This is a genomic window from Mesorhizobium sp. WSM4809 (genome assembly GCF_055811655.1).
In genome coordinates this window covers 368,035-425,151 of sequence record NZ_JBVVQW010000006.1, presented here as the reverse complement: position 1 = coordinate 425,151, position 57,117 = coordinate 368,035, and the positions used below count along the sequence as shown (strand labels likewise).

Here is a 57,117-nt window from a genome sequence, read left to right as displayed (position 1 = left end):
GCGGCGATGTCGAGCAATTGTTCGACGCGGCCATCGGCGCGCACGCGCTCGTTGATTTCGATGACGCGCTCGTAGAGCTGTTCGGGAAGGATGATCTCCTTGGCGAAGATGTCCGGACGCGCCTGGTAGGCGATCTTCAGCGCGTCGCGAAAGCCCTTGGTGATGAGCAAAAGCACGCGGTCACCCTTGCGCTCCAGCAGCGCATTGGTGGCGACTGTGGTGCCCATCTTGATGTCGCCGATCAGGCCGCTTGGGATCGTGTCGCCGGCCGACAAGCCAAGAAGGTCGCGAATGCCCTGGATGGCAGCATCGTTATAGGCTTCGGGGTTTTCGGAGAGAAGCTTGCGCGGGTGCAGCCCGCCTTCCGGATCTCGGCCGATGACATCGGTGAATGTGCCGCCGCGGTCGATCCAGAAATCCCATTTTTCGGTCATGACAGCCCCTGGCGCTTTTCCGTTCGATCGGTGATTCGGCACATTCTGTTAGTTCGCCACGAGCTGAGCGGCAATCGCAAATGGACCAGACGATGTTACATGCGGAAACGCAACGTTACGAAACTCATGGTCGTCTGACGCATTTGTCCTTCGACCGCTCACGGCAACGTGAGCGTGTGTTGAAGGAGAGACAAATGAAAAAGCTCATTCTCGCGTCCGTTTCCGCTCTGGCCTTGCTTGGCGTCGCCGCCTGCAGTGACAGCGGTACGGACAATACCACCACCCAGAGCACCAATCCGCCGGCCGCCGAGGAACCGATGAAGCCGGCTACCCCGGAAGCCACGCCGCCGGCCGCGACGCCTCCGGCAACGGATAATTCGACCACGAAGAGCATCACACCCGAGAAGCCTGCCGAGCCGGCTCCGGCAACACCAGCTCCTGCGCCCGCGCAGTAGTGAGCAAGCAGTACTTCGTGTGATGAATGAGAAAGGCCGGCTCGCGCTGGCCTTTTTCATATTGTCCGAGCGCCGTGGCGTTCGAGTCCGATCGATTTGTCGCGCAAAGCCTGCGGCACTGTCCCGGCTTGATAGGAGCGGGCGGTGGCTCTAAGAAGCAGGCCATGTCCATTTGGGATCGCCTCGGCGAATTCATCACCCGCGTTTCATCCTCAGCCTCGTCGGGTGTCGCCGACGTGGTCGAGGCCGTGCGCACGGTTTTCGCCGGCGATGCGGATTTGCGCCGGCGTGTCGCCTTTTCGGTGGCGATGATCGCGCTGTCGGCCAAGATGGCCAAGGCCGATGGTATCGTCACCCAGGACGAGGTGCGCGCCTTCCAGGAAATATTCGAAGTGCCGCCGAAGGAGACGCGCAATGTGGCGCGTCTGTTCGATCTCGCCCAGCGCGACGTGGCCGGTTTCGAGACCTATGCCGAGCGGATGGCGCAGATGTGCGGTTCCGGGCATTCCAATTGTGTGATGCTGGAAGACATACTCGACGGTCTGTTCCACATCGCCAAGGCCGACGGGCTGGTGCACGAGCGCGAAGGCCATTTCCTGCACCGCATTGCCGAGATTTTCCGCATCGACGAAGCGCATTACGAGACCATCATGGCGCGACATGTCAACCTGGGCGCCGGGGATCCCTATGTCGTGCTTGGCATCGAGCGCGGCAAGCCGTTCGAAGAGGTCAGGAAGCGCTATCGCAAGCTGGTTTCCGACAATCATCCGGACCGGCTGATTGCGCGCGGCCTGCCTCAGGAATTCATCAAGATCGCGACCACCAGGGTGGCGGCGATCAACGTTGCCTACGAGATGATCGAGCGGGGCCTGCGCCACGCATGAGCGGCTTTCTGCCCGACGAGCCACGTGCCGAAGTCAGGGTATCGCCGAATTTCGGCCCGCGGCGCGAGACGCCCCGGCCTGACATGATCGTGCTGCACTACACCGGTATGGCGACCGGCGCCGGGGCCGAGGCCTGGCTTTGCGACCCGGCCAGCGAGGTCTCGTCGCATTATCTCGTCCACGAGAATGGCCATATCGTGCAGATGGTCAGGGAAAGCGACCGCGCCTGGCATGCCGGCAAGAGTTCGTGGTTCGGACGGGCCGACATCAATTCCTGTTCGGTCGGCATCGAGATCGTCAATCCGGGGCATTCGCTGGGCTATCCCGGTTTTCCCCGGCGGCAGATCGATGCGGTGATCGGGCTGTGCCGCGGGATCGCCGGTCGGCATTCGATCGCCGCCGAGCGGGTACTCGCGCATTCCGATGTTGCGCCGGGGCGCAAGATCGATCCCGGCGAGAAGTTTCCGTGGCGGACGCTGTTCGAGGCCGGTGTTGGCCATCTCGTGGCGGCCGCGCCCGTCAGGCGAGGCGCAACTCTGACAACCGGCGATACCGGCGGCGATGTCGAAGCGCTGCAGTCGATGCTGGCCCTCTACGGCTATGGCGTTGAAATATCCGGCATTTTCGACCGGCAGACGGAGGCGGTGGTCGAGGCCTTCCAGCGTCATTTCCGGCCGCGCAAGGTGGACGGCGTTGCCGACGGCTCGACGCTGCGGACGCTGCAAAGGCTGCTTGCTTCCGTGAGGCGCTGACCCCCGGGAGAGCCTCTCTCAAGCAATTCTTTCCCATCCTTAAGTTACAAGCTGTCACTCAAAGTGACTTGCCTGGCCTTGTTTGACACCAATTCGGGCGTCAAACGGCTGACGTGTAGATGTCGGACCCCAAGCCCCCCGGGTTGTTCCGACGTTGGTTAGGCGTTGCTGCGCGAACATCTTCGCGCGGTTCAGACAGAACAGGATCACATGCAGAAATTTACCGTTTTAACGGCAGCTCTTGCTGCCGGTGTAATGACTTTTGCCTTCAGTGCGGCGCATGCAGCATCATTCAGCCCGCGGGCCGATCAAGGGTTTCCCGTGGTATCCGCGAAAAGCGGCAAGGCAGGCCACGACGCCAAGGCAACAAAGCGGGCTTCCGCCAAAGCGGAGACGAAGCGGGCTTCCGCGAAAATGGAAAAAGCAAGCTGGTCCAAGCCGAAGAAGTCCGCCAGAAAGCAGACGAAGCGTGGCCGAAAGACCATCGACATGACGAGAACAGCGTCGATCGGTGTCCAGAACGCGGCGGCATCGACGGCGGCGGTGGCCAGCAGTGGGCAGTATTCCGCTATCGTTGCCCGCTATGCGGCGATCGAAGGCGTGCCGGTGTCGCTCGCCACGGCGGTCATCCAGATCGAAAGCAACTACCGGCCCAACATCGTCGGCGGCGCAGGCGAGATCGGCCTGATGCAGATCAAGCCGGCCACGGCTCGGATGATGGGCTATAGCGGCTCCGCAAAGGGCCTGTTCGATCCCGACACCAACATCAAATACGGCATGAAATACCTTGCCATGGCGCGGAGCCTCGGCGGCGGCACGACCTGCGGCACGATTCTGAAATACAATGCCGGACACGCCGCAACGCGGATGAACCCGGTGTCGGCCGCCTATTGCGGCAAGGTCAAGGTGCAGATGGCTGCGCTTGGATCGCCCGCATAAGTCTGCTTTTTCGTTTGCGTTTTCGGGCGTGAACCCCTTTATACGCTCTGCCAGCTGGCTGGGCGGCCGCACCCGCAAACGCCGAAAGGCCGCGGGTGAGGAAAGTCCGGGCTCCATGGAAACACGGTGCCGGTTAATGGCCGGCGGGGGCGACCCCAGGGAAAGTGCCACAGAAAGCAAACCGCCACGATCCGGCTTGCCGGATTCGGGGCAAGGGTGAAAGGGTGGGGTAAGAGCCCACCGCGCGACTGGCAACAGGAGCGGCACGGCAAACCCCACCGGGAGCAAGACCGAATAGGGGCGGTGCGAGGGGAAACCCTCGAGGGCTGTTTCCGGCTCACCGTCCGGGTAGGTTGCGTGAGGCGCATGGCAACATGCGCCCAAGATGAATGGCCGCCACGTTCTCGCCCCGCAAGGGGCGGGGGCCATACAGAACCCGGCTTACAGGCCAGCTGGCAACTCTCTCCCCCGATATCAAGAGAAGTCTCTTGAATTCAGCAGGTTGCGCCCTCGGGCGCGCCTGTTGATTCAAGCCTGCCCGGCCGTTCATCCGTGCGAGCGAGAGTCGGCCATTGCTTGAAACCGGTGCGATTAAATCGTACCGTGATCGGGAAATGGTATCGGGAGCCTCTCATGGGACAGGTCGACAAACGCAGCATCACGCTGTCGCCGGAACTGGCGCAGGCGGTGGATGATGTCGTCGCCGCCGGCGAATATGCCTCCGCCAGCGAAGTGATCCGCGATGCGCTGCGGCAATGGAAGGATCGGCGCGATCTCTTCGGCTATACGCTCGATGAGTTGCGCAAGCTGGTGCAGGAAGGGATAGACAGCGGGCCGGGACGATTTGCGTCGATGGATGAAATCAAGGCCGAGGCGCGGAGGCGCTTGCGATCTGACGACGCAGCATGAATTCGCTATTCATCGTCCGGAACGCGCGCGCAGAAGACGATTTGATCGCGATCTGGCTTCATGTTGCACGCGATAGCGAGGTCGCAGCGGATAGGTTGCTCGATCGCATCGAGGCACGGTGGCAGCAACTGGAGACCTATCCCTTCTCCGGCGCGCCGCGCGATGACATCGCGCCCGAGATCATTCGTGTACTGCACGGCCATCGCAACATAGAAGCCGACGATCTCGGCCCGTGATCGGTCCGGTCAGCCGCCGATCTTGTCCAGCGACGTCTCGATTGCCTTCCAGAGCTCTTCCACCGGCTCGCAGCCGACCGAGAGGCGAACGAAGCCGGCGGCAACGGCATCGCCTCGCTTCAAGCGCCGCTCGGCGGAAGTGTGGACGCCGCCGAAGGATGTCGCGGCCTGCATCAAGGCGCAATTGTTAATGAAATCCTCGGCCTTGTCCTCCGAGGCGAGTTCGAAAGAGATCAGAAAACCGAAGCGCTCCATCTGGGCACGGGCAAGGTTGTGCGACGGATCGCCTTCCAGTCCGGGATAACGCAGGTCGCTGATTGCCCGGTGGCCCTGCAGCCGCCGCGCGATGACTTCCGCCGAGGAACACATGCGATCGAAGCGCACATCCAGTGTCTCCAGGCCGCGATGCACCAGCCAGGCTTCGAATGGTCCGGGAATGCTGCCGGAAACTTCGCGCCAGCCGGTCACGGCGGCGATGATCTCGGCATTGCGGCTGGCGACATGGCCGAACAGCACATCTGAATGGCCGTTGGGTGCCTTGGTGTCGGCGGCAACGACGATATCGGCGCCATGGTCGAGCGGCCGTTGGCCGAAGGGTGTCATGGTCGTGTTGTCGACGACAAGGATCGCGCCGGCTTTGTGAACAGCATCGGCAACGGCGGCGATATCGCAGATATCCAGCCCCGGATTGGCAGGGGTTTCGACAAAGGCGAGGCGATAGCCATCGAAGCCGCCGTCGAGGAAGGTCGAGGTAGGCCTGACATCGTAGACGATGCCGAGCGGCTTGAGGAAGCGATCGGCCAGCGCTCTTGTCGTGTGGTAGCCGTCCGATGGCAGCAGGATACGGTCGCCAGTCTTGAGCACGGCAAAAAACGCCGCCGAGATTGCCGCCATTCCTGAAGGGAAGGCGACGCAAGGCGCGTCCTCCAGATGGGCCAGCATATGTTCGACCGCGTCCCAGGTCGGGTTGCTGAATCGCCCGTACTGGTTGAAACCGGTGGCGTCGCCGGGCGCATGAAAGATGGCGGCCATGGTCAGTGGCAGGGGAATGGAATCGCCCATGGCAAGCCCGCTGCGACGCAGGTGAGGAAGCGCTGCAGCGCGTGACTTTGCAGTTTCGGACATCGAATTTCCAACCCTGTTTGCGACCGGCGATATGTGGCGAGACGCTATTCCCGGCAGCGGCGCGCGGCAAGGCGCGTCCGGTTGGGCCAGGCGGCTCTAAACGGTTCGTTAGGCTTAATAGACCATAAAGACGAGACGTGTCGGCGAGGCTGCTCTCATTGGTCGCGGCGCGCGTGTTTGTGAAGCCTAATCCCGTTGACGCCCATAGTGCCCCATGATATCCCATCTAGACATCAAAGCCTTCGTTCCGTGTCAGGGTAAAGCGTACGCCAATCGGGCAGCCGCGGCGGCTGCGCGTTTGCCGGTTTTTGCCCGTGCGGATGAGGCTGATGCGGGGCAGGGAGCGCGCTGCGGCGGCGCGTGCGACAAGATGGAGAGGGGTGCGGCGGCGCAAGCGGCTGTAGCGTTTAATGGACCGGTTTCTGTCAAACACGGTGAGCAGGATCGATGCGAAGGGACGGGTGTCCGTTCCCGCGCATTTCCGTGCGGTCGTGCAGAAGCGCGGCTATTCGGAACTCTATGCGCTGCGCTGCCTGGATCTGCCGGCGATGGATGTCGGCGGGCTCGATCTGCTCGACCGCTACGAGGAGCGCATCGCGCTCGAGGATCCTTTCCTGCAGACGGCGGACGATATGTCGTTCTTCTGCCATGGCGACGGAACCTTCTTGAAACTCGACCAGGACGGCCGCATCACGATGAGCGATTTTCTTCGCGAACACACCGGCATTTCGGCGGAAGTGGCCTTTGTCGGGCGCGGCAATTTCTTTCAGATCTGGGAGCCGGGACGGCTTGCCGCCTATGGGGCGCAGGCGCGGGCACGGCTTTTGCAGCTTCGGCAGGGGACGAAGCCTGGGGAGCGACCGGAATGACGGCAGGCCACGGCGATGACCTTCCTCACGCCGTCGATGGGCACGCCGTTGGCGGATCGGCCCGCCACATTCCGGTCCTCCTTGCCGAAGTGCTTGAAGCACTGGCGCCGGCGCAGGGCGACCTCATCATCGACGGCACGTTCGGCGCCGGCGGCTACACCAGGGCCATTCTGGCGACGGGCGCTTCCGTGGTGGCGATCGACCGCGATCCGGATGCCATTGCGGCCGGGCGCGATCTGGAAGTGCAGTCGGGCGGCCGGCTGCGGCTGGTGCAGGCGCCGTTCTCGACGCTGGACGAACATGTCGAGAGCGCCGACGGCGTCGTGCTCGACATTGGCGTGTCCTCGATGCAGCTCGACCAGGCGGAGCGCGGGTTTTCGTTCCGCGCCGACGGGCCGCTCGACATGCGCATGGCGCAGGCTGGTTTGAGTGCCGCCGACGTGGTCAATTCCTTCAAGCCAGGCGACCTTGCCCGTATCTTCGGCTTCCTCGGCGAGGAGCGCCACGCCGGACGCATTGCCCGCATGATCGAGGCTCGCCGCGAAAAGCGCCCGTTCGAGCGCACGCTGGAGCTGGCCGACGCCATCGAGACGCATATCGGCCGGGCGCCGAAGGACAAGATCCATCCGGCGACGCGCGTCTTCCAGGCGCTGCGCATCTTCGTCAATGACGAGCTTGGCGAACTGGCCAAGGCCCTGTTCGCGGCCGAACGCGCGCTGAAGCCGGGCGGACGGCTCGCCGTGGTCACCTTCCATTCGCTGGAAGACCGCATCGTCAAGCGTTTCATCGCCGACCGGGCCGATGTTGCGACCGGCTCGCGGCATTTGCCCGAGGCGCATGCCCGCACCGCGACGTTTCGCAAGGCGGGCGGCGGAGTGACTGCCGGCGACGCCGAGGTGGCGGCCAATCCGCGCGCCCGTTCGGCCAGGCTGCGCGCGGCAATCCGCACGGATGCGTCGGCGCGCAGCAGCGATTTTTCGATTTTCGGCCTTCCAAAGCTTCCCGGCCCAACACTTCCCGGCACAGGCCGGCCGGGGGAGAGGTAGCTAAGTGTTTCGTACCAGCGACATTGTCCTGATCGCCGTCATGGTTGCGGTCGCGGCCCTTACCTACAAGGCCAAGCGCGAGGCCGAGGAACAATTGGCCGCGGTGCAGAAGATCCATGCGCAGATACGCTATGAGGAGGATACGATCGACCTGCTCAAAGCCGACTGGAGCCTGCTTACCCAGCCGTCGCGGCTGCAGAAGCTGGCTGAACTCTACAAGTCGCAGCTCGAACTCGAGCCGGTCAGCGCCCGCCAGATAGGCGGCATCGGCGACCTGCCGGCCAAATCCCTGGACATCCAGGACATCCTGAACGGACGCCAGGGTGGTATGGCCGACAATTCCGACCAAGCGCCTTCGGACAGTAAGGATCCCGTCGTGACCGGAGGCATCGCCCAATGATCGGCAAACTGCTGAAGCGTCGCGCCAGGACGAGTGAAGATGGATCGATCGTCGTCGAGGGCGCCCGCAAGGCGACCGGCGGCAAGGGCAGGACGCGCATCGTCATGACGATGGCGGTGTTCTTCGGTATCTTCTCGACCATATCAGGGCGGCTGGTCTATCTCGGCTTCCAGACCCCCGACATGTCGGGCGGTCCGCAGAGCCGGGTGACGGCATCGCGGCCCGACATCGTCGACCGCAACGGCGAAGTGCTGGCCACGGATATCAAGACGGCGTCGCTGTTTGCAGAACCGCGCCGCATTGTCGACGCCGACGAGGCGATCGAGAAGCTGTCGACGGTGCTTCCGGACATCGACTATGAGCAGACCTACCATAAGCTGAAGAGCGGCGCCGGTTTCGTCTGGCTGCAGCGGCAGCTGACGCCCAAGCAACAGTCCGACATCATGCAGCTCGGCATTCCCGGTTTCGGCTTCCGTACCGAAAAGCGCCGCTTCTATCCGAGCGGCGAGACCTCGTCCTACATTGTCGGCCTCACCAACATCGACAACCAGGGCATCTCCGGAATGGAGAAATATGTCGACGAGCAAGGCTTGAGCGACCTGCAGGCATCGGGCCTTGCCATTGCCAAGGATCTCAAGCCGGTAAAGCTTTCGATCGATCTGCGCGTGCAGCATGTGGTGCGCGACGAGATCGCCGCCGGCCTGGAGCGCTATCGTGCCATGGGCGCCGGCGCCGTCGTGCTCAACGTCAAGACCGGCGAAGTGGTGGCCATGGCCTCGGTGCCGGATTTCGATCCGAACAATCCCTACAATGCACAGGACAAGGACCGGCTGAATCGCATGTCGGCGGGCCTCTACGAGATGGGCTCGACCTTCAAGAGCTTCACCTCAGCCATGGCGCTCGATTCCGGCAAGGCGACGATGGCGAGCCGCTTCGATGCTTCGCATCCAATCCGGGTCGGCCATCAGGCCATTCACGATTTCCACGGCAAGAACCGTGTGCTGTCGTTGCCGGAGGTGTTCCTCTATTCGTCCAACATCGGATCGGCCAGGGAAGCCGAGATGGTCGGCATCGAGGGCCATCGCGAATTCCTGCATCGCCTTGGCCTTCTGGACAGGATGCAGACCGAATTGCCGGAGACTGCCCGTCCGACTGAACCGAAGGTCTGGAAACAGGTGAATTCATTCACCATCGCCTTCGGCCATGGCGTGTCGACGACGCCGCTGCAAGCGGCTGTGGGCTGCGCGGCGTTGATGAATGGCGGCTTCCTGATGAACCCTACCTTTTTGGTGCGTACGCAGGCGGAAGCGATGGCCACCGCCAAGAAAGTGGTGAGCGAAAAGACCGTCGAAGGCATGCGCTACCTCTATTCGCTCAATGCCGAGAAGGGCTCTGCCCGAAACGCCAGAGTCCCCGGCTACCGCGTTGGTGGCAAGACCGGAACGGCCGAGAAGGTCGTCAATGGCCGCTACTCCAAGGACTTGAATTTCAACACTTTCGTCGCCGCCTTCCCGATGGACGATCCGCAGTATCTGGTGTTTACCATTGCCGATGCCCCGCACCCTGAAAAGCCGGGCATGACGGATGTCGCGGCCGCAAATGCGGGGGTTATGGCCGGCAATATCATCAGGCGTTCAGCTGCCATGCTTGGCGTGAAGCCAGATTTCAGCCATGAAAATGGTGCAACGCTGGTTTCCTATCAGTGATTCTTAGGGCGCGCCGGCAACAGCGCGCTATTTTGTTGCGGTGAACGGGACTCGATGAAGCTCAGAGATCTAGCCGGTATCCTGCCCGTCGAGGGAATAGCTTCCGTCGATCTGGAGGTTACAGGGATTTCTTCGGATTCCCGCCAGGTAAAAGCGGGTGTTGTCTTCTTTGCGCTCGCGGGAACCAAGGCCGACGGTGCCGTTTATGCCGCCGACGCCGCCGCGCGCGGTGCGGCCGCGATCGTAGCGGGCAAGGGCAGCACCGTTGCCGGGCTGTCGGTCCCGGTATTGGCAGTCGACGATCCGCGCCTGGCGTTGGCGCTGAGTGCGGCCCGCTATTTCGGCAAGCAGCCTGAGATAATGGTCGCGGTGACCGGCACCAGCGGCAAGACTTCGGTCGCGGCTTTCACCAGGCAGATCTGGGAGCAGTCCGGTTATGCCGCCGCTTCGATCGGCACCACTGGCGTAGTGGCGCCTGGGCGCAACGACTATGGCTCGCTGACGACGCCCGATCCAGTCGCCCTGCATCAATTGCTGCGGGAATTGGCGGATGCCGGCGTCACCCACGCCTCGATGGAAGCCTCCAGCCATGGGCTCGACCAGCGCCGTCTCGACGGCGTGAGGCTGGCGGCCGGCGGCTTCACCAATCTCGGCCGCGACCATATGGACTATCATCCGACCATCGAGGACTATCACCGCGCCAAACTGCGTCTGTTCGACGCGCTGCTGCCGAAAGGCGCACCGGCCGTCATCTTCGCCGACGATCCATGGTCGGCACCGACTTTTCAGGCGGCGCGGGCCGCCGGGCTCGAAGTGCTGACGGTTGGCCGCCATGGCGATTTCCTCAGGCTGAAGCGGGTCGAGCACGAGCGCCACCGCCAGCGGGCCGAGGTCGAGGCCGATGGCGTGCTCTACGAGATCGACCTGCCGCTGGCCGGTGATTTCCAGATTTCGAACGCACTGGTTTCGGCGGGTCTTGCCATTTCCACGGGAACACCTGTCGCCAAGGCCTTGCTAGCGTTGGAGAAATTGAAGGGCGCGCCGGGCCGGCTCGACCTCGTCGGCACCACCGGCAATGGCGCTCCGGTCTATGTCGATTACGCCCACAAGCCCGACGCGCTCGAAAACGTGCTGTCCTCGGTGCGCCCATTCACCACCGGCCGCGTTATCGTGGTGTTCGGCTGCGGCGGCGACCGCGACCGCGGCAAGCGACCGATCATGGGCGAGATTGCGACGCGACTTGCAGATGTCGTCATCGTCACCGACGATAATCCGCGCTCCGAAGTGCCGGAAACGATCCGCGCCGCTATTTTGGCCGCCGCCCCCGGCGCCATCGAGATCGGCGACCGGCGCATGGCGATCCACGAGGCGGTCGCCATGCTGCATGCCGGCGACACGCTGATCGTGGCCGGCAAGGGCCACGAGGAAGGCCAGACGATCGGCTCCGAAACCTTGCATTTCTCCGATCACGAGGAAGTTCGCGCGGCACTTACGGAGCGTGCCGCATGAGCTTGCTGTGGTCCTGCGAGGCGCTGGTTGCCGCCATGGACGGGCGGCCGTTGGGGCCGATGCCGGAAGGCATTTCCGGCATTTCGATCGACAGCCGCAGCCTGCAGCCGGGCGACGCCTTCTTCGCCATCAAGGGCGAGGCGATGGACGGCCATGATTTCGCCACCGCGGCCATCAAGGCCGGCGCCGGCGTGCTGGTGGTGGCCGAAGGCAAGCTGCCGTCGCTCGGGCGGCTGACAGCGCCGATCATCGTCGTCGAGGACGTGCTGGTCGCACTGGAAAAGCTTGGAGTTGCGTCGCGCGCCCGCTCGAGCGCGAAAATCATCGCTGTGACCGGTTCGGCCGGCAAGACCACGACCAAGGAAGCGCTGCGCCATGTGCTGCAAGCCGTCGGCAAGGTGCACGCCTCGGCGCAGTCCTTCAACAATCACTGGGGCGTGCCGCTGACCTTGGCGCGCATGCCTGATGATTGCGACTATGCCGTATTCGAGATCGGCATGAACCATCCCGACGAAATCCGGCCGCTGGTAAAAATGGTGAGGCCGCATGTCGCCATCGTCACCATGATCGCGGCGGCGCATCTCGGCTTTTTCCGCAATCTCGACGAGATTGCCAAGGCCAAGGCCGAGATTTTCGAAGGGCTGGAGCCCGAGGGGGCCGCCATCCTCAACCGCGATGATGCGCGCTTCAAGCTGCTCGACAAGATGGCCCATGCCGCCGGTGTCGAGCACGTCTACGGCTTCGGCGAGAATGCGCGCTCTACCTTCAAGCTCACCAAATGCGAACTGCATGCGGATCATTCCGATATCATCGCCAGGATCGGCGGCCACGAAGTGGCGGCGCGGATCGGCGCGCCCGGCCGCCATATGGTGCAGAACGTGCTGGCGGTGCTGGGTGCGGCGCATCTGGTCGGCGCCGATCTCGACAAGGTGGCTTCAGCACTGGCCGATCTTTCGGCCGAACGCGGGCGCGGCAAGCGCCATGTGCTGCGCCATCCCGGCGGCTCGACTTCGAGCTACCTAGGTGGACTGATCACGCTGATCGACGAAAGCTACAACGCCAATCCGGCATCGATGGCTGCTGCCATGGCATTGCTCAACGCGACGCCTGTGACGGGCGAGGGCCGCCGCATCGCCGTGCTCGGCGACATGCTCGAACTTGGCGACCACTCGGCCAAGCTGCATGCAGCCCTTGCCGATCTCATCGTCAGCTCGGGCACGCAGACCGTCTTTCTCGGCGGCCCGGAAATGCGGGTGCTGGCAGAAGCGCTGCCGGCTGAGATCAAGACGGAATACCGCGCCGGTGTCGAGGAGTTGAAGCCGGTGCTGCTTGCCGCGCTCAAGCCGGGCGACGTGGTGATGATCAAATCGTCGAAGGGCATCGGCTTTGCAAAACTGGTCGATGCGCTGCTGGGCAAATTCCCGGCTGAATCGACAGCCAGAAAACAGACCTAGGTCGGGGGACGAAAAGCGCATGTTTACACTGCTCGTCGATTTTGCGGACAAGGTCTCGGTCTTCAATGTCTTCCGCTACATCACCTTCCGCACCGGCGGGGCGCTGATCACGTCGGCGCTGATCGTCTTCATCTTCGGGCCGACCATCATCAATTCGCTGCGGCTGCGGCAAGGCAAGGGCCAGCCGATCCGCGCCGACGGACCGCAGACGCATTTCAAGAAGGCCGGCACGCCGACCATGGGCGGACTGATGATCCTGTCGGGCATTATCGGCTCGTCGCTTTTGTGGGCCAACCTGTCGAGCATCTATGTCTGGGTGGTGCTGCTGGTGACGCTGGGCTTCGGCTCGATCGGCTTCTACGACGACTATCTGAAGGTGACCAAGCAGTCGCATCTCGGCTTTTCCGGCAAGGCAAGGCTGGCGCTTGAATTCGTCATCGCCGGCATCGCCGCCTGGGTGATCATGCACAATGGCCAGGCGCCGTTCTCTTCGTCGCTGACGTTTCCCTTCGCCAAGGAATTCATCGTCAATCTCGGCTGGTTCTTCATTCCGTTCTCCTGCTTCGTCATCGTCGGAGCAGGCAATGCTGTGAACCTCACCGACGGTCTGGACGGGCTGGCGATCGTGCCGATCATGATCGCGGCGGCCTCCTTCGGCGTCATCGCCTATCTCTCGGGCAATGCGGTATTCGCTGAATATCTACAGATCCATTTCGTGCCCGGCACCGGTGAACTGGCGGTCGTGCTCGGCGCTGTCATCGGCGCCGGCCTCGGCTTCCTCTGGTTCAACGCGCCGCCTGCGGCGATCTTCATGGGCGATACCGGCTCGCTGGCCATGGGTGGCCTGATCGGCACCGTCGCGGTCGCCACCAAGCACGAGATCGTGCTGGTCATCGTCGGCGGATTGTTCGTCGTGGAAATCCTGTCGGTCATCATCCAGGTCGGCTACTTCAAGATGACCGGCAAGCGGGTGTTCCTGATGGCGCCGATCCACCATCATTTCGAAAAGCTCGGCTGGACCGAAAGCCAGGTGGTGATCCGCTTCTGGATCATCGCCGTCATCCTGGCGCTGGTCGGCCTGTCGACCCTCAAGCTGAGATAGGAAGCCCTTTGATCCCCGCCGCATCCTTTTCAGGCAAGCGCGTTTCCCTCTTCGGGCTCGGTGGCTCGGGGATTGCGACGGCGCGCGCGCTGATCGAGGGCGGCGCGGACGTGCTGGCCTGGGACGACAATCCCGAAAGCGTTGCCAAGGCCGCTATTGCCGGTATTGCGACCGCTGATTTGCGCGGCGCCGACTGGGCGAAATTCTCGGCTTTCGTGCTGTCGCCGGGCGTCCCGCTGACGCATCCCAAGCCGCATTGGACGGTGGAGCTGGCGCGCGGTTCAGGCGTCGAGATCATCGGCGACATCGAGCTTTTCTGCCGCGAGCGGACGCTGAGCGCGCCAAATTCGCCTTTCATCGCCATCACCGGCACCAACGGCAAGTCGACGACCACCGCGCTGACCGCGCATATCCTGAAGGCCGCGGGACGCGATACCCAGATGGGCGGCAATATCGGCCGCGCGGTGATGACGCTCGATCCGCCCGAGCCCGATCGGCACTATGTGGTCGAATGCTCGTCTTACCAGATCGACCTCGCGCCCTCGATCAATCCGACGGCGGGCATCCTGCTTAACCTGACGCCCGATCATCTCGACCGCCACGGCACCATGCAGCACTACGCCGCGATCAAGGAGCGGCTGGTGGCCGGCAGCGAGACGGCGATCGTCGGCATCGACGATTCCTGGTGCGCGCAGATCGCCGAGCGGCTGGAGCGGGCGGGGCGGCATGTCACCCGCATTTCCAAGCGCCTGCCACTGACGGACGGCTATTTCGCCGATGGCACCAATCTGATGGAAGCGGTGCACGGCCGTTACAGCCGCGTCGCCTTCCTCGAAGGCATCGGCTCGCTGCGCGGCCAGCACAATGCCCAGAACGCGCTGGCGGCGGTCGCCGCTTGCCTCAAGGTCGGACTGGAGCTTGGCGAAATCCAGTCGGGGCTGGAAAGCTTTCCCGGCCTCGCTCACCGCATGGAGCAGGTCGGCCGCAAGGACCATGTGCTGTTCATCAACGATTCCAAGGCGACCAATGCCGATGCGGCAGCACCCGCGCTATCCAGCTTTACGCGCATCTACTGGATCGCCGGCGGCCTGCCCAAGGAAGGCGGCATCGAGCCGTTGCGCGGCTTCTTTCCGCGCATCGCCAAGGCCTATCTGATTGGCGAGGCGGCGCCGGCCTTTTCGGCGACGCTGGGCGAGGCAGTTCCCTACGAGATCTCAGGCACGCTGGCCGCCGCGGTCGAGCACGCCGCGCATGATGCCGCTAAGGACGACAGCGGCGAGGCGGTGGTGCTGCTGTCGCCGGCCTGCGCCAGTTTCGACCAGTTCAAGAATTTCGAAGTCCGCGGCGAAGCCTTCAGGCAAGCTGCGGATGCTATCGAGGGTGTGAAACCCATCGGAGGGGCACGATAATGCAAAGCCGTCTCGACAAAAGCCCGGTGGCAACCTGGTGGTGGACGATCGATCGCTGGTTCCTCGCGGCGTTCCTGTCGCTGATGGGGCTCGGCATCGTCTTGTCCTTCGCCGCCAGTCCGGCGGTGGCCGAACGCATCGGCCTCGACAGTTTCCACTTTGCCACCAGGCAGATCATCTTCACCGTGCCGGCGCTCGGTGTGATGCTGGCAGTTTCCTTCCTCGATTCCAGGCAGATCCGGCGCATGGCGCTGGTCATCCTGTGTCTGATGCTGGTGCTGATGGTGGCGGTGCTCTACATCGGCGTCGAGGTGAAGGGTGCGCGCCGCTGGGTGTCGCTTGCCGGCCTGTCGATCCAGCCGTCGGAATTCCTGAAGCCGGCCTTCGTCATCATGTGCGCGTGGCTTTTCGCCGAGCACAAGCGCCAGCCCGATATTCCGGGCAATCTGTTCGCCATGCTGCTGCTGGTGCTGGTCGTGTCGCTGCTGGTGGCACAACCGGACCTCGGCCAGACCATGCTGACGACCGGCACCTGGGGCATCATGTTCTTCATGGCCGGGCTGCCCTGGCTGTGGATCGTCGCGCTGGGTGCGGCCGGCGTCGGCGGCGTCTTTGCCGCCTATACGGTGTTCCCGCACGTTGCCCTGCGTATCGACAAGTTCCTCACCGGCGAGGGCGACACGTTCCAGGTCGACATGGGGCGCGAAGCGCTGATCAATGGCGGCTGGTTCGGAGTCGGACCGGGCGAGGGCACCGTCAAGCGCGTCATCCCCGACAGCCATGCCGACTTCGTCTTCTCGGTTGCCGGCGAAGAGTTCGGGCTGATCATGTGCTTCTTCATCATGTCGATCTTCGCCTTCATCGTTCTGCGCGGCCTCAACACGGCGCTGAAGGAGCATGACGATTTCACCCGCTATGCGGTCGGCGGTCTCGTCACCGTGTTCGGCCTGCAGGCGGTCATCAACATGTGCGTCAACCTCCAGCTCGTGCCGGCCAAGGGCATGACGCTGCCGTTCATCTCCTATGGCGGCTCCTCGCAGATCGCCATCGCCATCTCGATGGGCATGGTGCTGGCGCTGACACGCAAGCGGCCGGAAAAGCGCAAGCAGGTGGGCTTTGGCCTGTCGCAACGCGCCATGCCGGCGGAGTGATATGGCCAGAGGCGTCATCCTTCTCGCGGCAGGCGGCACCGGTGGGCATCTTTTCCCGGCCGAGGCGCTGGCGCATGAGTTGAACGAGCGCGGCTGGTCGGTGCATCTGGCAACCGACGACCGTGCGGAGCGTTTCGCCGGCCATTTTCCGGCCGCCGCCGTCCACCCGATCCAGTCGGCGACGATGGGCTCGAAAAACCCTTTTGCCCTGCTTGGTGCCTTCTGGAAAATCTGGCGCGGCGTGCGCCAGGCTTCCGCCGTCATCGGCAGGATCAAGCCGGATGCCGTCGTCGGCTTCGGCGGCTATCCAACCTTGCCGCCGCTCTACGCGGCGACACGGCGCAAGGTGCCGACGCTGATCCATGAGCAGAACGCGGTGATGGGGCGCGCCAACCGGGCGCTGGCCGGCCGTGTCGATGCCATCGCCGGCGGCTTCCTGCCGCAGGACACCAGTGCTGCCGGTGTGAAGACGGTGACGACAGGCAATCCGGTCAGGCCGGCCGTGCTGGAAGCGGCCAGGATGAATTATGCGGCATCGACCGGGGAACAGCCGTTCCGCCTGCTGGTGTTCGGCGGCAGCCAGGGCGCCCAGTTCTTTTCCGATGCCGTGCCGGGAGCCATCGCGCTGCTTTCCGACGCACAGCGCAAGCGGCTGGTGATCACCCAACAAGCGCGCGCGGATGACGTGGCGCGGGTCAAGGCAGCCTATGCCGCGCTTGGCGGCGCCGTCGAGGTCTCGCCCTTCTTCACCGACATGGCGCAGCGCATGGCGGCTGCGCACCTGGTGATCTCGCGCTCCGGCGCCTCGACCGTCTCGGAGATCGCCGTCATCGGCCGGCCGGCGCTGCTGGTGCCTTACCCCTATGCGCTCGACCACGATCAGGCGGCGAACGCGGCGGCCCTTGCCGCTGCCGGCGGCGGCGAAGTGCATCCGCAATCCTCGCTCTCGTCCGAACGCATCGCAGCGCTCATCGGCGAGCTGATGGAAGACCCCGATCGGCTGACGGCGATGGCGGCGGGTGCGAAATCGGCCGGGAGGCCGGACGCGGCACGGTTGCTCGCTGATCTTACAGAGGCTATTGCGTCCAAAAAAACCGTTTCGGATTTCAGGAAGAGGACGCAAGCATGAAGATGCCGCAGACCATCGGCCTTGTGCATTTCATCGGCATTGGCGGCATCGGCATGAGCGGCATTGCCGAAGTGCTGCACAATCTCGGCTACAAGGTGCAAGGGTCCGACCAGGCCGAAAGCGCCAATGTGCAGCGGCTGCGCGACAAGGGCATCGAATGCTTCGTCGGCCATAGGGCCGAAAATCTCGGTGATGCCGAGGTGGTGGTCGTCTCGACGGCGATCAAGAAATCCAATCCAGAGCTAAAGGCCGCGCGCGAAAAGCTGCTGCCGATCGTGCGCCGGGCCGAAATGCTGGCCGAACTGATGCGCTTTCGCCAGGCGGTGGCGATCGGCGGCACGCATGGCAAGACGACGACGACCTCGATGGTGGCGACCTTGCTCGATGCCGGCGGGCTCGATCCGACCGTCATCAATGGCGGCATCATCAATGCCTATGGCACCAATGCGCGCATGGGCGACGGCGAATGGATGGTGGTCGAGGCCGACGAGAGCGACGGCACTTTCCTGAAACTACCGGCGGAGATCGCGGTCGTCACCAACATCGATCCCGAGCATCTCGATCACTATGGCAGCTTCGACAAGGTGCGCGAGGCGTTCCGCCAGTTCGTCGAGAACGTGCCGTTCTACGGTTTTGGCGTGATGTGCACCGACCACCCCGAGGTGCAGGCACTGGTCAGCCGCATCGAGGACCGCCGGGTCATCACCTATGGCGAGAATGCGCAGGCCGACGTGCGCTTTACCAATCACCGCATGGCAGGTGCCATTTCGGAATTCGACGTGGTGATCCGCGACCGCAAGACAGGCGGTCAGACTGTCATAGCAGGCCTGCGCCTGCCGATGCCCGGCCGCCACAACGTCTCCAACGCGACGGCAGCGATCGCGGTCGCGCATGAGCTCGGCCTGTCGGCCGAGGCGATCAAGAAGGGCCTGTCGTCCTTCGCCGGCGTCAAGCGCCGCTTCACCCATACCGGTTCGTGGGACGGCGTCGAAATATTCGACGATTACGGCCACCATCCGGTCGAGATCTCGGCGGTGCTGAAGGCGGCGCGCAGCGCCACCCAAGGTCGCGTCATCGCCATTGCCCAGCCGCATCGCTTCACCCGGCTGCATGATCTGTTCAACGAGTTTTCCACCTGCTTCAACGACGCCGACACAGTGATGGTGGCGCCGGTCTACGCGGCCGGCGAAGAGCCGATCGACGGCGTCAGCTCGGACGCGCTGGTGTCGCGCATCCGCGCCGGCGGCCATCGCGACGCACGCTACATCGAGGGTCCGGCGGCGATCGCGCCCGTCATCCGTGATCTGGCAAAGCCGGGTGACTTCGTCGTCTTCCTGGGCGCCGGCAACATCACCCAATGGGCCTATGCATTGCCCAAGGAGCTTGGCGGGACCGTCTCATGATGCACGGCCAGGCCCTGATCGACAGACTGGGCGACCGGCTTGCCGGCCTGCGCGGCCGCCTGACGCCGAACGCCGAGATGGACAAGATCACCTGGTTCCGTGCAGGGGGTCTGGCTGAGGTGCTGTTCCAGCCGGCCGACGAGGAAGATCTTGCGGTGTTCCTGAAAGCCGTTCCCGAAGAGATACCACTGACCGTCGTCGGCGTCGGCTCGAACCTTCTGGTCCGCGATGGCGGCATCGAGGGCTTTGTCATCCGCCTTTCAGCCAAGGGCTTCGGCGAGGCCGAGGTGATTTCGCCGATCAGGATCAAGGCGGGAGCCGCGACCCCCGACAAGCGCGTCGCAGCGGTGGCGCTCGAGGCCGGCATTGGCGGCTTTCATTTCTACCACGGCATTCCGGGTGCAATCGGCGGTGCGCTGCGGATGAACGCAGGCGCCAACGGCGTCGAGACGCGCGAGCGGGTCGTCGAAGTGCGAGCGCTCGACCGCAAGGGCAATGTGCAGACGCTGAGCAATGCCGATATGGGTTACGCCTATCGCCATTCGGCGGCGCCTGCCGGGCTGATCTTCACCTCGGCCGTGTTCGAGGGCTTTGCCGAGGACAGAGCGGCGATCAAGGCGGCGATGGAGGCCGTGCAGAACCATCGCGAGACCGTGCAGCCGATCCGCGAGAAGACCGGCGGCTCGACCTTCAAGAATCCGGAAGGCACGTCGGCCTGGAAGGAGATCGACAGAGCGGGCTGCCGCGGCCTGATGATCGGCGGCGCCCAGATGTCGCCGATGCATTGCAACTTCATGATCAACACGGGAACCGCGACCGGCTACGACCTAGAATATCTCGGCGAGACGGTGCGCACGCGGGTGCTGGAGAATTCCGGTATCCGGCTGCAATGGGAAATCAAGCGCATCGGCAATTTCCGGCCGGGACATGCGGTTCAGGAGTTTTTGGGACAGCTTCTTTAAAGCGCAGCGTGGCGCGTGTTGAAGTTCATGTGATGCATGAACTTTAACACGGCCGACACGGTCCGCGACCGTTGCCGCAAAGACTCAACGACACGCTTTTCGCATCCATTTTCTCAGAAAGTGAATCTCTCGGAATCGTAAGCACTTGCCAGTGAATCAACTCTCTGATTCTCTGCTCGAAAGCGTTTCCTGATTTGAGTCGTTCGACGCGTTTTCAGCGTTTTCCGTCTGGGGGGCAACCTGCCGGGAGACTCTGACTCAATGTTGCGGAAAATCTGGTTTTGGTCCGCCGTGAGAGAGGGGATGCCGGGGAATGAAAAACAAGCATGTGGCCGTCCTGCTGGGTGGTTTTTCGTCCGAGCGGCCCGTGTCTCTATCGTCGGGAAAGGCTTGTGCCGATGAACTCGAGAAGGAAGGCTACCAGGTCACCCGTGTCGATGTCGGGCGCGATGTCGGCTCCGTGCTTGCCGAGCTCAAGCCCGATGTCGCCTTCAATGCGCTGCACGGCCCTTTTGGCGAGGACGGCACCATTCAGGGCATCCTTGAATATCTCGGCATTCCCTACACCCATTCCGGCGTGCTCGCCTCGGCTCTGGCCATGAACAAGGAGCAGGCCAAGCGGGTTGCCAAGTCGGTCGGCATCGTGGTCGCCGAATCGAAGGTCGCCAGCCGCTTCGCCATCCAGAGCAAGCATCCGATGAAGCCGCCCTATGTGGTCAAGCCGGTCAATGAGGGTTCGAGCTTCGGTGTCGTCATCGTGCATGAGGGCCAGTCGCATCCGCCGCAGGTGATCGGCTCGTCCGAGTGGAAATATGGCGATACCGTCATGGTTGAGCGCTACATCCACGGCAGGGAGCTGACCTGCGCGGTGATGGGCGATGTGGCGCTGGGGGTCTGCGAGATCATCCCGACCGGCCATTCCTTCTATGACTATGATTCAAAATATGTCGCCGGGGGATCAAAGCACGAATGCCCCGCAAAAGTTTCACCGAATATTTACCAAAAAATACAAACACTGGCGCTCAAGGCTCACCAAGCGATCGGCTGTCGCGGCGTTTCCCGTTCGGACTTCCGTTATGACGATCGTCATTCCGAAAACGGCGAGATTGTCTGGCTCGAGGTCAACACCCAGCCGGGTATGACGCCGACGTCCTTGGTGCCTGAAATCGCCGCCCAGGCTGGGCACTCGTTTGGCGATTTGTTGAGTTGGATGGTGGAGGACGCTTCGTGTCTGCGTTGAAATGGAGACAAGGTTGGGAGAGGGGCGCGGCGGGGCCGGCGCTGTTCGGCCTGCCATTGTCGTCGGGCCATTTCGTGCTGCCGCGCATGCTGCGCCGCCCGGTGCGCATTCTGGCGCGCCTGGGCGTCGGGGAATTCCAGGTGCCGCGCTTTTCCGCGGCCATGATGTCGGCCGTGCTGATTTTATCGAGCAGCGCCTATGGTGCCTATCTCGGCGGTCATGTCGAGGGTATCGTGCAGAGCATCACCGCCCGTACCGGCTTTGCCGTCGATCAGGTCAAGGTGGTCGGCAATCGCCAGACCTCGGAAATCGACATACTCGACAGGCTTGAACTCGACGGTTGGACGTCGCTGATCGGCTTTAATGCCGAGGCCGCGCGGGAACGAATTGCGACATTGCCGTGGATCGAGGTCGCGGCCGTCCGCAAGGTCTACCCGCATACTCTGGAAGTGCGCGTCGAGGAGCGTGAGGCTTTCGCGCTCTGGCAACAGGGTGACGCGCTTTCGGTCATCGAGCGGAATGGCGCCATGATCGCGCCGTTCTCGGGCGGCAAGCAGGCGCTCCTGCCGCTGCTGATCGGCACCGGCGCGCCGGCGAGCGCGCCCGATTTCCTGGCCAAGGTCGAGAAATATCCCGAGCTCGCGAGCCGGATCAAAGGTTATATCCGTGTTGGCGAACGGCGCTGGGACCTGAAGCTGGACAACGGCATCACCATCAAGCTTCCCGAGGATGACGAGGAACAGGCGCTCGCCGAACTCGTCAAGATGGATCATGACAATGGCTTGCTGTCGCGCGACATCGCCGCCGTCGACATGCGCCTGACGGACCGGCTGGTCGTGCAGTTGACGGCGGAAGCGGCGACGCAGCGCGAAGCCGCCCTCAACGAGAAACCCAAGAGCCTGAAGCGGAAGCCGGAGACGAAGATATGAGCTGGCTTGGCGGTCCTGGCGATGCCGCGTCGCGCCGGTCCGGCACCCTGACGGTGCTGGATGTCGGTTCGAGCAAGGTCTGCTGCATGGTGGCCAAGCTGAAGCCATGCGATGACGGCAAGCTGCTGCGCGGCCGCTCGCACCGGATCCAGGTGATCGGCATCGGCCATCAGAAGTCGCAAGGCGTGAAGTCGGGTGTCGTGGTTGACCTCGATAGGGCGGAACATGCCATCCGCCTTTCCGTCGACGCGGCCGAGCGCATGGCCGGGCTGACGGTCGATTCTCTCATCGTCAACATGACCGCCGGCCGGCTGAAGAGCGAAGCCTTCTCCGCCACCATCAATCTTGGCGGCCACGAGGCCGACGAGGCCGACATCAAGCGCGTTCTCGGTGCTGGCGCCAAGCAGGCGCTGAAGGCCGAGCGCGAGGTGATCCATTCGCTTCCCGTCGGTTTCTCGCTGGATGCCGAACGCGGCGTGCGCGATCCGCGCGGCATGGTCGGCGACGCCCTCGGCGTCGACATGCATGTGCTGACCGGCGACGCCGCGCCGATGCGCAATCTGGAGCTTTCCATCAACCGTTCGCATCTGTCGGTCGAGCGCATGGTGGCGACGCCCTATGCCAGCGGCCTGGCGGCCCTGGTCGACGACGAGCTGGAAATGGGCGCGGCCTGCATCGACATGGGCGGCGGCACGACGACGATCTCGGTGTTTTCGGAAGGCAGGTTCGTCCATGGCGACGCCATCGCCATTGGCGGCAACCATGTCACGCTGGACATGGCTAAGGGGCTGTCGACCTCGCTCGATGCCGCCGAACGGCTGAAGGTGATGCATGGCTCGGCACTGCCGGGCAGCGCCGACGACCGCGACCTGGTCTCGATCCAGCCGATCGGCGACGACGGTGACGTGCCCTTGCAGATCCCGCGCTCGGTGATGACGCGCATCGTGCGCGCCCGCATCGACGAGACGCTCGAACTGCTGCGCGACCGGCTGAACAAGTCCGGCTATGGCAATGCAGTGGGCAAGCGTGTGGTTCTTACCGGCGGTGCCAGCCAGCTTGCCGGCCTGCCGGAGGCGGCGCGCCGCATCCTGGGACGCAATGTGCGCATCGGCCGCCCGCTCGGCGTGGCCGGCCTGCCGGAAGCGGCGAAGGGGCCGGCCTTCTCGGCTGCGGTGGGGCTTCTGATCTATCCGCAGATGGCGAGCTTCGAGAGCCATCCGGCGAAAGGAATTTCCGGTCTCAAAATGACCGGAACGGGCGGAAAACTGCATCGCATGAGTCAGTGGTTGAGAGACAGTTTCTAAAATTGACGGGGACAGCCCCATAGGCGGCCGCGGCGGCGAAGCGGCGTGAAAGGCAAAGGACGGAGACAATGACCATCAATCTGCAAAAGCCGGACATCACCGAGCTTAAGCCGCGCATCACCGTGTTCGGTGTCGGCGGCGGCGGCGGCAATGCCGTCAACAACATGATCACCGCCGGTCTGCGCGGTGTCGAGTTCGTGGTGGCCAACACCGACGCGCAGGCGCTGACCATGTCGAAGGCCGGCCGCCTGATCCAGCTCGGCGCGCACGTCACCGAAGGCCTTGGCGCCGGCTCGCAGCCGGAAGTCGGCCGTGCGGCGGCGGAAGAGTGCATCGATGAAATCCTCGATCACCTGACCAACACCCATATGTGCTTCGTCACCGCCGGCATGGGCGGCGGCACCGGTACGGGTGCTGCTCCGGTCGTCGCCCGCGCAGCGCGCGAAAAGGGCATCCTCACCGTCGGCGTCGTCACCAAGCCGTTCCACTTCGAAGGCCAGCGCCGCATGAAGACGGCCGATTTCGGCATCGAGGAATTGCAGAAATGCGTCGATACGCTGATCGTCATCCCCAACCAGAACCTGTTCCGGCTGGCCAATGACAAGACCACCTTCGCCGATGCCTTCGCCATGGCCGACCAGGTGCTCTATTCCGGTGTCGCCTGCATCACCGACCTGATGGTCAAGGAAGGCCTGATCAATCTCGACTTCGCCGACGTCCGTTCCGTCATGCGCGAGATGGGCAAGGCGATGATGGGCACCGGCGAGGCTTCCGGCGAGGGCCGCGCGATGGCCGCCGCCGAAGCGGCGATCGCCAACCCGCTGCTCGACGAGACCTCGATGAAGGGCGCCAAGGGCCTGCTGATCTCGATCACCGGCGGCCGCGACCTGACGCTGTTCGAAGTCGACGAAGCGGCGACCCGTATCCGCGAGGAAGTCGACCAGGACGCCAACATCATCCTGGGTGCCACTTTCGACGAGGAACTCGAAGGCGTCATCCGCGTCTCGGTGGTTGCCACCGGCATCGACAAGTCGGCGGCTGAAATCGCCGCCGCGCCGATCTCGATCCGCACGGCGCCTCCGAAGCCGGCCAGCCGCCCGGCGGCTCAGATCGCGGAGGTTCGTCCGGCGCCTGTCCAGCAGGCGGCATACGAGCCACGTGCCCTTGACCCGGTCGCGGAAGCCATCCATCTGGCCGAAGCCAATGCCGCGGCCATGGCGCAGGCGCGCCCGGCCCCGGTCGCCCACGCTGAAGATTTCCGCCCGCAGAGCAAGATCTTCCAGGCACCGCCCGCCCAGCCGATGCCGCAGCCGGTGGTCCAGCAGATGCAGCCGGCCCCGCAGCCGCGCGAGATGCTGCAGCGCGAGGCGCCGCAGCCGGTTGCCATGGCGCCGCAGCGCATGCCGCGCGTCGAGGACTTTCCGCCGGTCGTCAAGGCCGAGGTGGATGCCAAGAGCCGCCCGGTCGACCACGAGAACAACAGCGGACCGATGGGCCTGCTGAAGCGCCTGACCAATGGCCTGACCCGCCGCGAGGAAGAACCCGCACGGCTGCAGCCAGCGCAGCCGCGCGAGCCCAAGCTGCGCCAGGCCGCGCCCGAAGTGCGCCGTCTTGCCAGCCAGGATGCGCAGCTCTATGCGCCGCGCCGCGGCCAGCTCGACGATCAGGGCCGCCTGACGCCGCAGGTGAGGACGACTCAGGAAGACGATCAGCTGGAGATTCCGGCGTTCCTGCGCCGCCAGGCCAACTGATTGGTAAACGGACTGTAACATTTGTTAACAGGCAAGCGAGGAATCGCTTGCCTGTTAATGTTTTAAATGATGTGATTTCAACGACTTACCAAGTCGCACTCATTCCATTTCGCGGTTACACAGAGTAAGAAACCGTGATTTGGAGTCTCCCTGACGGGACATTATCTTCGCTGCCTACCATCATCGGTTTGCCGGGATTTCGGGGGAAGTCACCCTGCCAGCCGATTCACACAAGAGCCGCGCCCTCGGGCTGGAGAAGCGGACCTAGGCATTACGGGCTTATGGGGATTGTCTTGCACGACTATCAGACGACATTGAAGACGCGCGCGTCGCTTACCGGCACCGGCGTCCACAGCGGCAAGGAAGTGTCCATCAGCTTCGTGCCCGCGGATGCCGACACCGGCATCGTTTTCCAGCTTTTCAACGGTGCGGAGCAGGGCCGCGAGTTTCGTGCCCTGGTTTCGGAAGTCGGCGCTACCGACCTGTGCACCATGCTTGGTGATCCCGCCGGCGAGCATATCGCCACGGTCGAGCACATCATGGCGGCGCTGTTTGGGCTCGGCATCGATAATGTCGCTGTCGAGATCGATGGTTCCGAGGTTCCTATCTTCGATGGCAGCGCCATGGCGTTCGTCGAAGCCATCGATCAGGCGGGTATCGAGACGCTCTCGGTCAAGCGGCGCTATATCAGGGTCATCAAGCCGGTCCGCATCGAGAACGGCGCCTCGTGGGCGGAGTTTCGGCCCTATGACGGGACCCGTTTCGAGATCGAGATCGACTTCGAAAGCCCGGCGATCGGTCGTCAGCTGTTTGCCTCCGACCTCAATGCCGATATTTTCCGTCGTGACATCGCGCGCGCCCGCACCTTCGGCTTCATGAAGGATGTCGAGCGGCTGTGGGCCGCAGGCTACGCGCTCGGTTCCTCGCTGGAGAACTCGCTGGTCATCGGCGACGACAACCGCGTCATCAATATGGGCGGCCTGCGCTACCCTAACGAATTCGTGCGACATAAGACGCTGGACGCCATGGGCGACCTGGCGCTGGCCGGCGCCCGCTTCATCGGCTGCTTCCGCTCCTATCGCGGCGGCCACAGGATGAATGCCGCGGCCCTGCGCCGCCTGCTGTCGGACCGCACGGCGTTCGAGATCGTCGAGACGACGCGCCGTGAGCGTGGCCGCAGCGCCGAGATGAACGCCGTCAATGCGCCACTCTACGCACCCTGGATGATCTGATTTCCCAGGGTTTTTTCGGGTTCCATGGGTGATAGCGAATGTTGCAGGAATGCACCACCCGCCAGTGAAATTGCATTGATGTCCAAGTGGCGTCCGGCCGCCACAAAAATGCGCGATTGGCCGGAGATAGCGTTGCCGGGCAAGGCGGTTATGGTTTATGGCTGCTGCCGTCGATTAATGCATGTCGTTCAAAAGTGGGGACCAGTTTTGAAACAATGGCATGCAACTGGCATTGAAATAGCGCCGAAAGGGCGAGATCCAATCATGTTCTTCAAGCGAGTTGGTCAATTGAAAGCACCGCAGAGGGCTGTTTTCCTGGTGCTTTCAGTAGTTGTTCCATCGCTCTTTCTGTCGGCCTGCATGTCGTCGGAGAAAGATATCGACCTGTCGACCTATGTCGAGCAGACCGAGCCGGCCGATGTTCTCTATAATCAGGGCCTTGCCAATCTCAATGCCGGGCGCCTGCAGGAGGCGAGCCGCAAGTTCGACGCAGTCGACCGCCAGCATCCCTATTCGGAATGGGCCCGCAAATCGATGGTTATGGGCGCTTTCGCCGACTATCGCCAGGGCAATTACGATGAGGCGATCGGCTCGGCCAAGCGCTATCTCACGCTTTACCCGTCGACCGATGACGCCGCCTATGCGCAGTACATCATCGGCTTGAGCTACTACCGTCAGATCAAGGACGTGACGCAGGACCAGAAGGAAGCGCGTCAGACCGTCCAGACGATGCAGGATCTGGTCACGCGCTGGCCAACATCGGAATATGTCGACGACGCCAAGGAAAAGATCCGCTTTGCCAACGACCAGTTGGCCGGCAAGGAAATGCAGATCGGCCGCTACTATCTTGAGCGGCGTGAATACATCGCTGCCGTGAAGCGCTTCCGCACCGTGGTCGAGAACTATTCCAACACCCGCCATGTCGAGGAGGCGCTCGCCCGCTTGACCGAAAGCTATTACGCGATGGGTCTGACCTCGGAGGCACAAACCGCCGCCGCCGTGCTCGGCACCAACTACCCCGACAGCCCATGGTACAAGGATTCCTACAAGCTCTTGCAGAGCAATGGGCTTGCACCGCGCGAGAATGCCGGGTCGTGGATATCCAAAGCCGGGAAGATGATCACCGGCGCCTGACGTATGAGCATCGACTGAAGCGCCACAGCGCTTTTCGGATTGATCCGGTGCTCAAACAAAAAGATAGTGCGGCGCTGCGACTGCAAATGGTCGCGTGCCGTTCTAGATTCGGGTTCTGATGCTTTCCAGACTGTCGATCCGCGATATCGTCCTGATCGAGAAGCTGGATATCGACTTCCAGCCGGGCCTTTCGGTGCTGACCGGCGAAACCGGTGCCGGCAAATCCATCCTGCTCGATGCCCTGTCGCTGGCGCTCGGAGCGCGCGGCGACGCGTCGCTGGTGCGCCATGGCGCGGCACAGGGCCAGGTCATCGCCGTCTTCGACGTGCCGCGCAATCATCCGGCCCGTACGCTGCTTGCCGACAATGCGATCGAGGATGATGGCGACATCATCCTGCGCCGCCTGCAGACGGCGGACGGCCGCACCCGTGTTTTCGTCAACGATCAACCTTCAAGCGTCACCCTGATGCGCGATGTCGGGCGCGCGCTGGTCGAGATCCACGGCCAGCATGACGAGCGCGCGCTGGTCGATCCCGGAGCACACCGCGAGGTGCTCGACGCTTTCGGGGGCCATCTCGGCGCCGTCCGCTCGACCGGCGAGGCATGGCGGCACTGGCGCGCCTGCGAGCAGGAGCTGTCGCGCCACCGCGCCAAGGTGGCGGCGGCCGCGCGCGAGGCCGACTATCTGCGCGCGGCGGTGGCGGAATTGACCAAGCTCGATCCGCAGCCGGGCGAGGAGACCGACCTTGCCGAATTGCGCGCGTCTATGATGCGGGCCGAAAAGATCGCTTCCGAAATCCATGACGCGCAGGATGTGCTGTCGGGCCCATCTTCGCCCCTGCCGCAACTGGCCAGCCTGTTGCGGCGGCTGCAGCGCAAGGTGACGGAGGCGCCCGGCCTGCTCGACGATGTCGTCAAATCGCTCGACGAGGCGATGCTGTCGCTCGACGCGGCGCAATCGGGCGTCGAGGCAGCATTGCGCGCCACCGAATATGATCCGCAGCGGCTGGAGAAAGCGGAGGAGCGGCTGTTTTCGCTGCGCGCCGCCTCGCGCAAGCACAGCGTCGCCGTCGACGATCTGGCGCAGCTGCGCGACACGATGTCGGCCGATCTCGCCGATCTCGATGCCGGCGAGGAGCGCCTGCGAGGGCTGGAAAAGCAGGCCACCGCTGCGCGCGAGACCTACGACATTGCCGCCGCGCAGCTGTCCTCGCTGCGTCATGCGGCGGCGGTAGGCCTGACCAAGGCCGTGATGGCCGAACTGCCGGCCCTGAAGCTCGAACGCGCCGCCTTTATCGTGGAAATGAAGAGCGAGGCCGAGAGCCGTATGGAAGAGGGGATCGACCAGATCGAATTCTGGGTGCGCACCAATCCAGGCACGCGGCCCGGGCCGATGATGAAAGTGGCCTCTGGCGGCGAGCTTTCGCGCTTCCTTCTGGCGCTGAAGGTGGCGCTGGCCGACCGCGGTTCGGCGCCGACGCTGGTGTTCGATGAAATCGACACCGGTGTGGGCGGCGCTGTCGCCGACGCCATCGGCCAGCGGCTGGCGCGACTGTCGAAGCGCGTCCAGGTGCTGTCGGTGACGCATGCGCCACAGGTGGCAGCACGCGCGGCGACGCATTTCCTGATCTCCAAATCCGGCACCACCGACCGTGTCGCCACCGGCATCGCCGAGATGGACCGGCCGGCGCGGCAGGAAGAGATCGCTCGCATGCTGGCCGGCGCCACCATCACCGATGAAGCGCGCGCGGCCGCCGAACGGTTGCTGCGCGAGAACACCACAGCTGCATAAGAACAGCTGATGTCAGGGATCGAGTCAGGATATGGCTCCATCCTGCTGTTCAGGAATGATTTTCCTAAAATCCTGATCTATTGTGTAGCGCCACCGTTCGGGGAAGAAAGCATGTCCGAAAAACCAGTTGATGCCCTGACCGAAAGCGAGGCCGAAGCCGAGCTGAAGCGGCTGGCGGAAGAGATCGCCGAGCACGACCGGCGCTACCATACCGAAGATGCGCCTGTTATCACCGATGCGGAGTATGATGCGCTGGCACGGCGCAACCTTGCCATCGAGGAGCGCTTTCCGGCGCTGGTGCGCGAGGATTCGCCATCGCTCAGGGTCGGAGCCGCTCCGGCGGAAGGCTTTACCAAGGTGCGCCATGCCGTGCCGATGCTCAGCCTTGCCAAGGCCTATACCGACGATGACGTCACGGATTTCATCGAACGCGGGCGGCGGTTCTTCGATCGCGACAAGGAGCTCGACATCGCCTTCACAGCCGAACCGAAGATCGACGGGCTGTCGGCTTCGCTGCGTTACGAAAACGGTGTGTTCGTGCAGGGCGCGACGCGTGGCAACGGCTCCGTTGGCGAAGACATCACCGCCAATTTGAAGACGATCGCCGATATTCCAGCGAAGCTGAAAGGCTCGGGCTGGCCCGAAATCATCGAGATCCGCGGTGAGGTCTACATGACCTATGCGGAATTCGAGGCGCTGAAGCAGCGATCGGCTGCGGCCGGCGGCCAGGACTACGTCAATCCGCGCAATACGGCGGCCGGATCGCTGCGCCAGAAGGATCCATCCGTCACCGCCAGCCGCAACCTCAAATTCTTCGCCTATGCCTGGGGTTACACGACGGCTGATCCCGCTCCGACCCAATATGATTCGGTGCAGAAATTCGCCGAGTGGGGGTTCAAGATCAGTCCGCTGATGGTGCGGGCGAAATCGGCCGAGGAGCTGATCGCGCATTATCATCGGATCGAGGAGCAGCGCTCGGCGCTCGGCTACGATATCGACGGCGTCGTCTACAAGGTCGACCAGCTGGAGTTGCAGCGCCGCTGGGGTTTCGTCACCGGCGAACCGCGCTGGGCGGTCGCGCATAAATTCCCGGCCGAACAGGCGATGACGACCGTGCAGAAGATCGACATCCAGGTCGGCCGTACCGGTACGCTGGCGCCGGTTGCGCGGCTGGCGCCGGTCACAGTCGGCGGCGTCGTGGTCGAGAACGTCACGCTGCACAATGAGGACTACATCAAGGGCCTGGACTCGACCGGCGAGCCGATCCGCGACGGCATCGATGTGCGCATCGGCGATACGGTCGTGATCCAGCGGGCAGGCGATGTCATTCCGCAGATCGTCAGCGTCGTCATCGACAAGCGGCCTGCTGATGCGGTGCCTTACGAGTTCCCTCACACTTGCCCGATCTGCGGCTCGCCGGCGACGCGCGAGATCAACGAAAAGACCGGCAAGGAAGATTCCCGCCGGCGCTGCACCGGCGAACTGATCTGCCCGGCGCAGGCGGTGGAAGGATTGCGCCACTTCGTGTCACGCGGCGCCCTGGACATCGAAGGCCTCGGCGCGGAGAACATAGACACGTTCTTCAATGCGGGATTGATCAAGACCGCCGCCGATATCTTCACGCTCAGGGATCGCCGTCCGGCCGTCACCAGGGCGCTGGCCGAACGCCGCGAGGAGCAGGCGAGGCAGCGCGAGGCCGCATCGGGCAAGACGCGCAAGAATGTGCGCAGCGTCGAGGATCGCAACTATGAGGGCCTCGACAAGCTGTTCGCCGCCATCGACTCGCGCCGCGAGCCGGAGCTCGACCGTTTCATCTTCGCGCTCGGCATCCGGCATATCGGCGAAACGACGGCCGCCGTGCTTGCCCGCACCTTCTCGACCATCGAGGAGATGATCCGGGTCGGCAAGGAGACAGCGGCAGCGGAGGATCCACACACGGTTTTCCCCTCGGTCAACGGCATCGGCGATACCGTGATCGATGCGTTGCGCGACTTCTTCGGCAATGAGCGCAATGACGACGTGCTTGACGCGTTGCTCCGCCAAGTCAAGCCGAAGCCGTATATCGTCAACGTCTCGGCCGACAGCGAGGTCGCCGGCAAGACGGTCGTGTTCACGGGCTCGCTGGAGAAGATGACACGCTCCGAAGCCAAGGCGATGGCGGAGCGCCTGGGCGCCAAGGTCGCGGGCTCGGTTTCGGCAAAGACGGATCTGGTGGTCGCCGGGCCGGGTGCCGGCTCCAAGCTCAAGCTTGCCAGCGAACTCGGCATCGAGGTGATCGACGAGGATGGCTGGCTGGTACGGATCGGCAAGGCGTGATGGAAGGCGCATTCAAGGGTTTCGGCCCGAAAGCCATTCCGTTCCTGAAGGCGCTGGATTTCCACCAGAGCCGAGAGTGGTTTTTAGAAAACCGCGACCTGTTCGAAAAGGAGCTGCGTGATCCGCTCAGTGATCTGGTCGACACGCTGACCGAGCGTTTCGCGGAGGCCGGACTCGGCCTGCGCGGCGATCGCAAGAAGTCGCTGTTCCGGATCAATCGCGACGTGCGCTTCGCCAAAGACAAGCGGCCCTACAACAGGCATTTGTCGGCAATCCTGTCGCCCGACGGCACCAAGATGGAGCAGGGTGTGTTCTACGTGCATATCGGGCTTGAGCGCTGTTTTGCCGACATTGCCTGGTGGCAGCCGGAGCCGGCGCTGCTGCTGGCGATGCGCAAAGCCATCGCGACCAAGCCGGACAATTTTCGCGGCCTGGTGGCGGCGTTGAAGAAGAACCGGCTTGAACTCGAGACCGAAGGCCGTATGAAGCGTACGCCAGGCGGCTTCGAGGAAATCAGCGATCCCGATCTGGTCGCCGCCATCCGCCACCGGCATTTCTATGTCCAGCATGTCATCGATCCGGCCGGAATCCATACGGCTGATCTGGTCGACGAACTCGTCGATTTCACCTTGCGCGCCAAGCCGCTGCTCGACTGGGGCAGGGCGATCGAGGGCAAGGGTTCGCTTGACTAGCCTCCGGCTCCGGTAACCCGACGATCATTTCCGCTGATCGTTTGGCTCAAGCGAATTCGTGTGACAAGGCAGGCAGCGCTTCCTACATCAGGCCCTGATCAAGGAGAGGCCATGTCGGCGCAAGCAATTTCCGAGAGCGGCGATAAAAGCGATTTCTGGCAGGGCGTGCGGCTGTCGATGCCTGTCGTGGTGGCGTCGGCGCCGTTTGCGGTGCTGTTCGGTGCGCTAGCCGTCGACAATGGTTTCTCGGTCCTGGAAGCCTTCCTGATGAGCGCGCTGGTCTATGGCGGCGCCAGCCAGATGGTCGGCATCCAGCTGTTCGGCCAGCATGTGGCGCCGTGGCTGATCGTGCTGTCGATCTTCGCCGTCAATTTCCGCCACGTGCTCTATTCCGCCGGCATCGGCCGGCGCATCGCGCACTGGCCTGTCATCCAGCAGGCACTTGGTTATTTCATCCTCACCGATCCGCAATTCGCGGTGGCCGAAGCGCGGGCGCAATCGGGCCAGACGGTCGGCTTTGCCTGGTATCTGGGGCTTGGCTTGCCGGTCTATCTGTTCTGGATCGTCGAAAGCGCGCTTGGCGCACTGTTCGGCAAGCTGATCCCCGACACGCATGCGCTCGGCATCGATTTCCTGCTGCCGATCTATTTCCTCGGTCTCGTGCTGGGCTTCCGCAAGCGGCCGCTGTGGCTGCCGGTGGTCATCGCCAGCGCCGCCGCCTCGATCATCGCCTATAAGACCGTGGGCTCGCCCTGGCATGTCTCGATCGGCGCTGTTGCCGGTGTGCTGCTGGCGGTCATCCTGCCTCCCCATCACAGCGGCGTAAAGGCGCGGCCATGAGCACGACCTTCTGGATCATCATCGCCGGCGCAATCGCGACCTATCTGACGCGCATCGGCGGGCATCTGGTCATCTCCCGCTTCGAAACCATCCATCCGCGCGTCGAGGCTGGTCTCAACGCCGTGCCGGCGGCGGTGCTGACGACGCTGGTGGCGCCGGAACTGTTGAATGCCGGGCCGGCGGAGTGGGCAGCACTGGTGGTAACGGCTGTGGTTTCGCTGCGCGGTGGGCTGATGTCCATGTTCTTGGCGGGTGCGGCGGTGCTGATCATCGCCCGGCAGTTCGCCGGCTGACTTTTTGACTTAGTCAGTCCACGTATGCTCACTGACGCAGCGCCGATACACGTAGTGATCGAGGCAATAATTCCTGTCAGGCGCTCCTTGAAAATCGAAGCAATCCACACCGCGCTCAGCCGAATTGCCTCCGATCTCTCCTGATGGGCGCGACGCACAAGGTTGGTGTAAAGGGCGTCGCGCTGCACCGCAGTCAATGCGCCAAGATCGATCGGCCAGCGGCCGAGAGGTTCAGGTGACATTTCCATCTCCCGTGGTTGACGCCCGAATCGGCGTCGATAACAGGCGATTTACGCGCCGTTTATCATCAGATAAAATGAATTATTAAGATCATTTTATTCTCCGGGAGAGATATATGGATTTGGCCGACCTTCGCATCTTTCGCATGGTGGTGCGCGAGGGCGGTATCACCAAGGCGGCGGAAAAGCTGTTTCGCGTGCAGTCCAACGTGACCACTCGCATCCGGCAGCTTGAAGAGGATCTGGGCGTGCGGCTGTTTATCCGCGAAGGCAAGCGGCTGCAGGTGTCGGCCGCCGGCCGAAGGTTGGTTGTCTATGCGGACCGGTTGCTGGCGCTTGCCGAGGAAGCGCGAACGGCGGTCCTCGATCCGCGCCCACGCGGTAAGCTGCGACTTGGCGCTATGGAGAGCACCGCCGCAGCGCGGCTTCCAGGCCTGCTCGCCGAGTACCACGCACGCTATCCCGAGGTGGAGATCCAACTGCGCACCGGCAACCCGCAGGTTCTCGCGGCCGCCATGTTCGCCGGCGAACTCGACGCTGCGCTCGCGGCCGAGCCGCTCGCAGACGCTCCATTCGAGAAGCAGGCTGCATTTCGTGAGGAATTGGTCATTGTCTCGGCGGCATCGCGTGGTTCGATTGAGGACCGCAGCGACATGCCCAAAACCATGATAGCCTTCGAGCATGGCTGTCCACATCGCAGGCGGCTGGAAGAATGGTATGCTCGCCGAGGCTTCATGGCCGAGCAAATCGTCGAGCTCGGTTCATATCATGCGATGCTCGGTTGCGTGGCGGCTGGCATGGGCATAGCGCTGATGCCCAAAAGCGTGCTCAAGGGCTTCCCTGAAAGTGGCAGGCTGCAGGTGCATGAACTGCCTTCGGACGAGGACAATGCCCTGACGGTATTGTTTTGGCGCAAGGGAGCCGGCTCTCCCAACGTCCAGGCTTTGCGGGAGCTGCTTGCGGAGCAAGGCTCCCCAATACCAAGCAAGGTTGCCGCCGCGACTACTGCTTGAGATCGTGCGGCAATGGCGCGGTGGCCTTTCCTAGCCAGGCTAGCGTCTCGCCGTCGAGCATCGGCCCGATCTCGGCCAACACGCGGGCATGGTATGTGTCGAGCCAATGCAGCTCGTCGCGCGTCAGGAGATCGGTGCGCACCAGGCGGGTATCGATCGGCGCCAGCGTCAATGTCTCGAAGCCGTGCATGGCGATATCGCCGCCCTCGACCTCTTCCGCCGGCGTCACCAGGATGAGGTTCTCGATGCGGATGCCGTAGGCGCCTTCCTTGTAGTAGCCGGGCTCGTTGGACAGCATCATGCCTTCGAGCAGCTTTTCGGTGCCGGTGCGGGCAATGCGCTGCGGCCCTTCATGCACGGCCAGATACGAGCCGACGCCATGGCCGGTGCCGTGGGCGAAGTCGCAACCGTGCTTCCACAGCGCCATGCGGGCGACGGCATCGATTTCCGAACCGCGCGTGCCGGCGGGGAAGCGCAGCGTCGAAATACCGATCATGCCTTTCAGCACCAGCGTGAAGCGTTCGCGCATTTCCTCGGTCGGCTGGCCGATCGGCACGGTGCGGGTGATGTCGGTGGTGCCGTCCTGATACTGCGCGCCGGAATCGAGCAGGAACAGCTCGCCGGCCTGCAGCTTGCGGCTGGTGGCGCGCGACACGCGATAATGCATGATGGCGCCATTCGGGCCGGCGCCCGAAATGGTGTCGAAGGAGACGTCGCGCAGCGGCATCTGGGTTTCCTCACCCGTTTGCCGGCGCGACTCCTCCAGCCTGGTGACGACTGATATCTCGTCGAGCGAGCCGGGTTTTTGCCGCTCCAGCCAGCACAGCAATTTCGCCACAGCCGCGCCATCGCGGCGATGCGCGGCACGCGAGCCGTTGATCTCGGCCTGATTCTTGGTGGCGCGCGGGATGCGGGCAGGGTCGACTGCGGCGATCACGGTGCCGCCATTCTCTTCGACCAGCATGCGCAGCCTGTCGGCCGCCAGCACCGGGTCGAGTGCGATTTTCGCGCCACTCTTGGCGAGCGCCACGATTGCCGCTTCGAATTCGCCGGGCTCATGCGGCTCGGCGAGCTGGGTGAGATAGGCCGCGACCTGGCGCGAGAATTTGCGCTTATCCATGAAAAGCTGGTGCGACCCATCGGCGGCGAGGATGGCGAAGCCGAGCGCCAGGGGCGTGTGCGGCACGTCACCGCCACGGATGTTGAAGGCCCAGGCGATAGAGGAGGGGTCGGTCAGCACCGCATGGGTTGCGCCGTCCTTGGCGATCGCCGTCGCCAGCCGCGCCAGCTTGTCCTTGGCGAGCTCGCCGGCAAAGCCGATCGGGTGGAGCTCGACGGAGGCGACCGGCGCGTCGGGCTGATCCTTCCAGATGATGTCGATCGGGTTCTTGTCGAGCGGCACCAGCACAGCGCCCGACTTGTCGGCCGAGGCCTGCAGCGCCTTGATCTCGCTGATCGTGTGCAGCCATGGGTCGAAGCCGAGCCGCGCGCCCTTGCCAAGATTGTCTTTCAGCCAGACCGCCGGCGGATTGTCGACCAGGCTTTCGATCGAAAAGACATCGAGATCGACCTCGCTGCGCACCTGCAGCGTGTAGCGCCCGTCGACAAAGACGAAGGCGCGGTCGCGCAGGACGATGGCGACGCCGGCCGAGCCGCTGAAGCCGGTCAGCCATTTCAGCCGTGCCGAACGGTCGGCGACATATTCGCCTTGGTGCTCGTCTGCGCGCGGCACGATGAAACCGTCCAGCCCATTGTCCGCCAGCCATTGGCGTAGCGGTGCCACGCGTGGCTTGCCGACGGCCGGGTCGCCCGCGGAATCGAAAGTCTGGAACATGGTGGGCCTCCCTCAAGTCGGCGCGACCGTAGCGCATGGGCCTGAAAATCGGAATGGATTTTCGGAAGGGTTCGTGTGCAAGGCATCTGATTTCGGCAGTGACCGGTTTGAAAGTTGTGATAATTAGTCAGCGAATCTGACAAAAGTAAATTCCGTGCGCTTCAATTGAAGTTGCAGATGGGAGGGGCAATCATCCATGGCTTCAACAGCATTACAAGATCTTCTCGAAAAATCAGAGCGGACAAGCGTTGCGACGAACATCGCAGAGCGTCTTTCGCAAGAACTTGTCATCGCCTTGGTGGGGCCGGTGGGATCTGGGGTGTCGACAGCGGCAGGATTTATCCGCGACATTCTTACTCAGGACTTTGGCTATAATGTCTGTCCAACGATAAAGCCAAGCGAGATTATCCGCGCTGAAGCTCACCGCGTACGAACGGCGGGCATTCCGAAAGCGCCTTTGGATGAATACATCACTGAGATGCAAACAGCTGGAAACAGCCTTAGAGAGCGCTTTGGGGGCAATTATCTTGCTGAAAAAGCAATCGAGCGGATATACAAATTTCGCAAGGAAAATGGCGGTCTTTCGGAGAGCGGCCTGTTGCTTCCAGGGCGCCGAGCCTACATCATTGATTCGCTTAAGAATACAGACGAGCTAAATTTACTTAAGCAAATTTATGGAGAAACGCTGTGCGTCTTCGGGGTTTTTGCTCCCGACGGTTTGCGATCCTCGCGACTTAAGAACAACGGAGTCCCAGATGATTCAGTCAAAAGGATCATGGATCGCGATCGTATAGAAATCCAGACATTCGGTCAGAAAACTAGAAAGATATTTGTAGAGGCCGATTTTTTTGTTTGCAATGACAACAAAATCGATGAGCTTAGAAAGAAGATATCAAGGTATCTTTCCATCACTTTCAATACCTCTGTCCATACGCCGACAAGAGCAGAATCTGCAATGTATGAGGCTAGTTCAGCGGCGGCAAATTCGGCCTGCATGTCACGTCAAGTGGGCGCGGCGATTGTTTCCGAGGGAGGCGAGCTCATTTCAGTGGGCTGGAATGATGTTCCTCGCTTTGGTGGCGGCCCATACAATGAGGACGACCAATCAGTGTGGAGCTTGGAAAAGAAAGCGCTGGTAGACAATGACAATAGATGCTTCAAATGGGGGCGTTGCGTTTGCCACAATGAAACCAGAAGAACCGATATTGTTGACAAGATAGCTATGACAATATCTAGATCCGGAATTCTTAAGAAGGGTCAGACTTATGTCGATGTTAGAAATCTATTAAAAGGCACAGAGATTGATTCATTGATTGAATTTTCACGGTCGATTCATGCGGAGATGGAGGCAATACTTTCTATTGCTCGTGAGGGTAGAAACTCCCTTTCAAATGCGACTCTCTACACGAGTGTATACCCTTGTCACAATTGTGCTAGGCACATTGTCGCGGCTGGGATTACGTCAGTTATTTATATCGAGCCTTACGATAAGAGCTTGGCTGTCGCGCTTCATAACGATTCGGTAACCGAAGACCCCGAAGATAAGGGGCGGGTCGTCTTTCGCCAATATGATGGCGTCGCGCCAAGAAACTATCTCAGGCTGTTTAGGCCTTCCGCAGATCGGAAAAAGGATGGGGCATTGATCAAGCAGTCGCCGAAATTTGCCCTTCCGGTGTTTCGCATACCTCTCGACAATCAGTCAGAATATGAAGCGAAAATTATTGCGGACCTCTCAGACAAAGAGCAAACTGTTTAGATAGGCACTCGCTGCAGGAGGATGGGGATGACCAGGCGTCAGGAATCAGGCGAGCAACTTTCGCTTGATCTGAAAGTGGGAGGTCAGAAAAAGGGCGATGTTTCTCCGAGTGTTGCGCGCCCTAATGTCGTCGCGTTTGTGGATGCTGGGACCCTCGCAATTCGACGCGATGCGATTAAGCGCGTCCAAGCTTCAGGCATATTTCCGGCGCCAGTGGTTCCCCGCCTGAAAGCATAGTCAATCTCAGGGGCTGGTTGGATTCTCGGCGCCTAGAGACTTGGCATTTCCGCTAGGGTCGGATTTCACGCCCGCTGCCGTGTCTTCAGTCGCCTGTCTGCCTCAATGCTTGAGATGGATCGTCACCCAGCCCTCGCGGTGCAAGGTGCGCACGTGGCGAAAATTCTGGCCGACATAGGCCGAGATGACGGCGTCGCGCTGTCGCTCGAGGATGCCTGACAGCACGATCGAGCCGCCAAGTGCGATGTGATCAGCCATTTGCGGCGCCAGCCGCATCAGCGGCCGCGCGAGTATGTTGGCGACGATCAGATCGAAGGGCGCGCGCTTGCCGAAGATCGGGTGGTGAAAGCCCGGCGCGGTCGCGGTTTCCACCAGCGCCTTGACGTGGTTCAGCCGCGCATTGGCGGCGGCGACCCTGACCGCCACCGGATCGATGTCGGTGGCGAGCACCGGAATATGCGCCAGCTTGGCGACGGCAATCGCCAGCACAGCGCTGCCGGTGCCGAGGTCGAGCGCATTGCGCGGGTTTTCGCGCCGAACAACCTTTTCCAGCATTTCCAGGCAGCCGGCGGTGGTGCCGTGGTGGCCGGTGCCGAAGGCGAGGCCGGCCTCGATCTCGATGGCGAGCTCGCCGCTGTGGCGCTTCCTCCGGTCATGCGCGCCGTGGACGAAGAAACGGCCGGCACGCACCGGCTTCAACTCTTCCAGCGAATGCGCCACCCAGTCGATGTCGGGCAGGGCCTCGCGCTCGATCGGCCTCGACAAGGAAAGCCCGGCAAGAATGTCTTTCAAGCGGGTCTCGACCATATCGACGTCGCCATCGGCATAGAGCGACACTTCGTGGATGTCTTTGTCCTCGTCGACCTCAAGCACGGCGATCGGCAGGCCTTCTTCCTCGAAGGCCGCCTCGAGCGCCGCGAAAATGCTGACGGACTCGATCTTTCCGGTGGTGAAGTAAAGGCGCGTCTGGGTCATGAGATGGTTATCAGCTTTTCGCCGCCAGCCGCTTCAGCTTGGCGATGGCCGTATCGGCGCTTTCGCCATAGGCGATTGTGCCGGCAAAGTCGCCCTTGGCGTTGAGCAGCAGCACCGAGGCGGTGTGGTCCATCGTGTAGTCGCCGTTGCCGGTGTCGACCTTCTTCCAGTAGATGCCGAACGACTTGGCCATCGCATGGACCTTGTCCGGATCGCCTGTGATGCCGACGATGCGGTCGGAGAAATTGCTGACATAGGCGTTCATCACCTCCGGCGTGTCGCGCTCCGGATCGACCGAGACGAAATAGGCGTGCAGGGTCTTGCCGTCGTCGCCGAGCGTCTTCAGCCAGCCGGCCAGTTCGAACAGCGTGGTCGGGCAGACCTCGGGGCAATGGGTGAAGCCGAAGAAGACGACGCTGGGCTCGCCCCTGAAGGCGGCCTCGGTGATCGGCGCGCCTTTCTGGTCGACCAGGGTAAAGGCGGCGCCGAAAGGCTCGCCGCCATAGTGGCCGCGGTACCAGTCGAAGGTCAGCCAGCCGATGCCGGCCGCCATCAGGACGAGAATGCCGACCAGGATAGAACGCATCATCAGAAAAGTCCGTCTGCAGAAATCGTCGCGCCGGCTCCATGCCGCGCCCGTGCGACAGTCTTAGCGGTTCGGCCCCGCGCAGGCAAAGTGCCGCGTTGCCGCAACCGCAGCGGTGTTGACGAATCTGCTTGCAAAGCCGGGCTGCTCGCCCCACCTGTGACCGGCACTCGAACCGCAGGAGGCTCCATTGCACAGACTGATTGGGCACGGACTGATTGGGAACGGACTGATTGGGCGAAAACTGATCGGCGGCGCATTGGCCGCGTGCGTTGTCTTTGGCGCCGGCGCTGCTGTGGCCGAGGAAGTCGGCAAGGTCGGCGTCGACTGGCTCGGCAACGACATCATCGTCGAGGCGATCAAGGATCCCAAGGTGGAGGGCGTGACCTGCCACGTCTCCTATTTCGATCGCGGCATCATCGATCGCCTGCACAAGGGCAACTGGTTCGAGGATCCGTCCGATTCCTCGATCTCCTGCCGCCAGACCGGCCCGATCACCATCGGCGACATCGACATGAGCGAGGGCGGCGAGGAAGTGTTCAAGCAAGGCATCAGCCTGATCTGGAAGAAGCAGGTGGTGAACCGCATCTACGACAAGGCCAATGAGACGCTGATCTATCTCTCGCATTCGCGCCAGGTGCAGAACGGCTCGGCCAAGATGTCGGTCACCACCGTGCCGCTCTACGGCCAGAACGTGGTGTGGACCAAAGGCAAGCCGCAATAGGCAGTTTAATTCTTTCCCGGAACTGGTCGGACGGACGAATGGTCCCGCTTGCGGGACCATTCGCGCGGGCGAATCCTTGCTGGGAAACGATCTGACGGACGATTGGCCCCGCTTGCGGGACCAATCGCCTAGGGGTAAAGCCGCCGGCATGGACCGTTCCGAAAATCTCGTCCCGAAAGACCCCGAGCCGCGCATCCATCCGACCGCGGAGCTGAAGGCGTGCAAGCTCGGCCGCTATGCCTCGATCGGCGAGCGGGTGGTGCTGCGCGAGGTCACGGTCGGTGACTTCTCCTATTTCGAACGCCATTCGGAAGCCATCTACACGACGATCGGCAAATTCTGCTCGATCGCCGCCAACAGCCGCGTCAACGCGCTGGAGCATCCCATCGAGCGGCTGACCCAGCACAAGGTCAGCTACCGGCCGAACGAGTATTTTCGCTGGCTGGGCGTCGACGCCGCATTCCGCGAGCGGCGGCAGGCGAAAGCCGTGACCATCGGCCATGATGTCTGGATCGGCCACGGCGCGGTGATCATGCCTGGGGTCGCCATCGGCAACGGTGCCGTCATCGGCGCCAACGCCGTGGTGACACGTGATGTGCCGCCCTACGCGATCGTCGCCGGCGTGCCGGCGAAGGCTCTCCGGCCACGCTTCGCTCCGGATATCACGGCGCGGATCGAAGCTCTCGCCTGGTGGGACTGGCCGGTCGAAAAGCTGGCCAGAGCGGTTCCCGACATGCAGGCCATGCCGATCGAAACGTTCCTCGATCGCTGGGAAAACGACGCCGTCTGACCAGTTCAAGTGCGTAGCGTTGAGACGGAGTCGGGCGACGCGCTTCAAGGCCCGCCGGACTGAAACCCCTTCCGCCATGCGGGGGTGGCGCAGCGGAAGGGGCTGGAGTTAAACCGCTGTGAAGCGGAAGGAACAGGCACTCTCGCCTGCAGGGTCATTGTGACATTGGACCCATAAGGTGTGTTTTCCAGGCTATTCTCCCTATGCGTGTAGGCAATTGTACCTGGAGGTATTTGCTTGCATCGGGAACCTGAAACGGTCGCTGATTGTTCTCATCGCGCCGCAGCGTTGAGGATTTTGATCGATGGAAAAGCATTTCACCAAGGTCGCCAACTGGGTCGCCCGCATAGCCGGCCTGCCGCCGACATTCGCCCTCTGTTGCCTGATCGTCATCGTCTGGGCGGTGAGCGGTCCGTTCTTCGGCTTTTCGGACACCTGGCAGCTCGTCATCAACACGGGCACGACCATCATCACCTTCCTGATGGTCTTCCTGATCCAGAACACTCAGAACCGCGACGGCGCGGCGATCCAGGCCAAGCTCGACGAACTGATCCGGGTCGGCAAGGGCCACAACCACTTCATCGGCATCGAGCATCTGACCGAATCCGAAGTCGAGGAAATCCGCGCCAAATGCGAGCGTGCTGCAAAGCGGCATGACGAACAAATCGCCGACATGGCGGCGAAGAAGGTTGTGGCGAAAAAGCGCGGGTCGAAAAAGCAGGCGGCCTGAAGATCAGTTCTTCATGAACGCCGCGAAACTGTCCTTGTGGTCCGGGTGCCAGCGCGACAGGGCTGGGCGGTTCTCGATGATGTCGCCGATCGCCCAGGCCATGCGCTTTTCATCCAGCGGGCGGGCCGCCTCATTGTCCGGGCACAGGATGTAGAAATCGCCTCGGGTCAGGGATTCCAGCATGAAATCCACAACCTGTTCGCCGGTCCAGGCGCCGGCCGGTTTTTCCGTCGCGCCCTCGGTCAGGCCGGTAAAGGTGAAGCCGGGGATCAGAAGATGGGCAGCGACATGGGCGCCGGGTTCGTTGCGCAACGCATGCGACAGGCCCTCGGTGAAGGTTTTCACCCCAGCCTTGGAGACATTGTAGGCAAGATTGCCGGGCGGCGTGGTGATGCCTTGCTTGGAGCCGGTGTTGACGATCAAACCCGGGCTGGCCGAGGCCAGCATGCGCGGCGCGAAGGCCTCGACGCCATGCACGACGCCCCAGAAATTGATGTCCAGCAGCCGTTTCCAGGCATCGCCGTTTTCCCATGGCTTTCCGGGATTGTCGCCGATACCGGCATTGTTCATCAGCAGCGACACGCCGCCGAAGGCGCCGAACGCCCTTTCGGCGAGGCGGTGTACCTCATCCGCCTTCGAAACGTCGGCGGCGACGGCAAGCACGGCATCGTCGCCGGCAATCGCGGAAACGGCGCGCGAGGCGTCGTCCAGCCGCGCGCCGCCAATATCGGCCAGCACGATCTTCATGCCCATCAGTGCAAGCCGCTTGGCGGCCGCCAGACCGATGCCGCTGGCGGCGCCGGTGATAACGGCGGCATTGCCTGGGGCAAGCGCGGGCAGGGCGGTCTGGATCTCGGCGTCGGTGATCATGGGCGATGGGTTCCTTGTTCGATGGCGCCGAACTTAGCGCCGGAACCGGCCGGCGCAAGCCTCTGCCCGCCTTGTCGGGTTGACCAGTTCGGTCGAGGCTGCGCATGTTGCCCTTTGCCTCCGCAAAAGAGATTTTGCCTGGGGACAAAACAAACTTCAGCCTCGGGGACAAACGGAGATTTCCTGATTGACGGACTGGGTTGCAATCCTGAAAGAACAGACCGCCATTGGCGACCAGATGGGCCGCGAGGTGCCGCAGATGCTGGCCAACCCCGACATCAGCGAAACGCAGGTGAAGACGCTCTTTTCCGCCCTGGAGAAACAAGCCGAGTTCGTCGAGAAGCTGCGTATGGCGCTGGAAAAGTTCGGCCACGATTTCTCGATCATCAAGGCCGCGGAACGGCTGGAGGAGCGCTATGCCGACCTTGCCGCATCGGTGGCGGAAAAACTGAAAGCGATGCGCCGTCGGTGAATGCCTCGACCCTGCCTTTGCCCATGGATCCGCGGTGAATTGTCGAAAAACAGTAAACGTCAGCGGTGTTGAAGAGCCAATAAGCGGCAACCGGGAAATTCCTCAACCATGTCCAAGAAAAATCCGGCATCAGTCCCGCTGGCCAGGACGGTTACGGCCGCCCACCTGTTGACTTTTCTTGGCTTGGCCGCTCCCTCTTGCAGGGCAGTCTTGGCCGAAGCAGATGAACGGCCGGATTCGAATGGAGGGACTGATGAGATTTCGTTTTCTGCTTGTGTTCGCGACCATAATGGCCGCGGTCTTCGGGACGTCCGCCGCAGCCTTCGCTTACAGCGCCCACACCACGACCAATCTCAATGTCCGTAGTGGGCCGGGAGCGGGATATGCCAGGGTCGGAACGCTGCCCGGCGGCTTCAGGGTCAATGTCACCGGCTGCCAGCCGGGCTGGTGCAGAATTCATGGCGGCGGCGTGAGCGGCTGGGCCAGCTCCGGTTATCTCGAACGCTCCCAAATCGTTCGCCCGCCAATCATCATCGTGCGTCCGCCGCATCGGCCGCCACACTGGCACAAGCCGCACCGTCCTCCGCACCATCGGCCGCACAGGCCACGTCCCGGCAAGTGCAAGATCGCGCCCGGCTTCTCCTGCAAATAGGTTCATTTGCGCCGGGTCTGGCGTGACGGGCAGGGCGGCAAATCAATTGCGGCCCTGCCGCCATGTCCATGGCCTGACGGGTACTTCAGCCGTTCGGTGTTTCAGGCGAAAGATGCGCGCGTCCGCGTGGCACGCCAAGACCGGTATCCGGCGGCTCGCCGGCTGCTGGTCTGTTCTCGATCATGTGCGTGGTGCGCCAGCGGCCGAAACGGTAGTAGGCCGCCGCCAGTACAAGCGAGCTGATCGAACCCACCGGGAAACTCCACCACAGCGCTTCCTCGCCGATCACGCCACGCATGAAATAGGCGAAGCCGGTGCGCACGACCAGCACCGAAATGACCAGGATGATCAGCGGCGGCATCACGGCACCCGTGGCTCGTACGGTGGCAAACAGCACGATGGTTATGCCGAACAGAATGAACGACCACGAGGCGACATTGTTAATGTGGACGGCGATGTCGATCGCCGCGCTGTCGCTGCTCAGGAACAGGCTCAGCACCGAACGGTCGAAAACCGACAGCACTGCAACCAGTGCGCCGGTCAGGACCAGGTTGAAGCCGACACCGGAGGCGGCGATGCGGCCGATCCGGTCCCAGCGCCCGGCGCCGACATTTTGCGCCGCCATCGAGGACACCGCGGCGCCGATGGCGAGCGCCGGCATCTGGATATAGGTCCACAGCTGGGCGGCGATGCCGTAGGCGGCGGCGACCTGTGAGCCGTAGGAATTGACGATGCCCATCACCGTCAGTGCCGCCGCCGAAATGACGATCATCTGCAGACCCATCGGCACGCCCTTGACGACGACGATGCGAAGCAAGGTGGGATCGGGCCGCAGCAGGGCGAGGTTGGCGCCGGCCAGCCGCAGCGGATGCCTGCGCACATAGAGCACGATCAGGATGGCGATCACGCTTACCGTCTGGCCGATCAGCGTGGACGTGGCGGAGCCCGCGATGCCGAGTTCGGGAAACGGTCCGATGCCGCGGATGAGCAATGGGTTGAGCACGATGTCGAGGACGACGGCCAGAGCCATGAAGAAGAAGGGCGTGCGTGAATCGCCGGCACCGCGCAGCACGGTCATGACGAAGGACAGAAGGTTCATCATCGGCACGGCGACGAAGATGATGCGCAGATAGGAGCGCGCGAGCGGCAAGGCATCGGCCGGTGTGCCGAGCGTGTTGAGAATGGCGTCGACCCAGATCCAGCCGCAGACCGCGAGGATAACGGAAACGAGGAAGAAGAACGTCGCGCTGGTGCCGACGATGCGGCGCGCCTCGGGCAGGTCGCGGGCACCGACCGACTGGGCCACCAGGATGGTGGCCGCCATGCCGATGCCGAACACGGTGCCGAGGATCAGGAACAGGACGAGGTTGGCGTTGGAGGTGGCGGTCAGCGCCGATTCGCCGAGGAAACGGCCGACCCAGACGGCGTTGATCGAACCGTTGAGCGACTGCAGCACGTTGGAGCCGAGCACCGGCAGAGCGAACAGCAAGAGCGTGCGCGGGATCGGGCCGCTGGTCAGGTCGCCGGTGCGCCGGCGCGGGGGATTTTTTTCGTCCATGGCGGGCAGCTCGGCGACGGTTTGTTTCAAGTCGCGTCCGCGATGATTGCCGATACAACGGAACGCAGGTTGTGCCTTGATCTAATCATGTTCTCAAAGCTTCCGGAATGGGATATTGATCCTCGATGCGTGGGGCCGCATTCCTATCAGATCTTGGATAAGCCGGGGGGTCATGTCCGATATTCCGCTGTTTTCTGTGCGCCTGAACCGGCGCGCGTTTCTCGGTGCATCCGCTTTGGGCGCCCTGGCTGTTTCGGCGTGTACAACAACAGACGTGGCGCCGCCGCCGCCGGATGCAGCACCGCCGAGCGATCCGGCTTTCGGCGATGCCGCAAGCATGTATGCGGCGCGTGTCGACGAGGGCTATCAACTGCCGGCAATCCCGGTTGCCAAGGTCGATCCGAAATTCGTGCGCCAGATCGTGGCTGATCCGACCGGGGAGAAACCCGGCACGATCGTCGTCGATACGTCTGAGCACTTCCTTTATCTGGTGCGCGAGGGCGGCACAGCTATTCGCTATGGCGTCAGCCTTGGCAAAGCCGGTTTCGGATGGACCGGCAGCGCCGTGGTCCAGGCGAGGAAGAAGTGGCCGGTCTGGACGCCGCCGCCGGAGATGATCCAGCGCCGGCCGGAACTGGCGAAATACAAGGACGGCATGCCGCCCGGCCCGCAGAGCCCGTTGGGCGCCCGCGCGCTGTATCTGTTCCGCGACGGCAAGGACACGATGTACCGGCTGCACGGCACGCCGGAGTGGGATTCCATCGGTAAGAACGCTTCGTCGGGCTGCGTGCGCTTCATGAACCAGGACATCATCGACCTCTACAGCCGCGTCAACGGCCCCGCTCAGGTCTTCGTGCGTCCCAACCTGTCGGCCGCCGGCAAGATCATGGCCGTGTCGAGCAGAACCGCCGAGCCGATCGATGCGGGCGTCCCGAAGGACGCGGAGTTCTTGAAGTAAGCCTTCTCAATCAATCTGCCTGGAAAAACACCAGCAATAGTGCTCCGGGCGGACGCGCCAAGCGCGCCCGTCCGTGCAGTGGTCGTTACTTCTTGGCCAAACCCGGCAGCGTGACCTGATAGACCAGGAACATGGTGTCGACATTGGCGCCGTCTTCGGCCTTGTAGGGCGCGCCGACCTGAAAACCGTCCTGGGCGAGGAAGTCGTTGTCGTTGGCGACGAACAGGAAGTAGTCGTCGGGCAGCTTCGCATCGAGCACGCTGACCACCGACATCGCCTCCCACTTCTCGGACAGGTTATCCTGGTCATTGGGCGCGCCATTGTGCAGGCCGAAGCGGCCGAGCTCGGCACTGTCGTTGATGTCGATGAATGGCGTCAGCTTGGCCGGTGTCACCGATGGGTCGACGACGCCTTTGGGGGCGACCGGCCTGTCAGCGCCGTCGAAGGCGCCGCCGGCGATGTCGGTCGCGGTGGATAGGTCGACGACGTTGACCTGGCGATAGAGCGAGGCGTCGCCCTTCAGGCCCTGGCCGTTGCCGCTGTCGCGCGCCAGCATCAGGAAGCTCTTGTCGGAGAGCGCCACGATCTCGCTCTGCGCGGCGACCTTGGTCTTGCCCTTGGCATCCCTAAACACCGGCAGCGGCACGACATATTCGTGCGCCAATTTGAGATGGGCGAGGTCGGACGCGTCATAGACCAGCGCCCTGGTGTTTTGGCGGGTCGAGCCGGAATCGCCGCCGTCCTGCCTGGCCGCCGACTGCAGCACGGCGATCAGGAACTTGCCGTCGGGCGTCATCGCCATGCCTTCGAGGCCTTGATTGTTCTGGCGGCCGGTGTCGGGATCCTTCGGATCGGGCTCGGCGGCACCGGGTCCCGGATTGTCCGAGGCGAAGTTCGGCGTGCCGTGGCGCATCGGCACCAGCGCAGCCGGTGGCTGGGTTGCCGACAGCAGATGCCCGTCGGCGGAAAACCGATAGATGTTCGGGCCGTATTCGTCGGAGATGAACATCGAACCATCGGGCAGCCGCACGATCGCCTCGTTGTCGAGCGCCAGCTTGCCATTGTCGGCTTGCGGCAGGATCGGCATGTCGCCGCTTGCCGCGCGCACGCCGTTGAGCGGATCGAGGCCTGTGGCATCAGCCCCCTTGTCGTCGGTGAGAAGCATGGTGTCGGCGAGCGTTGCCTTGACGCCGGTCTGCTGCTGGCCGGCAGCAGGTGCCGCACCTGGTGCCACCGGGGTAAACTCGATGGCGACGGTGTTGAGGCGCGGCCGGTAGTCGGTGGTGCCGACGACATTGTAGCCGCGATCCGGCAGCAGCCAGAGCGAACCTTTGTAGCCGGCGGCCTCATGCGTCCAGCCTGATGTGTCGATCGACATGCCCGAGCCCGAACCAAACGTCTCGCCGAACTTGTCGCGCTGAGCGGCCGGGATGCGGCCGACGCCGACCAGCCCTTTGTTGACAAAGCTCGTGCCGCCGACGGTCGCGGTGCTGTCGGCGAGCGCCGGCGTCAAGGCGGTGAACAAGGCCAGCGCGACGCCGAGCGACGCGGTTCGATATAGGTGTTTCATGGATAATCCTCTTTGTGACGGATGTGCCGGAGCGGCCGCGGGACGAAAAACTGAAAGAGGTGCGACATCGATGATGCCGCGCAAGCCTCCCCGAAACGCGGTCTACGGCGCGAACATGATGCTTGCGTGACAGCGCGCAGTGCATGCCGGCGGTCGACGAAAAACGATGCGCGCGCGGTACTGGACACTTATGTCTAGTGCGTATATGGTCCAGCCTTCGGACTAACCGTGGAGGGGAAGCCTTGAAGTCGCACTACCGCGCAGTCGTCATCGGGGGTGGCGTGGTCGGAGCCTCCGTCCTTTATCATCTGACGCGATTTGGCTGGAGCGATGTGGCGCTGATCGAGCGCGCCGAACTGACGGCCGGTTCGACCTGGCACGCGGCGGCAGGCTTCCATGCGCTCAACGCCGACCCCAACGTGGCGGCGCTGCAGGACTACACCATCAATCTCTACCGCGAGATCGAGGCCGAATCCGGCTGGGATATCGGCCTGCATATGACCGGCGGCGTCAACATCGCCAGCGATCCCGCGCGCTGGGAGTGGCTGAAATCGGCCTGGGCGGTGTTCCAGTCGGTCGGCATCGAGACCGCTAGGTTGGTAACGCCCGACGAGATCAAGGCGATCTGCCCGATCGTCGACGTCACCGGCGTGCTTGGCGGCCTGCATGATTCCAACGAAGGCCATCTCGACCCGTACGGCACGACGCACGCCTATGCCGGCGCTGCAAAAAAGCGCGGCGCCGACATCATCCTGCGCAACCGGGTCGTCGAGCTGAAGGCGCGCGCCGACGGCCGCTGGGATGTCGTCACGGAGCAGGGCACCATCATCGCCGAGCATGTCGTCAATGCCGGCGGGCTGTGGGCAAAGCAGCTCGGCCGCATGGCCGGCGTCGATCTGCCGGTGACGCCGATGGAGCACCATTACTTCATCACTGAGGACATTCCCGAGATCGCGGCGCTGGACAGGGAAATCGGCATCGCCGTCGATCTCGACGGCTTTTCGTATCTCAGGCAGGAGCGCAAGGGCGTGCTGCTCGGCGTTTACGAGCAGAATCCAAAGCACTGGAACATGGATGGCGCGCCGTGGGACTACGGCATCGAGCTGATCCCGGAAGACATCGACCGCATCAGCCCGGAACTCGCCAAGGCGCATGAGCGCTTCCCTTGCCTGGCGACGGCCGGCATCCGCAAATGGGTCAACGGCGCCTTCACCTTCACACCGGACGGCAATCCGATCGTCGGGCCGGTGCGCGGCCTAAAGAACTACTGGGTCGCCTGCGGCGTCATGGCCGGTTTCAGCCAGGGCGGGGGCGTCGGCAAGTCGCTTGCCGAATGGATGATTTATGGCGAGCCGCAGGCCGACATTTTCGGCATGGACATCGCCCGCTATGGTGCCTTCGCCGCGAACCGGGAATATCTCAGGCAGACGACGCGCCAGTTCTACTCGCGCCGCTTCGTCATGACCTTTCCCAATGAGCGGCTGCCCGCCGGCCGGCCGCTGAAACGCCCCGGCGCCTATGACGGCATGACGGAAGCGGGATGCGAATGGACGGCTTCCTGGGGGTTGGAAATCCCGGCCTATTTCGCGCCGATGGGGTTTGCCGAGAACACGACGCTGCGGCGCTCCAACGCCTTCGACATCGTCGGCGACGAGGCGCTGCAGGTGCGGCGCGCCGCAGGTCTCGTCGATATCTCGGCCTATGCGCGCTATGCGGTCTCAGGCCCCGGTGCCGAGGCGTGGCTCGACCGGCTGCTCGCCTGCAGATTGCCGAAGCCGGGGCGGGCCGGTCTGGCGCCGATGCTCGGCCATGACGGACGGCTGAAGGGCGACCTCACCGTCTTCAACTGGGGCGGCGGCGACTATTGGCTGATGGGCTCCTACTATCTCCGGGAATTCCACATGCGCTGGTTCGAGAGCCATTCGGTTGAAGGCGTCACCGTCGCCGACCTCTCCGACACGATGAGCGGCTTTCTGCTGACGGGGCCGAATGCGCGAGAGATTCTGGAGCGTACGACGCATCAGGATGTGTCCGGCGCAGCGCTGCCGTTCATGGCCTGCGGCGCATTCGACATCGGCATGGTGCAGGCACGTGTGGCGCGGCTGTCGATATCAGGCGAACTCGGCTTCGAAATAAGTTGCCCCGCGACCATGCATGCCACTCTGCGCGACACGCTGCTGGCTGCGGGCGAGGATCTCGGCTTGGCCGAAATCGGATACTATGCCCTCAATGCGCTGCGGCTGGAGAAGAGCTTTGGCATCTGGTCGCGTGAATTCACGCAAGGCTATACGCCGGGCCAGACCGGTCTCGACCGGTTCATCGCTTTCGGCAAGAGCGACTTCATCGGCCGCGAAGCAGCGTCGAAACAGCGGGAGGCCAGCAGCGGCCAATGCCTGGTGACGCTTGAAGTCGACGCGCTCGATGCCGATGCCAGCGGCTTCGAGCCGGTCTGGCATCAGGGCCGGCGCGTCGGCTTCGTCACCTCGGGCGGTTACGGTTATACGATCGGCAAGAGCCTGGCGCTGGCGCTGGTCGACCGCGATTTCGCGGGCGAGGGCACCGCGCTCTCCGTGCATGTCGTGGGGGAGGAACGGCCGGCGCATGTCGTCGCGGCCTCGCCCTATGATCCCCTGGGCAAGGCAATGCGGCAATGAGGAGGATTTCCGATGGTCGATGACGCGGCACGGGACGGCAGGCGCGAGCGCCGGCGTGGACGCACGGGCGAGGCCGGCAGCGAAAGCAGCCGCCGTCCCAATTACCATTCGCTGAAGAACCCGTTCCTGCCGCAGCCGATCTTTTCTGATGATCAGGTGGCCGCGATTCACGAAACGGCGCTGCGGGTGCTGGAAGAGCTCGGCATCAAGGTGCTGCTGCCGCAGGCGCGTGAGCACTTCGCCAGCGCCGGCGCGCTGGTCGATCCGGACACCGACATGGTGCGCATCGGCCGCGACATGGTGACGGCGGCACTCGCCTCGGCGCCGAGATCGATCCACGCTCACGCCGGTTCGCGCGCCCGCGATCTGACGCTGGAGCTCGGCTCGATGACCTTCCTCGCCGGATGCGGGGCGCCGAACGTCACGGATCTCGAGCGCGGCCGGCGGCCGGGAACACTGGCGGATTTCGAGGATCTCATGCGGCTGGTGCAGCATTTCGACGTGCTGCATATGCTGGGGCCCTGCATCGAACCGCAGGATGTCGACAACCGCTTTCGCCACTATGCCGTCAACCGCGCGCAGCTGACGCTGTCGGACAAGCTCCCGTTCGTCTTCGCGCGCGGCACCCCGCAAGTCGAGGACGGGTTCGAGATGATTCGTCTGGCGCGCGGCCTGTCGCAGGACGAGTTTCTGGCAAATGCATATTGCTACACCGTCATCAACACCAACTCGCCGCGCCAGCTCGACATCCCGATGGCGCAAGGCATCATCGATTTCGCCCGCGCGGGCCAAATCTCCGTCATCACGCCGTTCTGCCTGGCGGGCGCCATGGCGCCGATCACGGTCGCCGGCGCGCTGACGCTGCAGCATGCCGAAGCGCTCGCCGGGCTGACGCTGGCGCAGATCGTGCGGCCGGGTGCGCCGGTCGTCTACGGTTCGTTCTCCTCCAATGTCGACATGAAGTCCGGCGCGCCGGCCTTCGGTACGCCCGAGCACGTCAAGGCGACGTTGGGCGCCGGTCAGCTGGCGCGCTTCACCGGACTGCCGTGGCGATCGGGCGGCGGCAGTGCCGCCAACATCTCAGACGCGCAGGCCGCGCACGAGACGCAGTTCGCGCTGTGGGGCTCGGTGCTGGCCGGGGCGACGATGTGCATCCATGCCGCCGGCTGGCTGGAGGGCGGCCTCAGTGTCTCCTTCGAGAAACTGATCACCGACATCGAGGCGCTGCAGACGGTGGCTGAACTTTGCGCCGCGACGCCCGGCGATACCGATACGATCGGCTTCGAGGCGATCGCCGAGGTGCAGCCGGGCGGCCACTTCTTCTCGGCCGGCCACACCATGGCGCGCTACCGCACCGCCTTCTACGAACCGCTGGTGGCCGACTGGTCGAATTTCGGCAACTGGACGCAGAGCGGCTCGAAGACAGCGAGCGAGCGCGCCACCGGCGTCTGGAGGCGGGTGCTTTCCGATTTCGCGCCGCCGGCAACGGCTGCCGCCACATCAGGCGTGCTGGATGAGTTTATCGCGCGGCGCACGGCAGAGGGCGGAGCGGCGCCGGTGTCTTAAGGCCGGCTTTCGCTGATCGCCCTGGTTGTGGCGCGATCCGGAACCTGCAGCGCCTCCCGCGCATTCAAGGTTGCGGCCGGTTCACTGCGGCACCGGTGTGCTGTTTGAGGGGAGGACGACATCGGCGGCCCTGCTGCCACCATCAATCGCTGTCGCGTGCGACCAGCTCCAGCGGCCAGACCTCGCGGATGATCCGTGGACCCTCCGGGCCGGCGAAGGCGGGAAGCGACGCCAGCAGCATTTCAGCAAGCCGTTGTCCCATTGGCTCCAGCGCCGGGCGGAAGGCGGTCAACGCCGGGGAAAAATAGCGGCAGAGCGGCGTGTCGACGATGACGGTTACCGCCATGTCCTGGCCCGGCCTGATGCCCATCTCGGCCAGCGCCTTGCAGCCGCCCAGCGCCATTGCATCATTGTTGAAGATGATGGCGGTCGGCGGGGCCTTGGAGCGCATCACCTGCGGCGTCACCTCGTAGCCGCCGGCCTCGTTGATGAAGCCGGAGGCGATCAGCTCGGGGTCGATCTCGATGCCGTGCCGCTTCAGGGCCTTGCGGTAGCCGGCCAGGAACAGATAGCCGAAGTTGAGGTCGAGCGACGGACGGATAGCGGCGATGCGGCGGTGACCGCGCGCCACAAGGCGGTCGACGGCGTCGGCGCCGGCCTTCTCGAAATCGAGGTCGAGGGAAGGATAGGACTTGGCCCCGGAGCGACTGCGGCCGAGCGTGGCGAAGGGAAAGCCGGCTTGGGTGAGATAGTCGATGCGCTCGTCCTCGCGCCGCGTCCAGGCCAGCAGCACTGCATCGGCGCGGCGCGTTTCGACGACACGGCGCAGGCGCTCCTGCTGGTAGTCGCCCGGCGCCCCCATGACCACGGTCAGGTCGAGCCCGCTTTCGGCAAGCCTGGCCTGCAGCCCGATCAGAAACGGAATGAAGAACGGCTCGCCATATTGCTGGTCGCCGGGATGCGGCTGCAGCATGAAGGCGATCGAACGGGTGGCGCCTTGCCTCAGGCTGCGGCCGGACTGGTTCGGCGAATAGTTCAGCGTCCTGGCCGCCTCGAGCACGCGCTGGCGCGTGTCGGCATTGACGTCGGCGCGGCCGTTCAGCGCCCGCGACACCGTGCCGATCGATATGTTCAAGTGACGGGCAAGGTCGTGAATGCTGGACGCCAAGAGACTGTTCTCCCCCTTGCTTGGCTAGCACCGGTAGCCGCTCAGGCCAAGGCGGTAAGACGAATTTCGCCAAGGGCCGATTGACATTCTACGCCTTCGGGTGTGTTCTCGTAAACGTTTACGGAAAAACGTTTACGGTCCTGCCGTGGATGCCGTGACGATCGGTCTGGAGGGACCGAGCGGAGGAGGAGCGCTGGATGATCGATGTCGTCCTGGTCGGCTGCGGAGCGATGAGCAAGGCCTGGCTCGATGCCATCAGGCAGATCCACGGGCTCACCCTTGTCGGCCTCGTGGATCTCGATGCCGACAGGGCACGGGCGAGGGCACGCGAATACGACCTCACCAATGCCGTCATCGGCAGCAATCTCGACGCCGTGCTCGACCAGACCAAACCGCAAGCAGTGTTCGACGTGGTGGTTCCAGCCGCCCGGCACGAAGTCGCTTTTTCCGCTTTTGCCCACAATTGCCATCTGCTGACGGAAAAGCCGCTCGCCGACAGTCCGGAAAATGCGCGCGCCATCGTCGAGGCCGCTCGCCGCGCCGGGCGCATTCACGCCGTCGTGCAGAACCGCCGCTATGTCGCCAATGTGAGGCGCATCCGCAGGTTCCTGGATTCCGGCGCCATTGGTACGCCGACCAGCATCCACGCCGACTTCTTCGTCGCGCCGCATTTCGGCGGCTTTCGCGAGGAGATGGCGCATGTGCTGTTGCTCGACATGGCGATCCACACATTCGACGCCGCCCGCTATATGGTCGCCGGCGAGCCGGCCGGCGTCTATTGCCAGGAATGGGAGCCGGCCAATTCCTGGTACCGGCAGGGATCGTCGGCCAGCGCCGTCTTCGATCTCGGCCGCGGCAAGGTCTTCACCTATGCCGGGAGCTGGTGCGCCGCCGGCTTCCGCACCAGTTGGGAAAGTACATGGCGCATCGTAGCCGAGCGCGGCAGCCTGCTCTGGGACGGCAATGACGAGCTGAGGGCAGAAGCAGTGATGCCGGGCCGCGACGGAATGTTCGACAAAACCCAGCCGATCGAGGTGCCGCCGCTCGATGCGTCCGATCGCGTCGGCGGCCATCTCGGCATTCTCCTGGATTTCATGCACGCCATCGAGACCGGCACCGAGCCGGAAACGCGCGGCGCCGACAACATCAAGAGCCTGGCCATGGTTTTCGGTGCCATCGAGAGCGCCGAGACCGGACGCCGCGTGGCGATCGCAGAGGACACACAATGACGCCGAACCCGCTTCTCGACATCCGGATCGGCACCATGGTGCGGGCCAATCTCGACGACCCGGCGGCTTACATCAAACAGATCCTGCCGCTCGGCTTCGAAAGCATCCAGCCCTTCTTCTGGCAGACGCTTGGCGGCAAGGACCTGCCGCTTCTCGCCAGCCAGATCCGCGAGGCGATCGGCGATGCCGACGTCACCGTGTCCTCGCTCGGCGTGTTCGGCAATCCGCTGGAAGACGGCGAGGTCGATCGCGGCGTGCTCAAGGCCTGGGAGACGGTGATCGACAATGCGCATCTGTTCGGCACCTCGATGGTCAGCGGCTTCACCGGCCGTTTGCGCGGCAAGAAGCTGACGGACAGCCTGCCGCGCTTCAAGGAAGTCTGGGGTCCGCTGGCCAGGCGCGCCGCCGACAAGGGCGTGCGCATCGCCTTCGAGAACTGCGCCATGGACGGCAACTGGGCCGCCGGCGACTGGAACATTGCCCACAATCCGGACGCCTGGGAGCTGATGTTCAACGAAGTGCCGGACGACAATCTCGGACTGGAATGGGAGCCCTGCCACCAGCTCGTCTATCTGATCGACCCGATACCGCAGATCCGCAAATGGGCGCCCCGCATCTTCCATGTGCACGGCAAGGACGCGACGGTGCGCTGGGATGTCATCCGCGAGCATGGCGTGTTCGGCCGGCTGCCCTTCGTGCAGATGCGCACGCCCGGTTTCGGCGACAGCGACTGGACGCGGGTGATCAGCGAATTGCGGCTGGCCGGCTACAAGGGGGCCATCGATATCGAAGGCTGGCACGACCCGGTCTATCGCGGCGACCTCGAGATCACCGGCCAGGTGCGGGCGCTGGAATATCTCAAGCAATGCCGGGGAGGGGCCAGCTACCTGCCGAACCCGATGTGAGGATCGGCCAGCGGGAGGAGCCGGCCGGGATGTCTGCAACGCACATTGCCGAAGCGAATGTCGAAACCCCTCGCTTGCGAGGACAAAAAGGGAGGATAAGTGCATGAGCATGACGATGAGAAGGACAGTTCTGCGCTCGACCGTCGTGGCCGCCGCCACGGTACTTGCCGCTGCGATCTCCACCTTGCCCGCGCGGGCGCTCGACGCCAAATGGTGCAAGGACGTCCACATCCGCTTCTTCGTCGGCGGCGCCGAGGGCGACGCTTTCGGCACCATCGTCTACAATGGCGCCAAGCAGGCAGAGGCCGATCTCGGGCCGAAGGTCGACTACATCTTCTCCCAGTGGGACATCGAAAAGATGGTGCAGCAACTGCGTGAGGCCGTCGCGGTCAAGCCCAACGGCATCGCCATGATGGGCCATCCGGGCGACGCGTCGATCATGCCGCTCGCCGAACAGGCGCACAAGGACGGCATCAAGATGATGTACCAGAACGTGCCGGTGCCGAAGGTGATGGCGGCATTCGGCGGCGGCTATGTCGGCGCCCAGCAGGAACAGCAGGGCCGCGCGCTCGGCGCCGAGGCGTTCAAGCTTGGCAAGCTGAAGGCCGGCGACAAGGCGATCATGATCGGTCCGTTCGAGAATGAGAGCCGTGGTGCGCGCGAGCGCGGTACGGTCGCCGCACTGAAGGAAGCCGGCGTCGAGGTCATCCAGTTGTCCTCGCCGCCGAGTGGCGAATGGGCGTCCGATCCCAATCTGGCCATTCCAGTGATCACCGCGGCGCTGCTCAACAATCCCGACGTCAAGGCGGTCGGCTATCCCGGCGGGCAGATGCTCGGCAATGTCTCGACCTATATGCAGGCGGCCGGACGCAAGGCTGGCGAGATCTTCAATTTCGGCTTCGACACCAGCCCGCAGATCGTCGAGGGCTTCAAGGGCGGCTGGGTGCAATTGACCGCCGACCAGCAGCCGTTCCTGCAGGGCTATCTGCCGATCCTCAGCCTCTGCCAGCAGGTTGTGCTGGGGCTGGCGCCGATGAATGTCGACACCGGCGCCGGCTTCGTCACGCCCGAGAATTACGAGATCGTCGCCGAGCTCGCCAAGCAGGCGCTGCGCTGACCTCCCAAGCCGCCGGGGCGGGGGCGGCCCCCCCCCCCCGGGCCCCCGGCGGCCGCGGCGGGCCGGGGCCATCAAAGCCGGGGGGCGGGGGGGGGGACGCGGCGCGGACGGGGGGCC

At 63.4% G+C, this 57,117-nt stretch carries 51 protein-coding genes and 1 other RNA gene (1 of these 52 only partly in view); 43 read left to right on the top strand and 9 right to left on the bottom strand.

The annotated features are described in order from the left end of the window. Positions 1-434, bottom strand: the start of a protein-coding gene (locus AC0L24_RS18635) for a hydantoinase B/oxoprolinase family protein (protein ID WP_473564041.1). The gene continues 3,517 nt to the left of window position 1, outside the view; the window shows 434 of its 3,951 coding nt (coding positions 1-434); it begins with the start codon at positions 432-434; its stop codon lies off the left edge, out of view. A gap of 194 nt (positions 435-628) precedes the next feature. Here AC0L24_RS18635 and AC0L24_RS18630 point away from each other — a divergent pair, with 194 nt between their 5' ends. The 7 genes from AC0L24_RS18630 to AC0L24_RS18600 all read left to right on the top strand — a co-directional run bounded on the left by AC0L24_RS18630 (position 629) and on the right by AC0L24_RS18600 (position 4,609). Then, positions 629-889, top strand: coding sequence for a hypothetical protein (locus AC0L24_RS18630; RefSeq protein ID WP_081734943.1), 261 nt, complete (start codon positions 629-631; stop codon positions 887-889). A 164-nt stretch (positions 890-1,053) separates the two neighbouring features. Next, positions 1,054-1,773: a J domain-containing protein gene (locus AC0L24_RS18625; RefSeq protein ID WP_127268668.1), complete on the top strand. Its 720-nt coding sequence runs from the start codon at positions 1,054-1,056 to the stop codon at positions 1,771-1,773. Continuing rightward, positions 1,770-2,525: an N-acetylmuramoyl-L-alanine amidase gene (locus AC0L24_RS18620; RefSeq protein ID WP_473564040.1), complete on the top strand. Its 756-nt coding sequence runs from the start codon at positions 1,770-1,772 to the stop codon at positions 2,523-2,525. The genes AC0L24_RS18625 and AC0L24_RS18620 overlap by 4 nt, the downstream gene beginning before the upstream one ends. A 210-nt stretch (positions 2,526-2,735) precedes the next feature. After that, positions 2,736-3,464 (top strand): lytic transglycosylase domain-containing protein, encoded by a 729-nt coding sequence (locus AC0L24_RS18615; RefSeq protein ID WP_127809985.1) that lies wholly within the window; start codon positions 2,736-2,738, stop codon positions 3,462-3,464. 50 nt (positions 3,465-3,514) lie between these two features. After that, an RNA gene (rnpB, locus tag AC0L24_RS18610) (RNase P RNA component class A) lies at positions 3,515-3,924 on the top strand. A gap of 173 nt (positions 3,925-4,097) precedes the next feature. Continuing rightward, a complete protein-coding gene (locus tag AC0L24_RS18605) occupies positions 4,098-4,373 on the top strand; it encodes a type II toxin-antitoxin system ParD family antitoxin (protein WP_027034949.1) in 276 nt (91 codons plus the stop codon). Then, entirely contained in the window at positions 4,370-4,609 is a 240-nt protein-coding gene (locus AC0L24_RS18600) for a type II toxin-antitoxin system RelE/ParE family toxin (protein ID WP_292636041.1), read from the top strand. The genes AC0L24_RS18605 and AC0L24_RS18600 overlap by 4 nt, the downstream gene beginning before the upstream one ends. Positions 4,610-4,618: 9 nt before the next feature. Here AC0L24_RS18600 and AC0L24_RS18595 read toward each other — a convergent pair whose 3' ends face one another. Next, positions 4,619-5,734 carry a cystathionine gamma-lyase gene (locus AC0L24_RS18595; RefSeq protein ID WP_292696467.1) on the bottom strand — a complete coding sequence of 372 codons (1,116 nt, stop codon included), beginning with the start codon at positions 5,732-5,734 and terminating at the stop codon, positions 4,619-4,621. 410 nt (positions 5,735-6,144) lie between these two features. Between AC0L24_RS18595 and mraZ the strand changes: the two genes are divergently transcribed. From mraZ to AC0L24_RS18475, 24 genes are all read left to right on the top strand, one after another. After that, a complete protein-coding gene (gene mraZ / locus AC0L24_RS18590) occupies positions 6,145-6,603 on the top strand; it encodes a division/cell wall cluster transcriptional repressor MraZ (protein ID WP_127381423.1) in 459 nt (152 codons plus the stop codon). Further along, positions 6,600-7,649 (top strand): 16S rRNA (cytosine(1402)-N(4))-methyltransferase RsmH, encoded by a 1,050-nt coding sequence (gene rsmH / locus AC0L24_RS18585; protein WP_127395967.1) that lies wholly within the window; start codon positions 6,600-6,602, stop codon positions 7,647-7,649. Before mraZ ends, rsmH begins: the two co-directional genes overlap by 4 nt. Before the next feature lie 4 nt (positions 7,650-7,653). After that, positions 7,654-8,049, top strand: a complete 396-nt coding sequence (ftsL, locus tag AC0L24_RS18580; protein WP_128364617.1) for a cell division protein FtsL — start codon at positions 7,654-7,656, stop codon at positions 8,047-8,049. After that, on the top strand, positions 8,046-9,755 hold the full coding sequence (locus tag AC0L24_RS18575; RefSeq protein WP_027034944.1) for a peptidoglycan D,D-transpeptidase FtsI family protein: 1,710 nt from the start codon (positions 8,046-8,048) through the stop codon (positions 9,753-9,755). The genes ftsL and AC0L24_RS18575 overlap by 4 nt, the downstream gene beginning before the upstream one ends. A 54-nt stretch (positions 9,756-9,809) precedes the next feature. Further along, a complete protein-coding gene (locus AC0L24_RS18570) occupies positions 9,810-11,264 on the top strand; it encodes a UDP-N-acetylmuramoyl-L-alanyl-D-glutamate--2,6-diaminopimelate ligase (protein WP_473564039.1) in 1,455 nt (484 codons plus the stop codon). Further along, positions 11,261-12,718, top strand: coding sequence for a UDP-N-acetylmuramoylalanyl-D-glutamyl-2,6-diaminopimelate--D-alanyl-D-alanine ligase (locus AC0L24_RS18565; RefSeq protein WP_473564038.1), 1,458 nt, complete (start codon positions 11,261-11,263; stop codon positions 12,716-12,718). Before AC0L24_RS18570 ends, AC0L24_RS18565 begins: the two co-directional genes overlap by 4 nt. 19 nt (positions 12,719-12,737) lie before the next feature. Further along, entirely contained in the window at positions 12,738-13,820 is a 1,083-nt protein-coding gene (mraY, locus tag AC0L24_RS18560; RefSeq protein ID WP_013530954.1) for a phospho-N-acetylmuramoyl-pentapeptide-transferase, read from the top strand. 8 nt (positions 13,821-13,828) lie between these two features. Then, on the top strand, positions 13,829-15,229 hold the full coding sequence (murD, locus tag AC0L24_RS18555; RefSeq protein ID WP_127397483.1) for a UDP-N-acetylmuramoyl-L-alanine--D-glutamate ligase: 1,401 nt from the start codon (positions 13,829-13,831) through the stop codon (positions 15,227-15,229). Then, positions 15,229-16,380 (top strand): putative lipid II flippase FtsW, encoded by a 1,152-nt coding sequence (gene ftsW, locus AC0L24_RS18550; RefSeq protein ID WP_128288466.1) that lies wholly within the window; start codon positions 15,229-15,231, stop codon positions 16,378-16,380. The genes murD and ftsW overlap by 1 nt, the downstream gene beginning before the upstream one ends. A 1-nt stretch (position 16,381) precedes the next feature. Further along, positions 16,382-17,509, top strand: coding sequence for an undecaprenyldiphospho-muramoylpentapeptide beta-N-acetylglucosaminyltransferase (gene murG, locus AC0L24_RS18545; RefSeq protein ID WP_473564037.1), 1,128 nt, complete (start codon positions 16,382-16,384; stop codon positions 17,507-17,509). Continuing rightward, positions 17,506-18,912 carry a UDP-N-acetylmuramate--L-alanine ligase gene (gene murC, locus AC0L24_RS18540; RefSeq protein ID WP_023813140.1) on the top strand — a complete coding sequence of 469 codons (1,407 nt, stop codon included), beginning with the start codon at positions 17,506-17,508 and terminating at the stop codon, positions 18,910-18,912. Before murG ends, murC begins: the two co-directional genes overlap by 4 nt. Then, positions 18,909-19,874, top strand: coding sequence for a UDP-N-acetylmuramate dehydrogenase (gene murB, locus AC0L24_RS18535; protein ID WP_127322152.1), 966 nt, complete (start codon positions 18,909-18,911; stop codon positions 19,872-19,874). Before murC ends, murB begins: the two co-directional genes overlap by 4 nt. A gap of 313 nt (positions 19,875-20,187) precedes the next feature. Continuing rightward, the gene (locus AC0L24_RS18530) at positions 20,188-21,114 is read left to right on the top strand and encodes a D-alanine--D-alanine ligase (protein ID WP_127328876.1); all 927 of its coding nucleotides are present in this window, start codon (positions 20,188-20,190) and stop codon (positions 21,112-21,114) included. After that, a complete protein-coding gene (locus tag AC0L24_RS18525) occupies positions 21,102-22,043 on the top strand; it encodes a cell division protein FtsQ/DivIB (RefSeq protein ID WP_127809994.1) in 942 nt (313 codons plus the stop codon). Before AC0L24_RS18530 ends, AC0L24_RS18525 begins: the two co-directional genes overlap by 13 nt. Continuing rightward, positions 22,040-23,347, top strand: a complete 1,308-nt coding sequence (gene ftsA / locus AC0L24_RS18520; protein ID WP_127328878.1) for a cell division protein FtsA — start codon at positions 22,040-22,042, stop codon at positions 23,345-23,347. Before AC0L24_RS18525 ends, ftsA begins: the two co-directional genes overlap by 4 nt. Positions 23,348-23,415: 68 nt before the next feature. After that, entirely contained in the window at positions 23,416-25,098 is a 1,683-nt protein-coding gene (gene ftsZ, locus AC0L24_RS18515; protein WP_127809995.1) for a cell division protein FtsZ, read from the top strand. A gap of 281 nt (positions 25,099-25,379) precedes the next feature. Beyond that, entirely contained in the window at positions 25,380-26,330 is a 951-nt protein-coding gene (gene lpxC / locus AC0L24_RS18510; protein ID WP_023813134.1) for a UDP-3-O-acyl-N-acetylglucosamine deacetylase, read from the top strand. A gap of 264 nt (positions 26,331-26,594) precedes the next feature. Then, positions 26,595-27,464 (top strand): outer membrane protein assembly factor BamD, encoded by an 870-nt coding sequence (locus tag AC0L24_RS18505; RefSeq protein WP_127809996.1) that lies wholly within the window; start codon positions 26,595-26,597, stop codon positions 27,462-27,464. 118 nt (positions 27,465-27,582) lie between these two features. Then, positions 27,583-29,256, top strand: coding sequence for a DNA repair protein RecN (recN, locus tag AC0L24_RS18500; RefSeq protein WP_127809997.1), 1,674 nt, complete (start codon positions 27,583-27,585; stop codon positions 29,254-29,256). Between the two features lie 111 nt (positions 29,257-29,367). Continuing rightward, positions 29,368-31,572 (top strand): NAD-dependent DNA ligase LigA, encoded by a 2,205-nt coding sequence (gene ligA / locus AC0L24_RS18495; RefSeq protein ID WP_473564036.1) that lies wholly within the window; start codon positions 29,368-29,370, stop codon positions 31,570-31,572. Next, the gene (locus AC0L24_RS18490; RefSeq protein WP_292680350.1) at positions 31,572-32,264 is read left to right on the top strand and encodes a DUF2461 domain-containing protein; all 693 of its coding nucleotides are present in this window, start codon (positions 31,572-31,574) and stop codon (positions 32,262-32,264) included. The genes ligA and AC0L24_RS18490 overlap by 1 nt, the downstream gene beginning before the upstream one ends. Positions 32,265-32,375: 111 nt before the next feature. Continuing rightward, on the top strand, positions 32,376-33,104 hold the full coding sequence (locus AC0L24_RS18485) for an AzlC family ABC transporter permease (RefSeq protein ID WP_127396440.1): 729 nt from the start codon (positions 32,376-32,378) through the stop codon (positions 33,102-33,104). Continuing rightward, positions 33,101-33,397 (top strand): AzlD family protein, encoded by a 297-nt coding sequence (locus AC0L24_RS18480; protein WP_473564035.1) that lies wholly within the window; start codon positions 33,101-33,103, stop codon positions 33,395-33,397. Before AC0L24_RS18485 ends, AC0L24_RS18480 begins: the two co-directional genes overlap by 4 nt. A gap of 355 nt (positions 33,398-33,752) precedes the next feature. Then, on the top strand, positions 33,753-34,649 hold the full coding sequence (locus AC0L24_RS18475) for a LysR substrate-binding domain-containing protein (RefSeq protein ID WP_473564034.1): 897 nt from the start codon (positions 33,753-33,755) through the stop codon (positions 34,647-34,649). Here the strand turns inward: AC0L24_RS18475 and AC0L24_RS18470 are convergent. Continuing rightward, positions 34,639-36,483, bottom strand: a complete 1,845-nt coding sequence (locus AC0L24_RS18470; protein ID WP_473564033.1) for an aminopeptidase P family protein — start codon at positions 36,481-36,483, stop codon at positions 34,639-34,641. The two genes, AC0L24_RS18475 and AC0L24_RS18470, sit on opposite strands and share 11 nt — an antisense overlap. A 196-nt stretch (positions 36,484-36,679) precedes the next feature. Between AC0L24_RS18470 and AC0L24_RS18465 the strand changes: the two genes are divergently transcribed. Then, positions 36,680-38,239: an anti-phage dCTP deaminase gene (locus AC0L24_RS18465; RefSeq protein ID WP_473564032.1), complete on the top strand. Its 1,560-nt coding sequence runs from the start codon at positions 36,680-36,682 to the stop codon at positions 38,237-38,239. Positions 38,240-38,578: 339 nt separating this feature from the next. Here the strand turns inward: AC0L24_RS18465 and AC0L24_RS18460 are convergent, their stop codons facing one another. Together AC0L24_RS18460 and AC0L24_RS18455 are read right to left on the bottom strand one after the other, a co-directional pair. Beyond that, a complete protein-coding gene (locus AC0L24_RS18460) occupies positions 38,579-39,451 on the bottom strand; it encodes a 50S ribosomal protein L11 methyltransferase (protein ID WP_473564031.1) in 873 nt (290 codons plus the stop codon). 10 nt (positions 39,452-39,461) lie between these two features. After that, positions 39,462-40,040: an SCO family protein gene (locus tag AC0L24_RS18455; protein ID WP_473564030.1), complete on the bottom strand. Its 579-nt coding sequence runs from the start codon at positions 40,038-40,040 to the stop codon at positions 39,462-39,464. Between the two features lie 187 nt (positions 40,041-40,227). Between AC0L24_RS18455 and AC0L24_RS18450 the strand changes: the two genes are divergently transcribed. The 3 genes from AC0L24_RS18450 (at position 40,228) to AC0L24_RS18440 (ending at position 42,281) form a co-directional block, all read left to right on the top strand. Further along, complete coding sequence (locus AC0L24_RS18450; RefSeq protein ID WP_473564029.1) at positions 40,228-40,761, top strand: CreA family protein; 534 nt, start codon at positions 40,228-40,230, stop codon at positions 40,759-40,761. 148 nt (positions 40,762-40,909) lie between these two features. Then, a complete protein-coding gene (locus tag AC0L24_RS18445) occupies positions 40,910-41,551 on the top strand; it encodes a DapH/DapD/GlmU-related protein (protein ID WP_473564028.1) in 642 nt (213 codons plus the stop codon). Positions 41,552-41,855: 304 nt separating this feature from the next. Further along, positions 41,856-42,281, top strand: a complete 426-nt coding sequence (locus tag AC0L24_RS18440; protein WP_127320442.1) for a low affinity iron permease family protein — start codon at positions 41,856-41,858, stop codon at positions 42,279-42,281. Positions 42,282-42,284: 3 nt separating this feature from the next. Here AC0L24_RS18440 and AC0L24_RS18435 read toward each other — a convergent pair whose 3' ends face one another. Then, positions 42,285-43,151, bottom strand: coding sequence for an SDR family NAD(P)-dependent oxidoreductase (locus AC0L24_RS18435; protein WP_127328887.1), 867 nt, complete (start codon positions 43,149-43,151; stop codon positions 42,285-42,287). Between the two features lie 187 nt (positions 43,152-43,338). Here AC0L24_RS18435 and AC0L24_RS18430 point away from each other — a divergent pair, with 187 nt between their 5' ends. Together AC0L24_RS18430 and AC0L24_RS18425 are read left to right on the top strand one after the other, a co-directional pair. Then, complete coding sequence (locus tag AC0L24_RS18430) at positions 43,339-43,623, top strand: hypothetical protein (protein WP_127320440.1); 285 nt, start codon at positions 43,339-43,341, stop codon at positions 43,621-43,623. 253 nt (positions 43,624-43,876) lie between these two features. Beyond that, positions 43,877-44,275 carry an SH3 domain-containing protein gene (locus tag AC0L24_RS18425; RefSeq protein WP_127382106.1) on the top strand — a complete coding sequence of 133 codons (399 nt, stop codon included), beginning with the start codon at positions 43,877-43,879 and terminating at the stop codon, positions 44,273-44,275. Between the two features lie 85 nt (positions 44,276-44,360). On the opposite strand, the gene AC0L24_RS18420 is transcribed toward AC0L24_RS18425, so the two are convergent. Next, positions 44,361-45,833 carry an MATE family efflux transporter gene (locus AC0L24_RS18420; protein ID WP_127811381.1) on the bottom strand — a complete coding sequence of 491 codons (1,473 nt, stop codon included), beginning with the start codon at positions 45,831-45,833 and terminating at the stop codon, positions 44,361-44,363. A gap of 172 nt (positions 45,834-46,005) precedes the next feature. Here AC0L24_RS18420 and AC0L24_RS18415 point away from each other — a divergent pair, with 172 nt between their 5' ends. Beyond that, complete coding sequence (locus AC0L24_RS18415) at positions 46,006-46,791, top strand: L,D-transpeptidase (RefSeq protein WP_127810006.1); 786 nt, start codon at positions 46,006-46,008, stop codon at positions 46,789-46,791. A gap of 85 nt (positions 46,792-46,876) precedes the next feature. Here the strand turns inward: AC0L24_RS18415 and AC0L24_RS18410 are convergent, their stop codons facing one another. Then, a complete protein-coding gene (locus tag AC0L24_RS18410) occupies positions 46,877-48,361 on the bottom strand; it encodes an esterase-like activity of phytase family protein (protein ID WP_127810007.1) in 1,485 nt (494 codons plus the stop codon). A gap of 242 nt (positions 48,362-48,603) precedes the next feature. Here AC0L24_RS18410 and AC0L24_RS18405 point away from each other — a divergent pair, with 242 nt between their 5' ends. After that, positions 48,604-51,015, top strand: coding sequence for a GcvT family protein (locus AC0L24_RS18405; RefSeq protein WP_127810008.1), 2,412 nt, complete (start codon positions 48,604-48,606; stop codon positions 51,013-51,015). A gap of 12 nt (positions 51,016-51,027) precedes the next feature. After that, positions 51,028-52,581: a trimethylamine methyltransferase family protein gene (locus tag AC0L24_RS18400; protein WP_127810009.1), complete on the top strand. Its 1,554-nt coding sequence runs from the start codon at positions 51,028-51,030 to the stop codon at positions 52,579-52,581. Positions 52,582-52,723: 142 nt separating this feature from the next. Here the strand turns inward: AC0L24_RS18400 and AC0L24_RS18395 are convergent, their stop codons facing one another. Then, positions 52,724-53,749 (bottom strand): LacI family DNA-binding transcriptional regulator, encoded by a 1,026-nt coding sequence (locus AC0L24_RS18395; RefSeq protein WP_127810010.1) that lies wholly within the window; start codon positions 53,747-53,749, stop codon positions 52,724-52,726. 197 nt (positions 53,750-53,946) lie between these two features. Between AC0L24_RS18395 and AC0L24_RS18390 the strand changes: the two genes are divergently transcribed. The 3 genes from AC0L24_RS18390 to AC0L24_RS18380 all read left to right on the top strand — a co-directional run bounded on the left by AC0L24_RS18390 (position 53,947) and on the right by AC0L24_RS18380 (position 57,000). Then, positions 53,947-54,978 (top strand): Gfo/Idh/MocA family protein, encoded by a 1,032-nt coding sequence (locus AC0L24_RS18390; protein WP_127810011.1) that lies wholly within the window; start codon positions 53,947-53,949, stop codon positions 54,976-54,978. Next, the gene (locus tag AC0L24_RS18385) at positions 54,975-55,883 is read left to right on the top strand and encodes a sugar phosphate isomerase/epimerase family protein (protein WP_473564027.1); all 909 of its coding nucleotides are present in this window, start codon (positions 54,975-54,977) and stop codon (positions 55,881-55,883) included. Before AC0L24_RS18390 ends, AC0L24_RS18385 begins: the two co-directional genes overlap by 4 nt. 103 nt (positions 55,884-55,986) lie before the next feature. After that, complete coding sequence (locus AC0L24_RS18380; RefSeq protein ID WP_127810013.1) at positions 55,987-57,000, top strand: substrate-binding domain-containing protein; 1,014 nt, start codon at positions 55,987-55,989, stop codon at positions 56,998-57,000. The last annotated feature ends 117 nt before the right edge of the window (positions 57,001-57,117 follow it).

Excerpts from the sequence above, each read along its gene's own strand:
- AC0L24_RS18630 (WP_081734943.1), top strand. The coding sequence starts at position 629 with ATGAAAAAGCTCATTCTCGCGTCCGTTTCCGCTCTGGCCTTGCTTGGC.
- AC0L24_RS18625 (WP_127268668.1), top strand. The coding sequence starts at position 1,054 with ATGTCCATTTGGGATCGCCTCGGCGAATTCATCACCCGCGTTTCATCC.
- AC0L24_RS18620 (WP_473564040.1), top strand. The coding sequence starts at position 1,770 with ATGAGCGGCTTTCTGCCCGACGAGCCACGTGCCGAAGTCAGGGTATCG.
- AC0L24_RS18615 (WP_127809985.1), top strand. The coding sequence starts at position 2,736 with ATGCAGAAATTTACCGTTTTAACGGCAGCTCTTGCTGCCGGTGTAATG.
- AC0L24_RS18605 (WP_027034949.1), top strand. The coding sequence starts at position 4,098 with ATGGGACAGGTCGACAAACGCAGCATCACGCTGTCGCCGGAACTGGCG.
- AC0L24_RS18600 (WP_292636041.1), top strand. The coding sequence starts at position 4,370 with ATGAATTCGCTATTCATCGTCCGGAACGCGCGCGCAGAAGACGATTTG.
- AC0L24_RS18595 (WP_292696467.1), bottom strand. The coding sequence starts at position 5,734 with ATGTCCGAAACTGCAAAGTCACGCGCTGCAGCGCTTCCTCACCTGCGT.
- mraZ (WP_127381423.1), top strand. The coding sequence starts at position 6,145 with ATGGACCGGTTTCTGTCAAACACGGTGAGCAGGATCGATGCGAAGGGA.
- rsmH (WP_127395967.1), top strand. The coding sequence starts at position 6,600 with ATGACGGCAGGCCACGGCGATGACCTTCCTCACGCCGTCGATGGGCAC.
- AC0L24_RS18575 (WP_027034944.1), top strand. The coding sequence starts at position 8,046 with ATGATCGGCAAACTGCTGAAGCGTCGCGCCAGGACGAGTGAAGATGGA.
- AC0L24_RS18570 (WP_473564039.1), top strand. The coding sequence starts at position 9,810 with ATGAAGCTCAGAGATCTAGCCGGTATCCTGCCCGTCGAGGGAATAGCT.
- AC0L24_RS18565 (WP_473564038.1), top strand. The coding sequence starts at position 11,261 with ATGAGCTTGCTGTGGTCCTGCGAGGCGCTGGTTGCCGCCATGGACGGG.
- mraY (WP_013530954.1), top strand. The coding sequence starts at position 12,738 with ATGTTTACACTGCTCGTCGATTTTGCGGACAAGGTCTCGGTCTTCAAT.
- ftsW (WP_128288466.1), top strand. The coding sequence starts at position 15,229 with ATGCAAAGCCGTCTCGACAAAAGCCCGGTGGCAACCTGGTGGTGGACG.
- murG (WP_473564037.1), top strand. The coding sequence starts at position 16,382 with ATGGCCAGAGGCGTCATCCTTCTCGCGGCAGGCGGCACCGGTGGGCAT.
- murC (WP_023813140.1), top strand. The coding sequence starts at position 17,506 with ATGAAGATGCCGCAGACCATCGGCCTTGTGCATTTCATCGGCATTGGC.
- murB (WP_127322152.1), top strand. The coding sequence starts at position 18,909 with ATGATGCACGGCCAGGCCCTGATCGACAGACTGGGCGACCGGCTTGCC.
- AC0L24_RS18530 (WP_127328876.1), top strand. The coding sequence starts at position 20,188 with ATGAAAAACAAGCATGTGGCCGTCCTGCTGGGTGGTTTTTCGTCCGAG.
- ftsA (WP_127328878.1), top strand. The coding sequence starts at position 22,040 with ATGAGCTGGCTTGGCGGTCCTGGCGATGCCGCGTCGCGCCGGTCCGGC.
- ftsZ (WP_127809995.1), top strand. The coding sequence starts at position 23,416 with ATGACCATCAATCTGCAAAAGCCGGACATCACCGAGCTTAAGCCGCGC.
- lpxC (WP_023813134.1), top strand. The coding sequence starts at position 25,380 with ATGGGGATTGTCTTGCACGACTATCAGACGACATTGAAGACGCGCGCG.
- AC0L24_RS18505 (WP_127809996.1), top strand. The coding sequence starts at position 26,595 with ATGTTCTTCAAGCGAGTTGGTCAATTGAAAGCACCGCAGAGGGCTGTT.
- recN (WP_127809997.1), top strand. The coding sequence starts at position 27,583 with ATGCTTTCCAGACTGTCGATCCGCGATATCGTCCTGATCGAGAAGCTG.
- ligA (WP_473564036.1), top strand. The coding sequence starts at position 29,368 with ATGTCCGAAAAACCAGTTGATGCCCTGACCGAAAGCGAGGCCGAAGCC.
- AC0L24_RS18490 (WP_292680350.1), top strand. The coding sequence starts at position 31,572 with ATGGAAGGCGCATTCAAGGGTTTCGGCCCGAAAGCCATTCCGTTCCTG.
- AC0L24_RS18485 (WP_127396440.1), top strand. The coding sequence starts at position 32,376 with ATGTCGGCGCAAGCAATTTCCGAGAGCGGCGATAAAAGCGATTTCTGG.
- AC0L24_RS18480 (WP_473564035.1), top strand. The coding sequence starts at position 33,101 with ATGAGCACGACCTTCTGGATCATCATCGCCGGCGCAATCGCGACCTAT.
- AC0L24_RS18475 (WP_473564034.1), top strand. The coding sequence starts at position 33,753 with ATGGATTTGGCCGACCTTCGCATCTTTCGCATGGTGGTGCGCGAGGGC.
- AC0L24_RS18470 (WP_473564033.1), bottom strand. The coding sequence starts at position 36,483 with ATGTTCCAGACTTTCGATTCCGCGGGCGACCCGGCCGTCGGCAAGCCA.
- AC0L24_RS18465 (WP_473564032.1), top strand. The coding sequence starts at position 36,680 with ATGGCTTCAACAGCATTACAAGATCTTCTCGAAAAATCAGAGCGGACA.
- AC0L24_RS18460 (WP_473564031.1), bottom strand. The coding sequence starts at position 39,451 with ATGACCCAGACGCGCCTTTACTTCACCACCGGAAAGATCGAGTCCGTC.
- AC0L24_RS18455 (WP_473564030.1), bottom strand. The coding sequence starts at position 40,040 with ATGATGCGTTCTATCCTGGTCGGCATTCTCGTCCTGATGGCGGCCGGC.
- AC0L24_RS18445 (WP_473564028.1), top strand. The coding sequence starts at position 40,910 with ATGGACCGTTCCGAAAATCTCGTCCCGAAAGACCCCGAGCCGCGCATC.
- AC0L24_RS18440 (WP_127320442.1), top strand. The coding sequence starts at position 41,856 with ATGGAAAAGCATTTCACCAAGGTCGCCAACTGGGTCGCCCGCATAGCC.
- AC0L24_RS18435 (WP_127328887.1), bottom strand. The coding sequence starts at position 43,151 with ATGATCACCGACGCCGAGATCCAGACCGCCCTGCCCGCGCTTGCCCCA.
- AC0L24_RS18425 (WP_127382106.1), top strand. The coding sequence starts at position 43,877 with ATGAGATTTCGTTTTCTGCTTGTGTTCGCGACCATAATGGCCGCGGTC.
- AC0L24_RS18420 (WP_127811381.1), bottom strand. The coding sequence starts at position 45,833 with ATGGACGAAAAAAATCCCCCGCGCCGGCGCACCGGCGACCTGACCAGC.
- AC0L24_RS18415 (WP_127810006.1), top strand. The coding sequence starts at position 46,006 with ATGTCCGATATTCCGCTGTTTTCTGTGCGCCTGAACCGGCGCGCGTTT.
- AC0L24_RS18410 (WP_127810007.1), bottom strand. The coding sequence starts at position 48,361 with ATGAAACACCTATATCGAACCGCGTCGCTCGGCGTCGCGCTGGCCTTG.
- AC0L24_RS18400 (WP_127810009.1), top strand. The coding sequence starts at position 51,028 with ATGGTCGATGACGCGGCACGGGACGGCAGGCGCGAGCGCCGGCGTGGA.
- AC0L24_RS18390 (WP_127810011.1), top strand. The coding sequence starts at position 53,947 with ATGATCGATGTCGTCCTGGTCGGCTGCGGAGCGATGAGCAAGGCCTGG.
- AC0L24_RS18385 (WP_473564027.1), top strand. The coding sequence starts at position 54,975 with ATGACGCCGAACCCGCTTCTCGACATCCGGATCGGCACCATGGTGCGG.
- AC0L24_RS18380 (WP_127810013.1), top strand. The coding sequence starts at position 55,987 with ATGAGCATGACGATGAGAAGGACAGTTCTGCGCTCGACCGTCGTGGCC.